Genomic DNA, 55,030 nt, shown 5'->3' with positions numbered 1-55,030 from the left:
CCACCTGTCCTGACCGCCCCCCCGCCCGGTCAGCCGCGGCGCTTGACGACGCCGCAGCCGATCCGGGCACCGGCGTCCCCGGTCTTGCGCGTGGTCGTGTCCGGCCCCACGGCGCCGGTGTCGTCGGGGCGGTGGAAGTACCGGTCCGGGATGTGGGCGAAGTTGTCCGGTCCGGCGTGCACCACGAACGCGCTTCCGTTGGTGTCGGCCAGCTGCTCCGGGGTGAACCTGTCGGTCACGAAGGACGCGGAGGCGGTGCCGTCCGCGGCCGCAAGCAGCGGCGGCATGTCCCCGGCCGTGTCCCCGTGCGCTCCCGAGCCGAGGTGGCTTCCGGCGCTGGAGAACGCGCTGCCCGTCGCGCGGTCCACGGAGCGGGGATCGCAGACGCCGGCGGCGTGGACGTGGAAGCCGTGGAATCCGGGAGCGAGTCCCCGCATGCCGACGCTGACCCGCGACTTCTTCTCGTCGTACCGCTCGACGTGCACGGTGCCCAGGACACGTCCCGCGGTGTTCCTGATGACCGCGGTGATCGGCTCGCCGGGGCGGGTCCGCGGTGCGAAGGCCCCCGTGGTGGAGGCTGCTGTGGTGGTGGTCCCCGTGGTGGTCCCCGTGGTGGTCCCCGTGGTGTTCGCTGCCGTGGTGTTCGCTGCCGTGGTGGTGGCTGCCGTGGTGGTGGCGGACAGCACCGGCACGGCCGGGGCGGCCGCGGCGGCCAGTCCCAGGGCGAGCCCGGCGGCCATGGCGAGACGGGTTGTGCGGGGCATGATCGCTCCTCCTCAGACGCTGCACTGCCTGCGACAGCAGAGCACGGCCGAGTGGGAGGGGGAGCGCGAACGACGTCATCTGTGCCCGCCGTTTACCCGCTCTTGCCGTCGGAGCCTCTCGTCGGCGTCGCCGTCGAAGCCCTGGAGCACGCCGCAGACCGGCCGTGACGACCGGAGGCGGCGTCGCCGGGTCCGTGACGGCGCCCGTCTTTCTGGGGGCGGCAGGCCGAAGCCCCCGCCGACCGAGTCGGCGAGGGCTTCGGGTGAAGGAGCCTTCGGGTGAAGACGCTCAGCTGCCGCGCTTGGCGCGGGCGGCGGCGCGGCCCCGGCTGGACGAGTCGAGGACGGTCTTGCGGATGCGCACGGTCTCCGAGGTGATCTCCACGCACTCGTCGTCGCGGATGAACTCCAGGGCCTGCTCCAGGGACAGGACGCGCGGCGGGATCACCTTCTCGGTCTCCTCGCTGGTGGAGGAGCGCATGTTGGTGAGCTTCTTCTCCTTGGTGATGTTCACGTCCATGTCGTCGGAGCGGGAGTTCTCCCCGATGATCATGCCCTCGTACACCTCGGTGCCGGGGGAGACGAACAGCGTGCCGCGCTCCTGCAGGTTGAGCATGGCGAACGCGGTGACCTGGCCCGCGCGGTCGGCGACCAGCGAGCCGTTGTTGCGGGTGCGCAGCTCGCCGAACCACGGCTCGTACGTCTCGAACACGTGGTGCACGAGGCCGGTGCCGCGGGTCTCGGTGAGGAACTCGGTGCGGAAGCCGATCAGGCCGCGCGCCGGCACCAGGAACTCCATGCGGATCCAGCCGGTGCCGTGGTTGGTCATGTGCTCCATGCGGCCCTTGCGCACGGCCAGGAGCTGGGTGACGGCGCCCAGATACTCCTCCGGGCAGTCGACCGTGAGGCGCTCGACCGGCTCGTGCACCTTGCCGTCGACGACCTTGGTCACGACCTGCGGCTTGCCGACCGTCAGCTCGTAGCCCTCGCGGCGCATCTGCTCCACGAGGATGGCCAGGGCCAGCTCACCACGGCCCTGCACCTCCCAGGCGTCCGGGCTCTCGGTGGGCAGCACGCGCAGCGAGACGTTGCCGACCAGCTCCTTGTCGAGGCGGTCCTTAACGAGGCGGGCGGTGACCTTGGCGCCCTTGACCTTGCCGACCAGCGGGCTGGTGTTGGTGCCGATCGTCATGGAGATCGCCGGCTCGTCGACCGTGATCAGCGGCAGCGGGCGCGGGTCCTCGGGGTCGGCCAGCGTCTCACCGATCATGATGTCCGGGATGCCGGCGATCGCGATGATGTCACCGGGCCCGGCCTCCTCGGCGGGCTTGCGCTCCAGCGCCTCGGTCATCAGCAGCTCGGAGATCTTGACGCGCTGGACGCTGCCGTCGGTGCGGCACCACGCGACCTGCTGGCCCTTGCGGATCGTGCCCTGGTGGACGCGGCACAGCGCGATACGGCCGAGGTAGCTGGACGCGTCGAGGTTGGTGACGTGAGCCTGGAGCGGCGCGGACGGGTCGTAGACCGGCGCCGGGATCGTGCTCTTGATCGTGTCGAACAGCGGCTCGAGGTCGGGGGAGTCCGGCATGCCGCCGTCGGCGGGGCGCTCCAGCGAGGCCCGCCCGGCCTTGGCCGAGGCGTACACGATCGGGAAGTCGATCTGCTCCTCGGTCGCGTCGAGGTCGATGAACAGCTCGTACACCTCGTCGACGACCTCGGCGATGCGGGCGTCCGGCCGGTCCACCTTGTTGATGCACAGGATCACCGGCATCTTCGCGGACAGCGCCTTGCGCAGCACGAAGCGGGTCTGCGGCAGCGGGCCCTCGGAGGCGTCCACCAGCAGCACGACGCCGTCCACCATCGACAGGCCGCGCTCGACCTCGCCGCCGAAGTCGGCGTGGCCGGGGGTGTCGATGATGTTGAGGGTCATGCCGCCGTGCCTGACCGCCGTGTTCTTCGCGAGAATGGTGATCCCCTTCTCGCGCTCGAGGTCGTTGGAGTCCATGACCCGCTCGTCCACGTCCTGGTTGGCCCGGAACGCACCGGACTGCCATAGCATGGCGTCGACCAGGGTGGTCTTGCCGTGGTCGACGTGCGCGATGATCGCGATGTTCCGCAGGTCGTCGCGGGTATTCATAGGCATAGTGAAGTCTCGCTCTGGATCGTCGGGGTGTCGTCCGCGTCCCGGGACTGAAGCGAGACGCACATCCGCCGCATGACACGGCCAAGCCATTTTAGTTGATCCCGATCGCCACCACGCGCCGACGGCGTACGGAACCCTCGATGCAAACGCCCGCGCGGCGATCGGCATTCCTCGCCGGTGAAAGGCTCCGTCTAAAGGCTCTCCGTCAGGGCAGGTGAACCGGCTGTGACGGATGAAGGCCTCGTGCTGCTGATCGCCTGGGCGGAGTTCCTCGTGCCGATCCTCGTCCTCGCCTATTTCCTGCTGCGGCGGCGCACATGATCCCGCCGGCTCGGCGGGTGGCGCTCGCCCTGCTGACGGCACTCCTGTTGTCCGGATGCGTCAGCCCCGCGTGGGACGACCACGACTACGCGCTCAAGGCCGGGAAGACGGCCGAGTCGGCCGCCTCGGCCGTGCGGTTCGCCCGTTCCGTCGTGGCGTACCGGGACCGCATGACCGGGCCGTACGCCGAGGTGGTGCTGACCGAGGCGGTGCGCGACCTGAGCAGCGTGAACGACCAGTTCGGCGGTGTGCAGCCGCCCTCGGACGCCTCCGACCGGGTCAGGGGCGAGGTGCTGCGCCTCACCGAGAAGGCCGAGAGCGAGGTCGAGGACCTGCTCATCCAGACGCGCAGGGACGGCGTGAAGGACCCGGCGGCGGCCGTACGGGACCTGGGCAGGCTCGCGAGCGAGCTGAACGACTTCGCGGAGAGGCACAAGTGAAGAAGTTCCTCGCGGTCACGCTCGGCATCCTGACGGCCTTCGGCGGTTTCGTGGACATCGGCGACCTGGTCGCCAACGCCGTCGTGGGGTCGAGGTTCGGCATGTCCCTCGCGTGGGTGGTGATCCTCGGCATCATCGGCATCTGCGTCTTCGCCGAGATGTCCGGCAGGATCGCGGCGGTGTCGCAGCGGCCGGTCTTCGACCTCGTCCGCGAGCGCATGGGCCCCCGCGCCGGGCTGGTCAACCTCGGGGCGTCGTTCTTCATCAACGTGCTCACGCTGGCGGCGGAGATCGGCGGCGCCGCGCTCGCGCTGGAGCTGGCGACCGGGGTCGGCTACCTGCTGTGGGTGCCGCCCGTGGCCCTGGTCGCGTGGCTGGTCATGTGGCGGGTGAAGTTCGAGACCATGGAGCGCGTCTTCGGGCTGGCGGGGCTCGGGCTGGTCGTGTTCATCGTGGCGCTGTGGCAGCTCGGGCCCGACTGGGGCGAGCTGTCCACGCAGCCCGTCCGGCCGCCGTCCGACGAGGGCGTGCCGACCTACCTCTACTACGCGATCGCGCTGCTCGGCGGGGCGATGACGCCGTACGAGGTGTTCTTCTTCTCCTCCGGCGGCGTCGAGGAGCGGTGGACCCGCAGGGACCTGGTCACGGCGCGGGCCAACGTGTTCGTCGGCTTCCCCCTCGGTGGAGTGCTGTCGCTGACGATCGCGGCGTGCGCGGCGACCGTGTTCATGCCGGTCGCGGCCGAGCCCGACTCGCTCGGGCAGATGGTGCTCCCGGTCGCCCAGGGGCTGGGCAAAGTCGGCCTCGGCGTGGTGATCCTCGGGGTGTTCGCGGCCACGTTCGGCGCGACGCTGGAGACCGCCCTGTCGTCGGGCTACTCCCTGAGCCAGTATTTCGGCTGGCAGTGGGGGAAATACGTGGTGCCGGGCCGCGCCGCCCGGTTCCACGTGATCGTGCTGGCCGCGGTGATCGTCGCGACCGCGCTGATCCTCACCACCATCGACCCGATCAAGGTGACCGAGTATTCGCTGGTCTTCTCGGCGGCGGCCCTGCCGCTCACCTACCTGCCGGTCCTCATGATCGCCAACGATCCCGACTACATGGGGGAGAAGGTCAACGGCAGATTCAGCAACGTGCTGGGAAGTTTCTACATGGTGCTGCTGCTCGTCGTGGCGGTCGCGGCCATCCCCCTGATGATCGCGACGAAGGCGGGGCAGTGACGACCCTGCCGGAGGAGGTGAGGACTCGGTGACCGAAACCGCGCGGGTGCTGCACGCCCGCCTGCACCTGCTCGACCGGCAGGTCGTCAGGGAGAGCGACGACCGCCTGCTGTGCAAGGTGGACGACCTGGAGATGCGGCCCGGGGACCGGCCGTACGTCACCGCGATCCTGTCGGGCCCGCTCGCGCTCGGCCCGCGGATCGGCGGCCTGCCGGGATGGCTGATGACGGAGACCGACCGGCTCTTCCGGCGGGAGGAGCGGCCGGGGCCGTACCGCATCGAGATGAGCCTGGTGACCGAGATCGGCAGTGCCGTACGGGTGGCCGGCCACCGGCAGGACCTGGCGCTGGAGCGCTGGCTGACCAGGAACGTGATCGGCCGGATCCCCGGCGCCGCGGGGACCAAGGAGCAGGATGCTCCCGAGGGCGGCGCGCAGGATGCTCCCGAGGGCGGCGCGCAGGATGCTCCCGAGGGCGGTGCGAGGGAGGCGCCGGAGAGGGCGCTCAGGGTGCGGGAGCGGTGGGAGGACAGGCCGGACGCCCTGCGGCTCGGCGGGCTGCTCGGCCGTACGGTCCGCGGCCCGGAGGGGGAGGTCGCCGGTGACACGGTGGACGTCCGCCTCGTCCAGGACGGGCCGCTGCTGGCCGAGGTCCAGCAGGCGTTCCGGGCGGCCGGAGTGCTGATCGCCCGGCGGCGGGCCGGGCGGCTCTTCGGGTACGAGCGCGGCCCGGGGCTGTGGCGGCCGTCGCTGCTGGGCGCCCTCGTGCGCCGCATGCACGGCGAGATCCGCTATGCCGAATGGGACCAGATCGAGTCGCTCGACGACGATGAGGTCAGGCTGGGGGTCCCCTGGGAACGGCTGCGGTCGACGGCCGATCTCTGATTGATCCCCGTCGCGTGGGGGGCGAGATGGCGGGAAATAAGGTCGGGGGCATGACTCTCGCTGCTGCCTTCGGGGCGATGCTGCGCACGGCGGACGGTGTCCGTATCGACGCCGCGCACACGCCCAACGGCTCACTCGATCTCGGCATCGTGGTCGCGCACGGCTTCACCGGAACGTGGAGGGGGCCGGACACCCGGCGCATCGTGCACGTCCTGTCGCGGTTCGGCGGCGTGGTGTCCTTCGACTTCCGGGGCCACGGACACTCCGGGGGCCGGTCCACCGTGGGCGACCTGGAGGTCCTCGACGTGGACGCGGCGGTCAAGCACGCACGCTCGATCGGCTACCGGCGCATCGCCACCGTCGGCTTCTCGATGGGCGCCGCCGTGGTCGTACGGCATGCCGCGCTGCACGGGGGGGTGGACGGCGTGGTGTCGGTGAGCGGGCCGGCCCGCTGGTACTACCGCGGCACCAGACCCATGCGGCAGGTCCACTGGGCGATCGAACGCTGGCACGGGCGGCTGGCGGCCCGGCTGGTCAAGCGGACCAGGATCGCGGGCGGCGGATGGGACCCCGTCCCGCTACCGCCGTACGAGGCGGCGGCGCTGATCGCGCCCACGCCGCTGCTGATCGTGCATGGTGACCACGACCCGTTCTTCCCCGTGGAGCACGCCCACCAGTTGTACGAGTGCGCGGCCGAGCCGAAGGAGTTGTGGGTCGAGCCGGGGTACGGCCACGCGGAGGCGGCGGCCACCCCTGACCTGGTCCGGAAAATTGGTCAGTGGATTTCGCGAACCAAATCCGCATAAGGGTCGTCTATGAGGGTTGTGCGGATCCAGTGCCTCCTTCGTGGGAGGTCCGAGCGAGCCGGAGGGCGCCGCCGGTCTGGACTGAGGAGCGTGCGGGAGCGAAGCGACCAAGCGCGGAGGGACGTGCTCATCGCGTGCCTCCGGCTCGACCAGGCGGGAGTGAGCGCCTCGATGGCGAAGCGGGAAACACCGCACGGCCGATTGGGGGATCGGCGCACACCCTCAGCGGGTGTGGCCCAGCGTCGCGGGGGCGCGCTGGGCGGTTTCACCGGCCCGGTACGGCACACGCCGTACCGGGCCGGAGGGACGCGTTCCCCGGTGCCGGCCTCCGCGTGCAGCCCAGGCGTTTCAGCCCAGGCGTTTCAGTCCGCGCGTTTCAGCCCAGGCGGGCGATCGACTTGGTCTCCAGGTAGGCCGACAGGCCCTCGGGGCCGAGCTCCCGGCCCAGGCCGCTGGCCTTGAAACCGCCGAACGGCGTGTTCGGGTCGAGCGTGTGCATCATGTTGACGCCGTACGTGCCGGTGCGCACCCGGCGGGCGACGTCCACCCCGTGGTCGGTGTCGGCGGTCCAGACCGAGCCCGACAGGCCGTAGTCGCTGTCGTTGGCGATCCGCACCGCGTCCTCCTCGTCCTCGTACGGGATCACCGCCAGCACCGGGCCGAAGATCTCCTCACGGGCGATGCGCATGTCGTTGGTGGCCCCGGCGAAGACGGTGGGCGCGACGTACCAGCCCCGGTCGTAGGGCCGGTCGAGGCCGCCGACGACCGGCTTGGCGCCCTCCTCGATGCCCGACCTGATGTAGCCCTCGACCCGTTCCTGCTGCCGCCTGGCGACCAGCGGCCCGATCCCGGTGGCCGGGTCGGCGGGGTCGCCCACCTGCTGGCTCGTCACCATCTCGGCGACGGCCTGGACGACCTCGTCGTACCGGTTGCGGGAGGCGAGGATGCGGGTCTGCGCCACGCACGCCTGGCCGTTGTTCATCAGTGAGGCCATCGACAGGAAGCCCATGGCCGAGGGCAGGTCGCAGTCGTCGAGGATGATCGCCGCGGACTTGCCGCCGAGTTCGAGCGTGCAGCGCTTGAGCTGTTCGCCGCAGATCGCCGCGATCCTGCGCCCGGCGGCGGTCGAGCCGGTGAAGGCCACCTTGTCGACGCCGGGATGGGAGACCAGGTGCTCGCCCGCCTCGCGGCCTGCCGCGACGATGTTGACGACCCCGGCCGGGATGCCGGCCTCCTTGATCATCTCGGCGAGCAGGTAGGAGTCGAGCGGCGTCTCGGGGGCCGGCTTGATCACCAGGGTGCACCCCGCGACGAGCGCCGGGGCCAGCTTGGTCATGAGGACGAACTGGGGGACGTTCCAGGGGACGACGGCCGCCACGACGCCGACCGGCTCGCGACGGACGATCATCGGGCCGAACAGGCCGGGCCGCTCCTCCTCGACGGGGAACGTGGCGCCGAGACCGGCGAAATACTTGAGCATCCCCAGTGGCTGCGGGGCCTGGGCGAGCTGGGAGAACGTGATCGGAGACCCCATCTCCGCGGTGATGATCTCAGCCATCTCGGCCTGGCGGGTCTCGTAGATCTCCGCCAGCCGTCCCACGATCGACGCGCGCTCGGCCATCGTCATCCGCGGCCAGGGCCCGTTGTCGAAGGCGTCCCTGGCGGCCGCGACGGCCCGGTCCATGTCGGCGGCGGTGCCGTCCGGCACCTGGCCGACGACCTCCTCGCTGTGGGGGGAGATCACCTCGATCGTGCCCGTGCCCGCGGGGGTCACCCAGTCGCCCCCGATGAACAGCGTGTCGTGCTGCAGCATGCCTGCCTCCTGATCGGGCGCGCCATCGCGCACACAGAAAGACCGAATCATGTTCTGCTCTGCCTTGGCAAGAGTGGACCCGCGAAACGGGATCGGGCCAGGTAGGCGCGTCGACGGCGAACGGGGCACACGGGCGGAAATCCGGCCGCTGTCCGCTTTGAACCTAAGAGCTTCTCCTGTTCCGGTAGCAGACCGTAAAGATCGTCTTCTATAGTTTCGGACCGAATCCGAGTGGAGGTCGCGTGCGGTCGGGACGCTGGGCCAGGCTGGCGGTGGTCACCACCGCGCTGCTTGTCGCACCGTCCGTCCCGGGCGCCCGCACCGCCGAGGCCGAACCGGACCAGCAGGCTAAACTCCGCAAGCTCACCCAGGAGGCCGCCGCGCTCCAGAAGGAGTACCGCGGCGAGATCCTCAGCCTTGAGGACGCGAAGAGAGCCGCGCAGAAGGCCTCCAGCAGGAGCAGGAAGTTGCAGGCCGACCTGCGCCTGGCCCAGCGGCAGGTGGTGGCGTTCGCGCAGTCCTCGTACATGACCGGGGGCGCGGACGCCGCGCAGCTGTTCTCCCTGTCGGCCGACCCGAGTTCGCTGGCGATGCAGTCCTATCTGGGCACCGCCAGGATCGAGCGGCTCAACAGCGTCAAGGACCTCGTCGCCAAGCAGAAGAAGGCGGCCCTCGCGGCCGCCGGCGAGATCGACAAACTGCAGGCGCACATCAAGCAGCTCAAGTCGCGGCGCGGCGAGGTCGAGCGGCTGATGGCGAAGTACGGCTTCCAGACCCCCGACGCCGGCAGCGGCCTGACCCAGCGCATGGTCTCGACGCGTAATGCGATCATGCAGCAGTTCCCGATGCCGTTCGGCGTCGGCTGCCTGCGCCCTGGCGACCCCGGGGAGCACGGCAAGGGCCGGGCCTGCGACTTCATGATGAGCGGCGGCGGCCGCATGCCGGACGCGGTGGCCAAGGAGCGCGGCGACGCCCTGGCCCAGTGGTGCATCCAGCACGCGAGCGAGTACGGGATCATGTACATCATCTGGCAGCAGCGCTTCTACGACATGCGCACGGGCGCCGGATGGCGGATGATGTCCGACCGCGGCGGCATCACGGCCAACCACTACGACCATGTTCACGTGTCGGTGCTCTGACCCTCCAGGAACTTCCGCAGCCAGTGGTAGGACGCCTTCGGCGTGCGCTCCTGGGTCTCGAAGTCGACGTGGACCAGGCCGAACCGCTGGTGGTAGCCCTCGGCCCACTCGAAGTTGTCCAGCAGCGACCAGACGAAGTAGCCCCGCAGGTCCACGTCCGCCCGCCGCATCGCCCGGATGTGGCCGTCGAGGTAGGCGATCCGCTCCTGGTCGTCCAGGCCCTCGTACGAGCAGCCGTTCTCGGTGATGTAGACGGGCGGCAGCGCGTCGCCGTACCGGGCCTTGAGGCCGTCGAGCAGCTCGCGCAGGCCGTCGGGGACGACGGGCCAGCCGAACGCCGTGGTGGGAACGCCGGGGATCTCCTCGAACCGGAACGGCAGGCCGTCCCCGCCGGGGCCGCCGATCCGGGTGGGGTTGTAGTAGTTGATCCCCAGCCCGTCGAGGGGCTCGGCGATCGTCTCCAGATCGCCGGGTCTCACGGGGATCTCGACGCCGAACGCCGTCAGGTCGGGGTAGGCGCCGGTGAGGACCGGGTCGTTGAACAGCCGGTTGTGCAGGATGTCGTACGTCTCGGCGGCGGCCAGGTCCTCGGGGGAGCCGGAGGCGGGCCGGACCGGGGTGCAGTTGTTGGTGATCAGCACCTGCTCCGCGCCGGCCGCCCGCAGCGCCTGGGTGGCCAGGCCGTGCCCGAGCAGCTGGTGGTGGGCCACCGGCAGCGCGTCGAACATGAGCGCCCGGCCCGGAGCGTGGATGCCCAGGCCGTATCCCTCCACCATGTGCACGAACGGCTCGTTGAGCGTGATCCACATGCGTACGCGGTCGGCCAGCCGTTCCGCCACGACGGCGGCGTAGTCGGCGAAACGGCGGGAGGTGTCGCGGCCGAGCCAGCCGCCCTCGTCCTCCAGCGCCTGCGGCAGGTCCCAGTGGAAGAGCGTCGGCACCGGAGTGATGCCGTTCTCGCACAGCGCGTCCACGAGGCGGTCGTAGAAGTCGAGCCCGGCCTGGTTCACCTGGCCGGCGCCGGTGGGCAGCACCCGGGGCCAGGCGATGGAGAAGCGGTAGGCGTTGACACCGAGACCGGCCATGAGCGCCACGTCCTCGGCGTAACGATGGTAGTGGTCGCAGGCCACGTCGCCCGTGTGCCCGTCGCGGACCCTGCCGGGGGTGTGCGAGAAGGTGTCCCAGATGGAGGGCCCTCTGCCGTCCTCCGTGACCGCCCCTTCGATCTGGTAGGACGCGGTGGCCGTACCCCAGAGGAACATGATGCCGCCTCTCTCGACTAATATGAGCTGAACTCATGTTAGTCCGAGTGGTTGCGAAGCGGGAGAGAATGGCGGAATGACCACAGGGGGAGTGCTGCGCCGCCGGCCCGCCCAGCGCCGCAGTCAGGAGCGGGTCGAGCGCATGCTGGACGAGTGTGCCCGGCTGCTCGACGAGGTGGGGTACGCGGCCCTGACGACCAAGGAGGTCGCCCGCCGGGCCGAGGTGCCGATCGGGACCTTCTACCAGTTCTTCACCGACAAGCAGAGCCTGGTCCGCGCGCTCGCGCTGCGGAACCTGGAGGCGTACCTGGACCGGATCGCCTCCCGGCTGACCGTCGCGCCGCTGTCCGACTGGACCGACGCCGTGGACCTGGTCGTCGACGAGTTCGTGCGGATGAAACGCACCACGCCCGGCTTCGGCGTGGTGGACTTCGGCGAGGTGCTCGCCGCTCCCGGCGGCCCGGCCCTGCCCGGCACCCAGCGGATGCTCGACGAGGCCCTGGAGAACAACGTCGTCGTGGCCGACCGGCTGCGCTCCCTCGTGGTCCAGTCGCTCGGGGTGGCGCCGGGCGACGGCCTGTCGCGCGCCTTCGTGGTCGCCGTGGAGGCCGCCGACGCCGTGCTCAAGCTGGCCTTCCGCGCCCACCCCGAGGGCGACCCCGACCTCATCGCCGAATGCAAACGCCTCGTCCGCCGCTACCTCTCCGATCACCTGGCCTGAGGCGCGTCGGCCTTCGGCCAGGCTCGGGCAGAAGTGGCCGGCGCGGCGCGAAGTCCAAACGATATCTGTTTGAGATGTCAGATGGTATCGTTCAGTACGATGCGAGGAGGTGCCCGGATGAGCCGAACGGTTATCGATCTCGACGATGACATGGTCGCCGAGGCCATGCGGATTTACGGCACCAGAACCAAGGCCAAGGCGGTGCGGATGGCCATGGAGGAGGCCGTCAAGCGACGTCTGCGATTGGAACTGGCAGAATCGATCAAGAGCGGGGAGCTCGACCTCAGCGAGATCGTGGAGAAGACCGGTCCCCGCAACGCGGACGGCACCCTGCGGCGTCCCTCACAGGGTGCTGCGTGACCGACTATCTGGTCGACAAGTCCGCGCTGGCTCGCTGGGGCAACCCAGCGGTAGCGCAGGTGCTTGACGAACTGAGTGATCGTGGTCTGCTCGCCACCTGCGCTGCGATCGAGTGGGAGATGGTCTACAGCGCCAGGAACAAGCCCGATATGGCCCGTATTCGCTTTCTCCTGCGCGGGTTCAATTACCTCTACTGCGGTGACGAGCTCTTCGACCGCGTCCTCGACGTTCAGAGTGAGGCTCTGGACCGTGGTTTCCATCGAGCGCTTTCCCTGGCGGATCTGATCATCGCCGCCACCGCCGAACGGCACCGGGCCGTCGTGCTTCACTACGACGGTGATTTCGACATGATCGCCTCGATCACAGGTCAGCCCACCCGATGGGTTGCAGAGCCAGGAACCGCCGACCGCTGACACACGCGACGCCTGCCCTATCGGGACGGCCGTGGCCTGACGATCCACACGCCCGTGCCGTACATGGCCAGACCGAGCAGGACGAAGGCGGCGGCGACCGGGTAGCGCAGCCCGGGCGGCATGTAGGTGGCCAGGAACCAGCTGTGGCGCAGCATGCCGTTGGACACGAAGACGGCGGCGACGATGCCCTGCGGAACCAGCGGGATGGCGCCGAACCCGAAGCACCACCCGGCGATCGCCTTCTGCGCCTTCGGCAACTGCTCCAGGCGGGACGTCATCGCCTTCTCCGGTCTGCGGCCGGTCCGCATCGTGTCCAGCAGCTCGGGCCCGTGCGAGCGCAGCCGCCGCGCGGCCAGCAGGCCGAAGCCCCAGTAACACAGCGCGCCGGTCGCGACCCCGACGGCCACGCCCGCCCAGCCGTACCGGAGCGCCACCAGCCCCGCGGGCACGCCCGTCAGCAGCACCAGCGCGAGCATCAGATAGGCCAGCCCGGTCATGCCGCCGTCGTCCTCGCTGGTACGCAGGGGGTTGCCCGCGCGGCGATGCGGGTCGGTGCCGGGCACCAGCCCGTACACCGACACCAGCGGCACCAGTCCGGCCGCGCCGCCCAGCAGGGCGGGCAGCAGCGCCAGGACCAGCGGCCACGGTCCGCCGGCGATCGCGGTGAACACCACCGTCACCGCGATGCCCACCGGCGCGTGCGCCGACAGCCAGGCCAGCTGCCTGCCGCGCACATCACTCGCCCCGGGGGTCATCAGGGTCAGCCACAACGCCGTGCCATCGGTTCCGTACAGGTTGGCGGTCATGGCGGCGGCCATCACGATGAAGATCGGACCCGCGTACGGCAGCATGCCGTCCCAGCCGAGGACCAACGGACTGGCCGCGAAGCAGACGCCGTACGACAAGGCGAAGATCAGCTGGTGGTTGCGGACCAGGTCGCGTGACCAGGTGCGCAGCTCCTTGGCGATGATCGCGCCGTTGACGGTGGCCGCGCGCATGGGACGTCTGCCGCGCGCGGAGGGCCGCGTGGCCCCCGTACGTCTGGTGAGCAGGGCCGCCCACGCGCCCAGGAGCAGCGCCGCCAGCACGGCCAGCGCCGCCAGGGCCCACCACTCGCCCCGTACGGCCAGCAGGCCCCATCCGGAGGGCAGGTACCAGACCGCGGCGGGCACGCCCGTCTGGCCGAAGGCCACGAAGAGGACCCAGCTCTGCCCGAGCGCCGCCAGGATCGCGCCGTTGATCAGGCCGGAGGCGATCGCGCCCTGGCGTGTGCGCAGCGCCAGCCCGACCACCGCGACGGAGACCTTCGACAGCAGCACGAGAACGGCCAGTTGCAGGGCCATCGCCGGCAGGGCCGCCAGGGCGTTCACGACGCCGAGCCGTGCACCCGCGACCAGCAGCCCGAGCAGGGCGGTCAGGCTCACCAGCGGGGCGAGGCCGACGAAGGCGGCGACCAGCAGTCCGGCCGCCATCCGGCGCGGCGGCAGGCCGAGCAGCGAGAAGTACTCCGGCCGCAGGGTTTCGTCGCCGCCGCCCATGAAGATCGGGCCGAGCATCCAGCCCAGCAGCCAGACCGCGTAAGCGGCCGCCTGCAGGTCCGGGCTGATGAAGGCCAGGTAGACCGTTCCGGCCGCGAGCAGCGCGCCGAGCGCGGCCCCCATGCCCGCGGTCTGCGCCCGTGTGCCGTGGAAGGAGTGGCGCAGCACCGCGACCTTCATCCGGGCCATGGTGAGCGTGGTCAGCGCGACAGCCACGACAACTCCTTGATCCCGTTGTCCCGGTCGCCGACGAGCTCGACGAAGGTGTCCTCCAGGGAGTTCGCGCCGCGTACCTCGTCCAGCGTGCCGGCGGCGGCCACCGTGCCCTTGTCGATCACCGCCACGTGGTCGCACAACTGCTCGACCAGCGCCATGACATGGCTGGACAGGACGATCGAGCCGCCGCCCGCGACGAAACCGCGCAGGATCGTCTTGATCGTCGCGGCCGACACCGGGTCGACCGCCTCGAAGGGCTCGTCCAGCACCAGCAGGCGCGGCGCGTGCAGCAGCGCGGTGGCCAGCCCGATCTTCTTGCGCATGCCGGTCGAGTACTCGACGACCAGCGTCTTCTCCGCGCCGTCCAGCTCCAGCACGGCCAGCAGTTCCTCGGCCCGCTGGGACACCACGTCCTTGGCCAGCCCACGGAGCAGACCCAGATAGGTCAGCACCTCACGCCCGGTCAGCCGCTCGGGCATGGCCAGCCCGTCGGGCAGCACCCCGACCATGGCCTTGGCTCGCTCGGGTGCGGACCAGACGTCCTCGCCGAAGATCCTGGCACCGCCGCCGTCGGGTCGCAGCAGACCGACGGCCATGGACAGTGTGGTGGTCTTGCCGGCCCCGTTCTGGCCGACGAGCCCGAAGAACGAGCCGGGAGGGACGCTGAGGTCGATGGCGTCGACGGCGAGCTTGTCGCCGAAACGCTTGGTCAGCCCGCTGATCTCCAGCGCTGGCGTCATGGTGTGCTCCGGGTGGCGAGGGAGAAGATCGTGGCCAGTTCGGCGGCCAGGGCGCGGAGATCGAGCTCGGGATCCTTCAGTAGGTAGCCGGGCACGGCGTCGACGGCGCCGCGGATCGCGATGGTCATGGGCCGCAGCGGGAAGTCCCGGAACTCACCGGTGTGCTGCCCCCAGGCCAGCACCTTCTCGATGTCGGTGAGCGCGGTGTCCTGTTGCTTGGAATAGGGGCCGTCGCGGTCGTGGGTGATGATCTCCACGAGCGCCAGCAGGGGTTCACGGTGAATTCGCATGAACTCGAGGTTCGTCTCGAAGTACACGCGTAGCGCGTCGGAGGCGGTCGTCTGCGCCAGGATGCGCGGCACCATCAGATCGGTGGCGAGCTTCACGACGTGGGCGACGACCGCATCGATCAGTTCGTCCTTGCCCCCGAAGTGGTACGAGATGAGCCCGGGGGTGATCTTCGCGAGTTTGGCGATCCTGGCCATCGACGCCTGCCGGTAGCCGAGCGTCGCGAGGGCCTCGATGGCGCAGTCGATGATCTGCGTCCGCCGGGCTTCCTCCGTGAACGTCCGCTCTCCTGAAGGCACGTTCAGAATCCTAAACGGCCGTTCAAACGAGCACAAGATCTACTCGTCGTTCCGTGACGGAGTGCTTCGGGAGAGCGGCCCCGAGGCGCGTGACGCGTCCCGGGGCCGTGCCCGATCAGGCGGGGGCGTCGAGGCGGGCGATGTGCTCCTCGTCGAGCTTGACGTCGACGATGATCTCTTCGAGCTGGGCCATCGAGCTGACGCCGACGATCGGGACGATGTCCTGCGCCCGCAGCCAGGCGAGCACGACCTGGTTGCGCGTCGCGCCGAGCTCGCCGGCCACCTCGTCCAGCACCGCAAGCCGCCTCGTGGTGCCCGGGTGGTCGTAGTACTCGGGCATCGGCTTGGCGGTGTACGCGCCCGCGAGCAACGAGGAGTAGACCCACAGCGTCAGGTCGCCCTCGGAGCGCACGTAGTCCAGCATCTCGTCGGAGACCTGGGTGTGGCCGCCTTCGGGCAGGTGCACCCAGGGCCGGGGGCGGAGGTAGGAGTGGCGGAGCTGCACGTGACGGTATCGAGTGCCGCCCCGCGCCGCCGCCAGTGCGCGGGCCCGCTCCAGCCGCCACACCGCGTGGTTGCTCGCGCCGACCTCCTTGGCCTTGCCGGCGAGGACCAGTTCGTCGAAGGCGGCGACCGTCTCCTCCAGCGGCGTCGACCTGTCGTCGATGTGCGCCCAGTAGACGTCGACGTGATCGGTGCCGAGCCGGCGCAGGCTGCCCTCGATCGCGGCCCGGATCACGCCGGCGGACAGGCCCTCGGCGGCGTCCAGCGTACGGGCGCCGGGCACGGCCGGGCGGGCGCCGCACTTGGTGCTGATCACCATCCTGTCCCGGTTGCGCCGGGAGGCGAGCCACCGGCCGATGGTGGCCTCGCTCTCGTCGCCGGTCGCGCCGTCGAACCAGAACGGATAGTTGTTGGCCGTGTCGAGCATCGTTCCGCCGCCTTCGACGAAGCGGTCGAGGATGGCGAACGAGGTCGCCTCGTCCACAGTGGTCCCGAAGGGGATCGTTCCCAGAGCGATTCTCATGCCGATCACCTTGCCGCCTGGAGCGCACTCCAGCGCAAGCGGCTCTCAGCGGCGGCGGTCGAGTGCTCTGCGGCCACGCGCCACGATGGTCTCGACGTCCCTCAGGTCGTCCATGTCGTGGGCCCTCGCCAGCGCCTCCTTGGCCTCGTCGTAGGCGTCCAGGACCGCGTTCCAGTCGACGTCGCCGGTTCTGTCCGTCGGGCTGTCGATCGCCTCGCCCAGCCGGGTCACGTTCTCCTCCTGGACGCTCTTGGCATCCTCGAACCGGACGGCTCTCTCGGCGGCCCGCTCCCTGGCGGTCCTCTTCCGCCGCACCCTGGCCGTGACGAGCCCGGCGGCGATCCAGAAGACGACCAGGCCGGCGATGCCGAAGAAGACCAGCCGGCCGGTGGACATGCGGCTGGAGGACCCGGACAGGTCGAGGTCCTTGGCGAAGTCCTGGTTCAGCCCGGTGACCTCGGCGTCCTCGAACGTGGCGCCCCGCAGTTCGGCCGAGGACACGTCGGCGTCGGTCAGGGTGGCCTTGCGGAAGACCGCGTCCCGGTACTTGCCGTAGTGGAGGTACGCCCGGTCCAGCCTGGCGCCGGTGAAGTCGGCCTGGTCGGCCGTGACGCTGTTCATCTCCGCGTCGCGAAGGTCGGCGCCGGCGAGTCCGGCCCGGGTCAGGTCGGCGCTGCCGAGCGCCGCGCCCGACAGGTCCGCCCGGGACAGGTTCGCCCCCACGAGGTCGGCGCTGCCGAGCTTGGCCCGCCGCAGCCGCGCGCCGCGCAGGTCCGCGCCCTTCGCCTCGCGGAGCCTCGTCCCGACGGCGGAGACGTCGCGGAGGACGGCCCGGTTCAGCTTGACGCCCGACAGGTCGAGGCCGTCCAGCCTGGCGCCGGTCAGGTCGGCGCAGCTCAGATCGTCGGGAAAGTCCGCGACCGCGGTCAGGTCCCGTTCCCGGTAGTCCTGGCCGCTGCCGGGCTCGCACGACGGGTCCTGGGCGGGCAGGAATCTGGGCACGCCGGTGCTCCCGGCCAGCCGGGCGTCCCTGACGTCACGCAGGTCGGCTCCGGTGAGGTCGGCCCCGCTGAAGTCCGCGCCGGTCATGACCGACTCGTACAGTTGCGCGCCGCTGAGATCCGCCTGCCGCAGGACCGTCCCGATCAAAGTGGCGCCGTAGAGCTTGGCCCTCGCCGCCTTGACCCGGCTGAGGTCGGCCCGGCGCATGTCCGCGCCGTAGGCGAAGGCGTCGGTCAGGTCGACGCCGATCAGCTTCGCGTCGTCGAACTGCGCGCCGTACGTCTTGGCCCGCGTCATCGTGGCTCCGCTCAGGTCGGCCCCGTCGAAATGCGCGTAGTACGGCGAGGAGTCGTCCATCGTCGCCTCGCGCAGGTCGCTGCCGCGCAGGTCCGCGTAGTACAGCTCGGCCTCGGAGAGGTCGGCCTCGCGCAGCCTGGCCCCGGCCATCCGGGCGTACCCGAGATGGGCGCCCTTGAGAGAGGCCCCGGTCAGGTCGGCACCGGTGAGCACGCTCCGCACGGTCAGGCCGTCCAGTTTGGCGCCCCGGAGGTCCGCGCAGGACAGATCGGCGGGCAGCGTGGCCCGGGTGAGGTCCCTGCCGGCGAGATGCGGGCCGCTGCCGGGGCGGCAGGGAGGGCGGTCGCCGGGCGTCGCCGCGGCGGCCGGGGTCATCGGGATCGACAGCGCGATCGCAGCGAAAAGGGTCACCGTGCCGGCGATCAGGCGGAGGGGCATTTCTGTCTCACTGTCTTTCTCGAAGCACCACCCGGACGCTGACACCGGGTCGTAGGTGACAGGACCCGTTATAAAAGCGGCGAGTTGCGCCACGCTTGCGAAACACCTACAGCGCACAAAGCACACATGCGATCGAGACCCGATATGACAGGATCAATGGCGTGGCGGTGTACACACCTGGACAGGTCGTCGAGGAGACCGGGTTCAGCCTCGACACCCTTCGGTACTACGAACGGATCGGGCTGCTGGAGCCGGTCGGCCGCAACGCGGCGGGCCAGCGGCGGTTCAGCGAAGAGGACGTGAGCTGGCTCGGCATGATCCGCTGTCTGCGGGACACCGGCATGCCGATCGCGGAGATGCTGCGCTTCGCCCAGCTCGTACGGCAGGGCGAGCACACGATCGAGGACCGGATCGCGTTGCTGGAGGAGCACGACCGCAAGGTCGAGGCCCAGATCGCCGACCTGCGCCAGAAGCAGGGCGCGATCCAGCGGAAGATCCAGTACTACAAGGACGTGCGGACCATGCGCGACATGCTCCCCGAGCAGGCCTCCTGAGGTCGTGTCCCGCCGGTCCGCCCGTGCGCGGGCCGGCGGGACGGACCGGGTCAGGTCGTGCGGTAGGCCTCGGCCTGGAGGTTGTAGAGCTCGGCGTAGAGGCCGTCGAGGGCGATCAGCTCCTCGTGGGTGCCGTGCTCGCGGACCTTGCCGTGGTCGAGCACGTAGATGCGGTCGGCGTAGCGGACGCTTGCGAGACGGTGGGTGATGAGCAGCACGGTCCGGCCGTCGGCGTGCTGCCGGATCCGCTCGAACAACGCGTGCTCCGCCCGGGCGTCGAGGGCCGCGGTGGGCTCGTCGCAGATCAGCAGGGGCGCGTCCCGGTAGAACCCGCGCGCCACGGCGATCCGCTGCCACTGCCCGCCCGACAGTTCGTGACCGTTCTTGAACCTGCGGTCGAGCAGGGTGCGATAGCCGTGGGGGAGTTCGGCGACGACCTGGTCGGCGCCGGCGACCTCGGCCGCGCGGGCCACCTCGGCCTCGCCCTTCTCCATGCCCATCGTGATGTTGTGGCGGGCCGTCAGCGGCCACCGGGTGTGGTCCTGGGCGATGACCGCGATCCTGCGGCGCAGGCTGTCGGGGTCGACCTCGGACAGGTCGGCGTCGTCCCACCGGACACGGCCGCCGTCCGGTTCGTACAGGCCGGCGAGGATCTTGGCGAGGGTGGTCTTGCCCGAGCCGTTCTCCCCGACGAGGGCCACGACCTCCCCGCGCTCGATGCGGACCGACACGCCGCGCAGGGCGGGCGCCGGTGCGGCGGGATAGGAGAAGGTGACGTCCTCGACCGTGATGCGGCCGAATCCGTCGGGGGCCGTCCGGTCGCGGGCCGCCGGGATGCGGGCCTCGGCGTGCGCGATGAAGTCGAGGAAATCGGTGAAGTAGAGACCCTCCTCGTAGAGCCGGTTCGTCGCGTACATGAAGTTCGACAGCGACGTCTGGCCGGACCGGATCGCCAGCACCGCGGTGCCGGCGACCGCGAGCGGGACCGCACCCGCCGCGAGCAGCAGGCCGAGCGCGACGTAGACCGCGCCCTGCCCCAGGCCGCCGAGCGCCTCGCCGAGGACGCGGGCGACGGTCTGCCGCCGCGCCAGGTCGAGCATGACGCGCTGCTCGCTACGGGCGACCGTGTCGAACATCCGGAGCAGGAAGCCGCGCATGGTGAACGTGCGGACCTCGGCGGCGGTGTCCTTGTCCGCCAGCAGTTCCTCGATGATCCACTTGCGCCGTCTGGCCGGGACGAGCACGAGGGCGGTCGTGTAGCGCATCCTGGCGGCCCGGACGGCCGCCCAGGCGTCGGGGACGACCGCGAGCAGGAGCAGGGGCAGCAGCACGGGGTGCAGCACGCCCAGCACGCCCGCCGCGGCCGCGATGCCGACCAGGCCCGACAGCGTGTCGATGGCCGTGCTCACGACCATCTCGGCCATCTGCATGCCGCGCATGCGGGCACGCTGCAGCGCGTCGTGGAACTCGGGGTCGTCGAAGCAGACGAGGTCGACCCGGCTGGTCAGCGTGTAGAGGCGCTCCTCCGTGATCCGGCTGACCTGGGGTTCGAGCCGGGACTGGGCCCACCCGGCCCCCGCCTGCAGGGCCGTGCGCGCGCTGGCGGCCAGGCCCACGAGCAGCAGGCTGGGCAGCGCGGCCCGCACCCGCTCCGGGGTGGGGCCGGCCTGGAACAGCGCGGTCAGCACGCCCGTGGTGGCGAGGAGGCCGAAGGCGGTGAAGACGCCGCCGAGCGCGCTGAGCGTGATCGTGGCCACGGTGTCGCGAGGGCTCGCCTTCCAGGCGATGCCCAGTGCCTGCCGGACCAGCCGGGGCAGCCGCCGCGCCACCGTGAGGAAGCCCAGCCCCGCCATCGTTCCGTAGTGCCGCGCCCACTGCGGGGATTCGACGTCCGCCATGTCCGGCAGGTCGTCCTCCGACAGGTGATCAGGTCCCCCCTGTTGTGTCACCGTCATGCCTGCAGTGTGAGCGTGCGCGCCGACAATTTCCCGGCATGAGTGACAGCCCTTCTTTTGACGCATGCCCCTAACACGGCGCCAGGACCCGTATGCAGAGACGTTATCGGCACAAACTTGACGACCTACCGGTGAAAGTGGGTTGATTGGGCCTGCTGACAACGTTGTCAGCCATATCTGTCTTCGGGGGCCCGAAATCCTCCCGATCAGGCTGAAGGGAAGGTTGCGATGAGACGACGGTGGATGGCGGCCGTCGCGGTCTCTGTTGCGGGTCTGCTCACTCTTTCCGCCTGTGGTGGCGGTGACAAGCAGGAGAGCGGAGGCGGTCAGGCCGCGCACAAGAGGGTCGAGGTCTTCTCGTGGTGGACGGGTCCCGGTGAGGCCGACGGCCTCAAGGCGATGCGGGACATCTTCGCCAAGCAGAACCCGAACTTCGAGTTCTTCGACGCCGCGGTGGCCGGCGGCTCGGGCGACCAGGCCCGCGCGCTGCTGTCCAGCAAGCTGCAGGCCAACCAGCCCCCGGACACCTTCCAGGGTCACGCCGGCGCCGAGCTCCAGGGCTACATCAAGAGCGGCAAGCTGGAGTCGGTGAACTTCCTGTACGACGAGCTGAAGCTGAAGGAGGTCTTCCCGCAGCAGCTCATCGACCAGATTTCGGTGCAGGGCCAGGTGTATTCCGTACCGGTGAACATCCACCGGTCGAACGTCCTGTGGTTCAACCCCTCGGTCCTCAAGGACGCCGGCGTCGACGGCGCGCCGAAGACCGTCGAGGAGTTCGTCACCGACCTCGAGAAGGTCAAGAAGACCGGGAAGATCCCGCTGTCGATCGGCTCGCAGTGGACCCTGGTGCACCTGCTCGAGTCCGTGCTGCTCGGCTCGCTCGGCACCGACGCCTACAACGCCCTGTGGACGGCGGGCGCCGACTGGTCCAACGCGAACGTGACCAAGGCGCTGGAGAACTTCAAGACCATCCTGTCGTACGCGGGCACGCCGCAGGACGACTGGCAGCCGGCGGCCAAGCAGGTCGCCGACGGCGAGGCGGCCTTCAACATCATGGGCGACTGGGCCTACGGCTACTTCCACAACCCGCCGGAGGGCGGCCTCGGCAAGGAGTCGCACAAGGACTTCGACTGGGCCGCGTCGCCGGGCACGGACGGCACGTTCATGTGGCTGTCGGACAGCTTCACGCTGCCGAAGGGCACGCCCAACCGCGACGGCGCGATCGCGTGGCTGAAGGTGGCCGCCAGCAAGGAGGGCCAGGACGCGTTCAACCCGCTGAAGGGCTCGATCCCGGCCCGCAAGGACGCCGACCAGTCCCTCTACAAGGACTACCTGTCCTGGAGCCTGGAGCAGTGGTCCGGCAGCAAGCTGGCCGGCTCGATCCAGCACGGCGTGGTCGCCAACGACGCGTGGCGCACCGCGATCACCGACGCGGTCGGCCTGTTCCAGCAGGACAAGGACGTCGCCAAGTTCCAGCAGGCGCTGGTCACGGCGGCCAAGAACAGCGGTCAGTGACCTGATCTCCTCGTACGGCCCACGCTGCGGACACACGGCGTGGGCCGTACTTGATCCCTGAGAGGTACATGTGACGCGGGTGCGCAGATGGCTGCCCGGGCTGCTCCTGGTGTCGCCGTCGATCATCCTCATCGCGGTCTTCGTGTACGGCCTGCTGGGCTGGAACCTCAAGCTCGCCATGACCGACAAGCACGACGAGATCGCGGAGATCCCCGGCAACTTCGTCGGGCTGGAGAACTTCACCGGCATCTGGAGCGAGGATCGCTGGGGCCTGTCGGTCCGGCACTCGATCATCTTCACCGTGGTCTTCGTCGGCGGCGCGCTCGTCCTCGGCTGGCTCCTGGCCTTCCTGATGGAGAAGGGCATCCGGGCGGAGAGCGGCTTCCGCGCCGTCTACCTGTTTCCGATGGCCGTCTCCTTCATCGCCACCGGGGTGGTCTGGCGGTGGCTGATGAACAGCGCGACGGGTGAGCGGGCGGTCGGGCTCAACCGGCTCTTCCACTACCTCGGGGTCGACTTCCTCCAGTGGCAGTGGTTCCGCGATCCCGACTGGGGCATGGCCGCCATGGCCGTCCCGGCGATCTGGCAGATGTCCGGATACATCATGGCGCTTTTCCTCGCCGGTTTCCGGGGTGTGCCCGAGGAACTGCGGGAGGCCGCCCGGGTGGACGGCTGCAGCGAGTGGGGCGTCTACCGGCACGTGGTGCTGCCGATGCTGCGCCCGGTGACGCTGTCCGCGCTGATCATCCTCGGCCACATCTCGCTGAAGGTCTTCGACCTCGTCGTCGCGGTGTCGGGCAGGCAGCTCATCACCGACGTCCCCGCGACGTTCATGTGGACGGCGGTCTACGAATCGCACGACCCGGCGAAGGGCGCGACCATCGCGTCCTACATCGTGCTGTCCGTCGTCGTCTTCGTCGTGCCCTACCTGATCTGGGACGCCCGTAAGGGGAAGCGTTCATGACCGCGCACGTCGCCGAGAAGGCCCCGCGCACGGCGCCCGCCCGGGTCCGCGAGCGGGGCAGGGCCGCCGCGTGGGTGCGGCTCCTCCTCCTGCTGCTGTTCGTCCTGGTCTTCCTGATCCCGGTCTACGTGCTGCTGGTCACGAGCTTCAAGCCGCTCAGCGAGGCCGACCCGGCGCAGGCGTGGAACCTGCCGAAGGTGTGGACGACCGAGGCGTGGAGCGTCGCCTGGGAGAAGCTCGAACCCGGCATCGTCAACAGCTTCCTGCTCGCGATCCCCGGCTCGCTGATCTCCGCGGCGCTCGGGTCGCTGAACGGCTACGTGCTGTCCAAGTGGCGCTTCCCCGGCGCGGACGTGCTGTTCACGCTGTTCCTGTTCGGCATGTTCATCCCGTATCAGGGCGTGATGATCCCGCTGGTGCAGCTCATGGTGGACGTGGGCGACGCGCTCGGCGTGCAGTTGTACGGCGGCATCCCCGGCCTGGTCCTCGCCCACGTGGTGTACGGCATCCCGATCTGCACGCTGATCTTCCGCAACTACTACGTCACGATCCCCGACGAGCTGATCGAGGCGTCCCGCGTGGACGGCGCCGGGATGCTGCGGACGCTGTGGTCGATCGTGCTGCCGGTCTCCGGCCCGGCGTTCGCCGTTGTGATCATCTGGCAGTTCACCTCGATGTGGAACGACTTCCTGTTCGCGGTCTTCCTCACCGGGCCGAGCTCGTGGCCGACCACGGTCATGCTCAACAACATCGCGGGCGCCGTGACGACGCCGTACAGCCAGCAGATGGCGGCGGCGATCCTGGCGTCCATCCCCACGATGGTGATCTACGTGCTGCTCGGCAGGTTCTTCATGCGCGGCCTCATGGCGGGCGCGCTCAAGGGCTGACCTCCGGGCCGAGGACGTCGGCCCGCCGCCGCCCCCGCGGCGGCCGGGCCGCAGGCGTCAGCCCGCCGTACGGTCCCGGAGAGACAGGGGAGGGCGTTCGCCCGACCCCCGCGGGATGAGCCGCGTGGCCAGTTCGATCCTGCTGGCCGGTCCGTCGACCCCGGACAGGCGCATGAACAACAGGTCGGCGGCCGTGCGGCCCAGCCGGGTGGGATCCTGCGCCACCACGGTGACACCCAGCAGGTCGGCCAGCTCGAAATCGTCGAACCCGACCAGCGCGAGGCCTCCGGCGGCGCCCGCGTCGGCGGTGTCCGTGAGCGACGCCAGCGTCCGCAGGGTCTCCACGGTGGCGCGGCCGTTCCCGGTCAGCAGGGCGGTCGGAGGATCGAAGGCCGTGAGCAGCCGGGTCAGGTCGGCCCGCATCCGCGCCGGGTCCGGCGGCCCCATGGCCACCAGGCCCTCGTCGTACGGCAGGCCGGCCGCGGTCAGCGCCTGCCGGTAACCGCGCAGCCGCTCGGCGGCGGTGAAGATCCCGGGGGAGTCGCCGAGGAAGGCGATGCGGCGGTGGCCGTGCGCGATCAGGTGGGCCGTGCCCGCGCGCGCCCCGCCCGTGTTGTCGCAGAGGACGGTGTCCGCCTCGCACCCCGCGCCCGGCGGCCGGTCGGCGAAGACCGCTTTGATCCCGGCGTCGAACTCGGGCGCGAGATAGGCGTGGTCCCTCCCCGCGGGCACGATGATCAGCCCGTCCACGCGGCGGGCGCAGAAGGCGAGCACGAGGTCGCGCTCGCGTGCCGAGTCCTCCCGGGACGAGCCGCTGAACAGCAGGTAGCCGTGGTGCAGCGCGGCGTCCTCCACCGCGCGGCTGAGGCTGGAGTAGAAGGCGTCGGCGACGTCCTCGATGACCAGGCCGATGCTCGCCGTACGGCCCCGCCGCAGGATGCGCGCGCTGTCGTTGCGGCGGTAGCCGAGCCGCTCGATGGCCGCCTGCACGCGACCGGCGGTCGCGGCGTTGACACCGGGCTCGTTGTTGACGACGCGGGATACGGTCTTGAGCGCCACACCGGCCGCGGCGGCCACGTCGTTCATGGTCGGACGGCCGCGTATCGTCTCTCGCACGCAGGGATCATCTCCCATTTCTCGCGCCCTAGACAACGTTGTCAGTTTCATGATGGGAGATGGTCGGTTTTGTGGGGACGTGGGGTGCGTCAGGGGAGGTCCGCGCGGCTCGCACCCCCGGTGGCGCGCAGGTCGGCCTCGATCCCTGCGGCGGTGGCGAGCAGCGGGGGCAGCAGGTCGCGGCGCGCGGACTCCGGCGTGGTCCGGCTGGCGTGCGAGGAGACGTTGACCGCCGCCACCACCCGGCCGTCGCGGCCTCTGATCGGCGCGGCGATCGACCGCAGCCCCTCCTCCAGCTCCTGGTCCACCAGGGCCCAGCCCTGGGCGCGTACCTCGTCGAGCGCGGTGCGCAGGGCTGTCGGCGACGTGGCGGTGTGGGAGGTCAGCCGCCGCAGGTCGGCGCGGGCGAGGTAGGCGCCGAGGTCCTCCGGGGACAGCCCCGCGAGCAGCACGCGGCCCATTGAGGTGCAGTACGCCGGGAAGCGGGTGCCGATCGCGATCGTCACGCGCATGATCCGGGCCGTCGGCACGCGGGCCACGTAGACGATGTCGGTGTCGTCCAGCACCGAGACCGACGCCGACTCGTGCACCTCGGCGGCGAGCCGTTCCAGGTGCGGCAGCGCGACCTCGGGCAGGGACAGGCTCGACAGGTAGGCGTAGCCCAGTTCCAGGACCCGGGGCGACAGCGCGAAGAGCCGCCCGTCGGTCCGCACGTAGCCCAGGCCGGCGAGCGTCAGCAGGAACCTGCGCGCGGCGGCGCGGGTGAGACCGGTCTTGCGGGCCACCTCGCTGAGCGTCAGCTCCGGGCTCGTCGCGTCGAACGCCCGGATCACCGCCAGGCCCCGGGCCAGCGACTGGACGTGCTCCTCCGCCATGGCCGCCCACCACCTCCCGACCGAACCCTAGCGCCGGACGGACCTCAGGACACCGCGACGGTAGGGTTTGGCGGGTGACGAGGAGGATCGTGGTTCACCGGGGGAATGCGCTGCTCATCGCCGGATTCGTCCTGGCGGCGCTCAACCTGAGGCCCGCTCTCGCGGGCGTGTCACCGCTCCTCCCGGCCATCATGCGGGACCTCGGCCTCAGCCCCGCCGCAGGCGGCGCCATCACCACGGTGATGGTGGCGTGCCTCGGCCTGCTCGCCCCGGTCGCGCCCGCGCTGGCCACCCGCATCGGGCTGGACCGCACGCTGCTGGCCGGCCTGCTCGTCCTGGCCGCCGGCGTCGCCCTCCGCAGCGCGGACGGCGTGCCCGCGTTGTACTCCGGCGCGGCCCTGGCCGGTACGGCCATCGCCGTGATGAACGTCGTCATGCCGGGCCTCGTCAAGCAGCACTTCCCGGGCCGGGTCGGGCTCTTCACCGGCCTGTACGTCTCGGTCATGGTGAGCGGGGCGGCGGCGGCCTCGGCGGCGATGGTCCCGCTGGCGGGGCAGACCGGCTGGCGGGCGGCGGCGGGGTCGGCGGCCCTGCTCGCGCTGCTGGCGGCGGCCCTGTGGTGGATCGCGCTCACCAGGGCGGCGCCGTTCCCCGCGCCCCGGGCCCGGAGGAAGGCGGCCCGGCCGGAGGTCCCCCCGGCCGGGGCGGCGCGATCGGTGGCGGGCCCGGAGCAGCCGTCGTCCCCGGAGGCGCGCGGGGCCCGCCGTTCCCGGCCCGGCGACCCCGGTCACCGGCCGTACGCGGCCCTGCTCCGCGCGCCGGCGACGTGGCCGGTCATGGCGTTCATGGGGCTGCAGTCGCTGACCTTCTACGTCCTGCTGGCCTGGCTGCCCACCGTGTTCCAGGCCGCCGGCCTGCCCGCCGACGAGGCGGGATATCTGCTGGGCCTGACGAACCTCATGCAGATCGCCGCGGCGCTGGTCGTCCCCCTGCATGCGGGCCGGGCCCGATCCCAGGCGCCGCACGTGGTCGTGGCCGTGCTGCTGACCGTCGGCGGATATCTTGGGGTGCTGCTCGCGCCCACCACCACGCCGTGGCTGTGGATGATCGTTCTCGGGCTCGGCCAGGGAGCCTCGATCGCGCTCGCCCTGCTGATCATCACGCTGCGAGCGCCCGATCCGGCCTCGGTGACCGCGCTGTCGGCGGTCGCCCAGTCGAGCGGTTACCTGCTGGCCGCGATCGGCCCGCTCGCGTTCGGTCTGCTCCACGAGCTGTCCGGCGGCTGGACGGTGCCCCTGCTCGCCGGCCTGGGGGCGTGCGGCCTCCAACTGGTGTCGGGGATGCTCGCCGCCCGCCCGGCGCGGGCGTAGTCAGCGCGGCAGCCGTTCGAGGTCGATCTCGACGGGGAACGGGGCGCCGACCGCCAGCCGGGTGTGGTGGACGCCGGTCACCTGGTATCCGGCTCCGGCGGCGTCGAGCTCGTAGGAGTAGACGAACGGCCGCCAGCCGGTGCTCTCGACCCGCCAGAAGTGCGGGATGCCGGCCGCCGCGTAGTGCCGTGGCAGCGCGTCACGGTCGGGGACGGCCGAGTCCGGGCCGGCGATGTCGATGACCAGCCGCACCTCCTCGGCGAGGTAGCAGGTCCTCCGGTCGTCGGAGGCGGCGAGGTCGTCGACGAGGGACACGTCGGGGCGGGCGCGCCGCTCCGGCTCCAGCAGCACGTCCATCCGGTTGACCGCCACCAGGTCGCCCGGCGCCTGCGCGTTCAACGCCGTGCGCAGGCCGTAGGCCACGCGTTCGCGGAACCGTGTCTGGGAGCCGGTGGAGATGAGGCCGGCGTCGAGGCTGCCGGTGTCGTCCCCGCCGTCCCGCTGCTCGCCGGCGGCGGGACGGGGCAGGGAGAGCCGATCGGGGACGCCCCCGCCCCCGTCTCCCGGACGAGGCTGCAGCCAGTCATCGAGCACGCTGGTCATGGCAGCAGCCTAGCGTCACGGTGGGTGATGGCCGAACTACTCGCACCGCCCTAAGCGGGGTCGAGCGGGCGCAATTCATCCGCGTATCCGACCGAAAGGCGGCGCATGGTCCCGTCCTCGGTGATGGAGTACTGCCCCATCCGCCACAGGGGCGGGGAGTACGCGTGGATCGAGACCGAGCCGGGCGCCTCGCCGGTCAGCCGGTGGATGTGGTCGGGCCCGAAGGAGAAGGCGTCGCCCGCCACGACCTGCGTCTCCAGGTGGGAGCCGCCGATGCGCGGGTTGCACTCCTTCAGCTCGCCGGCGACGACGCGGACCGCGCCGGAGGAGACGTCGTGGTCGTGCCAGCCGGTGTCGTCCCCGGGGCGCCAGCACAGCAGCCACACGTCCACGTACGAGTCCCGGTGCAGGGAGACGTAGTGGCGTCCCCCGTCCTCCGCGCCCTCGAAACTGAGGTGGTGACGCCACAGCTCGGGCCGTGCGGCCAGGTCCTCCACCAGGGCGAGCAGTTCGCGGCGGTCGAGCGCGCGTGCGGGCAGGTCGGTGAAGGAGGCACACAGCGCGCCTTCCTGGATCGTGGGCGTGCTCATTGCGGCGACTCCTTCCGGGACAGCAGGCGGCCGGGATTGGCCACGCGGACGGCGTGATCGATGGCTCGTTGTGCGGGGTCGCCGGGGTCCGGCCAGGCCGACTCGGCGTACGGCTGGTCGCTTCCGGCGACGAGGACGTCGACGCCGAGTTCGCGGATCACCGCGTCGGCGGCGCGCGGGCCGTAGGACGACGTCTCGAGGAACAGGCCGGGGTCCACCAGGCCGCGCCCGGCGGCGCCCCGGCTCAACTGGCGCTCCCTGTGCAGCGGGGCCAGTCCGGCCAGCAGGGCGAAGCAGACCTTCAAGCGGGGATGCCGGGGCCGGCCGAACGCCTCGAACGCGTACCAGGCGGCGTGCATCTGCTGCACGTACGGCACGACGGCGGCCCACCACGCCGGACCCGGGGCGGCGGCGGGGCCCGGGTGGACGAACAGCGGCAGGCCGCGCTCCTCCAGCACGTCGAGCAGCGGGGCGGCCAGGGCCAGCCCCCGGGCGTCGCCGAGCGCGGTCGCCGGAAGCTGCAGCCCGGCCAGCCCCTGGCCGGGGGCGTGGTCGAGGACGTGCGCGAGCCGTACGGGGTCGGGGTCGGTCACCGGGGCGGCGGCCCAGGCCCCGAACGGCGCGGGCAGCGCGCGGGCGTCGGCGTGGTAGGCGTCGATGAGCGGCCACGCCTCCTCCGGCGGCAGGTGCTCGATGCCGAGCGGGCTCGACAGGGAGACGAGGGCGAGGTCGAGGTGGGCGTTGCGCTTGCGCCGGATCTCCACGTCGTGGTCGGCCGGATCCGCCTCGTACGGCGGCTCGCCGTCGAGGACGAGCGTCCATCCGTCCAGGAAGGGCGGGCGGGTGCGGCGGCGCAGCGCGTCGACGAGGGACGGCGTCCACAGGTGCTGGTGCACGTCCACACTCATCGGCCCGGCCTCTCCGAGAAGTCCTAATTCCCTACTAACAATACATAATTATCGCCCGGATGTGACCCCGGGGCGGATCGCGACCCGCCCCGGAGCCGGTCAGTCGTCGCCGAGGATCATGTTGAGGAGCCAGCTGATCACGCCGACGACGATGGCGCCCCAGAAGGCGGCCATGAACCCGTCGACGTGGAAGGGGAGGTCGAGCTGCTCGGCGAGCCAGCTCGTGAACAGCAGCAGGGCGGCGTTCACCACCAGGGCGAACAACCCGAGCGTGATCACGTAGAACGCGCAGCCGATCGTCTTGATGACCGGCTTGATGACGGCGTTCACGAGGCCGAAGATCAGCGCGACCGCGAGGAGGGTGCCGATCTGCTTGGCCGTGGAGCCGGCGCTGACGGTGATGCCGTCCACCAGCTTGGTGGACGCCCACAGGGCCGCGGCCACCACGATGATCTTGAGTATGACCTTCACCTCAAGAATCCTTCCACGGCACGGCAAAGAACGCGCGGCTCCCGTGTGGCCGATGCGGGCGGGCCCGCGCCGGTGGCCGCGGGTGGGTGGCAAAAAGCCCGTCCGCTTCCGGCGGTCTTTCTCCCGTGGCGGGGGTATAAGGGGCAAACCTGGGGGAAACCCACGAGTTGGGGGTGAGATCGAATGGACGTGGAAGAGCTCGAGTCGCTCCCCGCGAAGGAGCTGCACGACCGCGCCGTGCGCTACGCCGTACGGCACGGCGACCTGGGGTTCCTGTGGGAACTGCTGAAGGTCATCCCGGCGGCCGAGGCCGCCAGCGGCAACACGGGCGAGACCGCGAACGACCTCAGCAGGGTCTCGGCGCTGCTCAGCGACGCGATCGGGGCGGGCGAGGGCGAGCTCGGCGACGCGCTCCGGCCGGTCTACGTCGAATACCTGTCCAAACATCCCGACGCCTGAGCGCGTCCCGTCCCCGGGAACGCTCAGCAACCTCTCATCTCCGCACGTCACAATGGCGGCGTGGTCAAGACACAGGTGCTCGTCGTCGACGACGAACCCGAGGTCCGCGACGCGATCGCGCGGGCGCTGCGCGTGGAGGGATACGGCGTGGCGACCGCCGGGGACGGCATGGACGCCCTCGACGCCATCGACGGCGTCGCGCCCGACCTCGTGGTGCTCGACGTGCTCATGCCGGGCATGGACGGGATGGAGGTCTGCCGGGCGCTGCGCGGCGACGGCAACCGGCTGCCGGTGCTCATGCTGACGGCCCTCGACGGCATCGGCGACAAGGTGGCCGGGCTGGACGCGGGCGCCGACGACTACCTGGTGAAGCCGTTCGCGCTGGAGGAGCTGTTCGCCCGGGTGCGCGCCCTGCTCCGCCGCGCCGCGCCGCCCCCGGAGGCGGGCTTCGCCGACCTGGTCCTGCTGCCCGACAGCAGGCAGGCGCGGCGCGGCCGCCGGCTCATCGACCTGACGAGGACCGAATACGCCCTGCTCGACCTGCTGATCCGCAACGGCGGCCAGGTGCTGACCCGGCAGGTCATCCTCGAACGCATCTGGGGCTACGGCTTCCGGCCCGGGTCCAACCCGCTGGAGGTCTACATCGGTTACCTGCGCAAGAAGACCGAGGCGGCGGGCGAGCCGCGGCTCATCCACACCGTCCACGGCCTCGGGTACGCGCTCAGGGAGCCCGCCGCCTCTACCGCCGGGGAGGAGCCGTGAAGCTCCGCTGGCGGCTCGCGATGGCCTCCGCCCTGGCCGGCGCGGTGAGCGTGATCGTCGTGATCGTGGCCGCCTACGCCATCACCTGCCGCCGGGTGGAGTGGGCGATGGACCACTACGGGACGTACGAGAGGTACGGCGACCGGCCTCCGAACGGCGTGCTGGCCGCCCTCGCCGACGTGGACGACCTGGGCTGGCCCTTCGTCGTCGTGGCGCTCGGCGGCCTGGTGCTCTCCGGGGGGCTCGGCTGGCTGGCCGCGCGGGCGGCGCTGCGGCCCGTCAACGCGCTCAAGGACGCCGCAGGACGGGTGGCCACCACCCGTGACCTGACCACCCGTATCGAGGTGGCGGGGGACGACGAGCTGAGCAGCCTGGCGCGCAGCTTCAACGCGATGCTCGACGCCCTGGAACGCTCCGCCAAGTCGCAGAAGCGCCTCGTCGCCGACGCCTCCCACGAGTTGCGCACCCCGCTCACCGCCCTGCGGACCAACGTCGAGCTGCTGATGAGGGGAGACCTGCCGCAGGAGGTCCACGACGAGGTGAGCCGGGCCGTGGTGAGCGGCCTGGAGGAGCTGACGGCGCTCGTCTCCGACGTGGTCGAGCTGGCCCGCGACGAGGAGCCCGCCGTGCTCGTGGAGAGCGTGCGCCTCGACGAGCTCGTGGAGCGGGAGGTCGCCCGGGCGGCCCGGCACTGGCCCTCGACCGCGTACTCCGTCTCGATGGAGCCGTGGGTCGTGCGGGGCGTGCCCGACCGGCTCGCCCGCGCCGTCGCCAACCTGCTCGACAACGCGGCCAAGTACAGCCCGGCCGGCGGCCTGGTCGAGGTGTCGCTGCGGGGTGGCGTCCTGACGGTGCGCGACCACGGCCCCGGCATCTCTGCCGACGACCTGCCGCACGTCTTCGACCGCTTCTACCGCGCGCCCTCGGCTCGGGCGCTGCCCGGATCGGGGCTCGGCCTGGCCATCGTGGGCCAGGTGGTGGACAGCCACGGCGGCAGCGTGTCGGCCAGCGCCGCCCCAGGCGGCGGCACGCTCGTCCGCCTGGCCCTCCCAGTAGGGTGAGGTCATGGGCTCTGTACGCGTCGAGCGGACCGAGGACGGGTTCGTCGCCCGCAACGAGCGGGGCGCCGAGATCGAGATGGGCACGGGCGACGGCCTGTTCAGCCCGGTCGAGCTGCTGCTGGCCGCCGTCGGCGGATGCAACGTCATGACGGTCGAGCCGCTCACCGCCAAGCGGGGTCACCGGCTCGTACGGCTGGCCGTCGAGGTCTCCGCCGAGAAGGAGAGCCCGACCCTCCTGCGCTCGGTCACCGTGACGTACGACGTGGAGCTGCCCTCGGAGGACTCCGGCGAGGTCTTCGAGGCCGTCGCCGAGCGGGTCCACGAGCGTCACTGCACGGTGAGCCGGTCGCTCCAGAGGGGCACCGAGGTCCGGCTGGACCTCGGGAAGTAGCACGGCCGGGCGGGGGCCGCCCGGATGTAGGCCGGAAATCAACCTGCCGATGACGACTTCATGACAGGGCCCCTTGTAGTGTTGAAGCAGGTCCTCGGGAGAGGCCGACAGACTTTCTTGATAAAGGACGCGGATGGGGGAACCGCGTCCGGAAAGCGGGGGACCCGCCGGTGCCTTTGGGGAGGGCATTCCTGGCGGAACCGCTTTGATCCGGAGCCGGGCAGTTGGGGGACTGCCCGGCTCCGGCATTTCCGGGGCCCTCCACCCGATCTCCCTCCACCCCCGTCCGGATGCCGGCCGCCTCGCGCGGGGGTCTGCCCGGCCCGGTACGGCCATCGCGCCGCCGAACATCCCGGCGGGAGCCCTGACCGCCCGCACACCCACCGGTGCCCCGGCCGCCATGCACCGCGTCCGGCGGGCCCCTTCACCCTGCCGTTCGCTTCGCCCATGCCGTTCGCTTCGCCCTTGCCGTTCGCTTCGCCCTTGCCGTTCGCTTCGCCCTTGCCGTTCGCTTCGCCCTGCCGTCCGGCTCCGCCTGATTCCCGCCGGGACGTCGGTCTGTCATCCCCTTGCGGGCGTCTCCGCGGCAGGGAAAAGGGCTTTGCATTCGTAAACCCGGAGGGCTTCGTCTCGTCGTGCGTCCGCGCTTTTGCGGCGGAATGCCTTCCCGCGCCGTCTCCGGTGATTTCCTTGGTGTTCTCTTGCCGTGCGGCCCGCCGATTTTGCCTCGCGCGGATCGGGCGCCCGGTCACGCACTGTCGGCATCGCCGCAGGCAGAGGGGCCGGCGATGGTCCGGCTTGGGGTAAACAGGAGCATGGGTAGATCTTCTGGGCGGTATGCGGCTTTTACTTTGCTCCGTCCTGACTCGTCCTGTAGTGTCCTGTTTGCCGCCAACCGGTGGCTGGTTTGGACTTGGAGAGGAGATCACCGTGGGTGACCCCACATCGACCTCCGAGCCAAGGCATTTCGGATCACACGTCTGACTCACGACGGCCTTCCGGCCGATCGCCATAGCTTCCGCGCACACGCCTCCGGGTGAACGACCTCTCGTACCCGGACACGTGGCCCGTCTTCGCGGTCTGCCGTTCGCAGGTCCCTAGATGACGCATGGCCATCCTCTGTCGTCTCAACGAAAGATCCCCAGCCCTGATGAAGACTCTGTTTGACCTGCGTGGCAACCGACGACTCTCCGCCGCGGCCTCGCTCGCCGGTGTGGTGGCCGTCACCGCGTCCCTTGTGGCCGCCGCGCCCGCGCCCGTCGAGCAGCCGGTCAACGAGGCCGCCAACGTCTCCGCCGCCGCCCCGGCGCGCGAGCTCGCCTTCGCCATCCCCGCGCACGAGGAGGTCCTGCTCCAGGGCAGCACCACCGGCTCGTACTTCTGGGACGACTCGTCGGGCCGCCAGGGCGACACCGGCCTGCCCGCCATCGGCAAGCCCATGCAGAAGGGCCTGTTCGCCAGCCCGAGCTGGCCGCTCGGCACCGAGGGCTACGTCTTCTACAAGGGTAAGAAGGCCAAGTTCTTCATCGGTGACCGCGGCCCGGGCGTCCCGTCGGACAGCGGCGTCATGCTGGACATCGACGGCAAGACCTTCGCCGAGCTGACCGGCACCAGCTGGAACGAGAACACGCTGACCGTCACCGGTGACCTCGGCCACATCCCGATCCAGTACGTCGTCACCAAGTGGGGCGACGGCCCGGGCCTGCGCGGCACGCCGATGCCGTTCTCCAGCGGCGCCTGGCGGGGCTGAGCTCCGAAATCCGATCACGTGGCGATGTGCGCGACCTTCGCGGGACTGCTAAGGTAACGGACATCGCAGGCGCCGCTAGCTCAGTTGGTTAGAGCAGCTGACTCTTAATCAGCGGGTCCGGGGTTCGAGTCCCTGGCGGCGCACAGAACGAAAGCCCAGGTCGGCGCAGCCGCCCTGGGCTTTCGCTGTTCGCCGGTCGTCTCATCTCCCCAGACGCCTCGTCATGAAGACGCTGTTGGGGTCGGGCCGATAGTCGGCGAAGGGCTCGCAGTATTCGAACCCGAACTTCTCGTACAGCCGTCTCGCGGGCAGGAAGAAGTCGGCCGAGCCCGTCTCCAGGCTCAGGCGGGCGAAGCCCAGCCGCTCGGCCTCGGTGAGGATGTGCCGCAGCAGCAGGGAGGCGATCCCGCCGCGTTTGCGCGCCGTGGCGGTCCGCATCGACTTGAGTTCGGCGTGATCGGCGTCCAGCCTCTTGATCGCACCGCAGCCGACGAGGGCGTCGCCGTCCAGCACCGACCAGAACCTGATCCCGGGCGCGCGGAGAGCGTCGAGGTCGAGGGCATGCTTGCTCTCCAGGGGGGTGATCGACCGCATCTCCCGGACGTGCTCCATGAGGAACTCGGCGATCTGCGGGCCGGACAGGTCGTCTTCGACGATTCTCATCTGTTCCGTTCATCCATCGGGTCGACAGCACTGTCCCGCACTCTAGGCCGCCGCCGTGCGCCTCAGCGATGCCGGAGGCGTGGGGGAGGAAAGGGGCAGCAGACAAGGATCCGGTCGATACGCCATAAGATGGACGCGGAGTGCCGGGAAGTCTGGTCGGCGGTCGTCGTAACCGAGCCCGGAAACGGAGCGCCCATGGCCTCTCCCCGCCGACTGTCCCTCCTCGGTCCCGCCTCCCGGGCCGAGACCCGCCGCATCGCCGACATCCTCCGCAAGGAGACGATCGGCGGCGCGCTGCTCCTGATCGCCGCCGTCGCGGCCCTCGTCTGGGCCAACTCGCCCTGGTCGGAGGCGTACGCGGGGCTGCGCTCGGCCACGGTCGGTCCGGCCGGGTGGCACCTGGACCTCAGCCTCGCCAAGTGGGCCTCCGACGGGCTGCTGGCGATCTTCTTCTTCGTCGCGGGTCTGGAGCTCAAGCGCGAGTTCGTGGCGGGAGACCTGCGCGATCCCCTGCGGGCCGTCGTCCCGGTCGCGGCGGCCGTCGGCGGTGTGATCGTCCCGGCCCTGCTCTATCTTCTGGTCAACGCGCTCCTCGACGACGGCGCGGTGCGGGGATGGGCGACCCCGACGGCCACCGACATCGCGTTCGCGCTGGCGGTGCTCGCCGTGGTGGGGCGGCGCCTGCCCGCCGCGCTGCGCACGTTCCTGCTCACCCTGGCGGTCGTGGACGACCTGCTGGCGATCGTGATCATCGCGGTGTTCTACACGTCGCACCTGTCGGTGGTGCCGCTGCTGGCGGCGCTGGCGCCGCTCGGCGTCTTCACCGTGCTGGTGCAGCGGCGGGTGCGCTCGTGGTGGCTGCTGCTCCCGCTGGCCGGCCTGACCTGGGGGCTGGTCCACGCCTCGGGTGTGCACGCCACGGTGGCCGGGGTGCTGCTCGGCTTCGCCGTACCCGTCCTGCGCAGTGAGAAGGCGGGCGGCCCGGAGGCGGGACCGGGGCTCGCCGAGCACTTCGAGCACCGGTTCCGCCCCATCTCGGCCGGCGTGGCCGTGCCGCTGTTCGCGTTCCTGTCCGCGGGTGTGCCGCTCGGCGGGCTGGGCGGGGTGACGAAGCTGCTCACCGACCCGGTGCCGCTGGGTGTCATCGCCGGGCTCGTCGTGGGCAAGCCGCTGGGGATCATGGCCGCCACCTGGCTGACCGCCCGCTTCACCCGTGCCGACATCGACGAGGGGCTGGCGTGGGTGGACGTCGGCGGGCTGGCGATCCTGTCCGGCATCGGGTTCACGGTGTCCCTGCTCATCGGCGAGCTGGCGTTCGGCCCGGGCACGGCTCGCGACGCCCAGGTCAAGCTGGCGGTGCTGGCCGGCTCACTGGTCGCGGCGCTGCTGGCGACGGTGGTGCTGCGGCTGCGCGACCGGGCGTACCGGCGGCTCGCCGAGGCCGAAACCGCCGGATCCGCGCGTGCCGGGGCCGAGCGTGCCGGATCCGAGGGCGCCGGGGCCATGGCCATCGGCGAGCGGCATCCGTACGGCGAGTGACATCGCGCCCGGTGGTTCTCACCACATGACGGGCAGCGTGTCGAACCCTCCGGCCAGCCTGTCGGTGTGCGCTCTGAGCTCCTCGTACGGCACGGCGAGCGCGAGGGTGGGGAAGCGCGCGAAGAGGGAGCCGAAGACCGCGCGCAACTCGACCCGCGCCAGGGACGCCCCGAGACAATGGTGCGGCCCGTGGCCGAACCCGACGTGCGGCTGGGGATCGCGCCGCCGGATGTCGAAGCTGTCGGGGGCGGGGTAGACGCGCTCGTCCCTGTTGGCCGCCGGGGTGGACAGCATGACCAGCTCGCCCGCCCGGATCCGCACACCGGCGAGCTCGACGTCCTCGTGCGCGTAGCGCACCAGCCCGTGCTCGCTGGGCGAGGCGACCCGCATGATCTCCTCGACCGCGCCGTCCAGGAGGGAGGGGTCGCTCCGCAACGCGTCGCGCTGCTCCGGGTTGCGCAGGAACAGCAGCACGCCGTAGTCGATCTGGTTGACCGTGGTCTCGTGGCCGGCGAACAGCAGGCCGCCCGCGATCCTGGCGACGTCGTCCTCCGGCAGGGCGGCGTTCGCGAGGTCGGAGTAGACGTCCTCGGCCGGGTGGTCCCGCTTGGTCTTGACGATCTCGTAGGTGTAGGTGTTCAGCTCCACCTGGGCGGCGGCGGACCGCTCGGGGTGACGCAGGTCGGTCATCGCCTCGGCCATGGCCCGGAACCTGTCCCTGTCCTCGTACGGCACGCCGAGAAGCTCGCAGATCACCTGGATCGGCAGCGGGAGCGACAGGCCGGTGTGCAGGTCGGCGGGCGGGCCCTGCTCGGCGAGCCGGTCGAGCAGGCGTCCGGTCAGCGCCACGACCCGGTCCGACAGGCTTCGCATGCGCCGGGCCGAGAACGCGGGGGAGAGCAGCCGCCGCATCTGGGTGTGGACGGACCGTTCCGTGGCGTAGTCGCCGCTCGGGCCGCCGAGCAGGGCGTTGTTCGACAGGCGGGCCGCGCTCGGCGGGTCCGGGTGGGACCGGCCGAACCTGTCGTCGCCGAACACCTGCCGTATCTCCTGGTAGCCCGTGACGAGCCACGCCTCGTCGCCCATCGCGGTCGTGACCTTGGTGATCGGCGCCCTGCTCCGCAGTTCGCCGAAGCCGGGAGATATCTCCAGGACGTCCGGCCGGTCGAACGGCAGCCGTGGGAGTCCGGGCATGGGTGGCCTTCCTTTCGCTCGATGTAGGCCCTCTCGAATCTCTCCCCTGACTCGCTGTCCGGCAAGGTAGTAAAACCATGTCCGGTGTGATCGGAGACGCGACGTTTGCCGCACGCCGCAACGCCGTGCCGGGCCAGGGGCCGATGGGAACACCAGCGTCGTTCCGCGGCGCGGCATGACACGGGTGGTACGTGAGGAACAGGACTCAAGTGGTGGTGAAGTCACCGCAGCGGGCGGGAGATCTTCGTCGGGGCCGGGGTGGCGGCGCCGCCGAAGGGGGGAGGTCGCTTCTCACTACCAATCGTGTCCGGATGAGCACATCGTTGTCTCCCGGCACAGAGCCTGGAGGTGGTGACGAGTGCGGTTCTCAGCCGAGGACGCTGCCTGGAGACAACTGAGCAGCGAGTACGCCGGTCGCTGGTCGATCTGGAGGAGCGACGCCGGCCGCTGGTACGCGACCCGGCTGACCAGGTCGCTGTCCCGGATCGAGATGGACCGGGGCCTCATCATGACCGCATGCGGCGAGAGCGCGGAGGAACTGCGCGCGCTGCTCACCGCGCAGGACGGCCTGACGGGCCAGCCGCTCTCCTCGTGATGCCCAGGACGTGGGCCCGGACCGCCGGGCTCACGCCCGAGAGCCCGTCCGCGCGTCCGCCGGGGCTCACGATCGGCCGGTACGCCGGAAACCCACCCGGGGCTCACGATCGGCCGGCACGGCCGGATCCGCGAACGCCCGTCGCCCGCCCGCTTCGCCAGGAGGAGTGCCCGCCGGGCCCCTGCGAGCGTCGCGGGACGGATGGGAAAATCCCTCTCATGACAGAACCAGCGGTTCGCGAACCCGTCCCCCCGACCGGCACGCAGCACACGATCGCCGCGCACGGATACGAGGCGACCGTCACGGAGGTGGGCGGCGGCCTGCGCGCCCTGACGTACCGCGAACGGCCGCTGGTCATGTCGTATCCCGCCACCGCGCAGCCCGTCGGCGGCGCCGGGCAGTTGCTGCTCCCGTGGCCCAACCGCGTGCGCGACGGCAGGTACGACGCCGACGGCGAGACCAGGCAGCTCGCGATCACCGAACCCCGGACCGGCAACGCCGCACACGGCTTCGCCCGGCTGATGCCCTGGAGGGTCCTCGACCGGGACGACGCCTCGATCCGGCTCGGGCTGCGGTTGTTCCCCCAGCTCGGCTATCCCCACGTGCTCGACCTGACGGCGTCGTACGCGCTTGGCGAGGCGGGCCTGGAGGTCGAGGTGTCGGCCGTGAACGTGGGTGAGGGCGTCGCGCCGTACGGCATGGGCGCGCACCCCTACCTCACGCTCGGCGAGGAGACGGTGGACGACGCCGTGCTGGAGGTGCCCGCGGCCGAGTGGACCCCCGTGGACGAGCAGAAGATCCCGGTCGGCCGCCGCCCGGTCGAGGGCACGGAGTACGACTTCCGCGAGGGACGCCCCATCGGCGGCACGGTGCTGGACACCCCCTACACGGATCTGCGGCGCGACGCCGACGGGCTGGTGCGGGCCCGGCTGCGGGCGGCCGACGGCTCCAGGGGCGTGGAGTTGTGGGGCGGGCCCGGCGTCGAATGGCTCCAGGTCTTCACCGGGGACACGCTCGCCGAGCCGTACCGGCGGGCCGGAGTGGCGGTCGAGCCGATGAGCTGCCCGCCGAACGCCTTCGCGACCGGCGAGTGCCTGGTGCGCCTCGCGCCGGGGGAGCGGGTCGCCCATCGCTGGGGGATCACCGCCCTGTCGACGGCGTGAGAGGGCACGCCAGAAGGTGCGCGAAAGGGTTGTTGCGGGTCACGGCGGACATGCGGCGCGATTCGGGCGTGCCGCATCTGGACTCCGGGACGGGCTGGATTTCAGTTATTTTCACGGCGACTCCGCCCGGGCGGGGGCGCCCCGCCATGACGGGGAAGAGGCCAGGAGCGCCGGACGTGGCGCCGCTGACGTGCGCACACGCGAGGTGGTGGAGAAACGCGCGGCATTCTTCCCCTTCGCGGCCATCACGGATCGGGCATTGACCGGAAACAATCTTGTTTCTTTGAATTCACATGACTGCGTTGCGTGCCGTATCTTGAGCCGTGGGAGCGCTCCCATGAGCCCTAAGGAGGCGCGCGTGACTCTCCCCTTCGGTACGGCGCCGGTCAACCCGGCCCCCGTCTGGACCGCGGAATGCCTCCTGCCCGCCGTCGGCGCGAGCGTGGCGGAGGCACGCGCACTCGTACGCCGCGAACTCTGCCGATGGGGCCTTGACGAGCTCGTCGACGACTGCTCCCTGATCGTGAGCGAACTCGCCTCCAACGTCGTACGGCACGGCGGCAACGTCTTCACCCTCCGGCTGGGCAGCAACGGCACCTGGGTGTACGGCGAGGTGTTCGACCAGGGCGAGGGCGTGCCGCACCAGCGCGAGGCCGACCTCGACTCCATCGGCGGGCGCGGCCTGCTCATCGTGGACGAGCTCGCCGACGACTGGGGCGTGGCGAGTGCGGGCCGGGGCGGCAAGACCGTCTGGTTCCTCGCCGGAGCGGGCAGCCCCCCATTGCTGCCCGTCGTCCCGTACCAGTCCCGCATCGCCGTCGGCTGAGCCGCCTGCGCCGAACCCGGCCCGGCGGCTCAGGGGGTCTTCGCGCCGTCGAGATTGGCGAGCACGGTGGCCGCGATCTCCTCGGGCCCGTGTGTGGAGGGGTCGACGACGAGGTCCGCCACCTCGCGGAACCCCGGCAGCCGCGAATCGCGCATCTCGGTCAGCATGCGTACCAGGTCCGGTTTGAAGTGCGGGCGATGAGGGCTCGACTTCATCCGCTCGGCGAGCACCTCGGGCGGGCCGTCGAGGAACACCACGAAGGCGGGGGCCAGCGCGCGGCGCGTCTCCACGTCCTCGACCGTGCTGGCGGCGGCCGCGATGACCGGGGCGGGACGGTCGGCCAGCGCGTCCCGCAGCACCAGCGCCTCGCGCGCGTGCAGTTCGTCGGCGCCGACGTCGGCGGCCATCGCCGCGGCGGTCGTGCCGTACCTCGCCTGCAGGTCCGCGTCGCTGTCGCGCATGGGACGGCCGAGGGCGTCGGCGAGAAGCCGGGCGACGGTGCTCTTCCCCGCGCCCATGAGTCCCATCACCACAATGGGGATATCGGTCATGACTCGCATGTTGCCCTATGCGGGCACCGGCATGCGACGTTTGGAATCCGTAGGAGGGATAGAGCAGAAGGCGAAGGAGGAAAGCCATGACCATCGCCGGAAGCATCATCCTCATCATGCTGGGGGCCATCCTCACCTGGGCGGTCGACTTCACCATCGCGGGCCTCGACATCCAGGTGATCGGGGTGATCCTCATGGTGGGCGGTCTGGCCGGGCTGCTCTTCGGCATCTGGCGCCTGACGACGGTCCGTCGCAGGACCACCGTCACCGCCGCCGCCCCCGCCGCCCCCATGGACGCGACCGCCACCCGTCGCCACGTGTACGAGGAGCGGCGCTACGACGACCCCACCATCTGACCCCCTCCGACGGACTTCCGACGGTCTGAAGGGAGGCACCGACCATGCCAGGACGTAAGGAACTGCCCTCGACCCTGGAGCGCTCGCCCAAGGAGGCCCAGGAGACCTGGATCAAGGCCCACGACTCCGCCGTCGAGACGTACGGCGAGGGCCAGCGGGCGCACCGTACGGCGTTCGCCGCGCTCAAGCACTCCTTCGAGAAGGTGGGCGACCACTGGGAGAAGAAGGAGGGGCGCGGGCCGTCGGACGAGCAGGCGAAGAAGAGCACGCCGAAACAGGGCAAGACGGCCGAGGGCGTCGACGCGAACGCCTCCAAGCAGCACCTCTACGACGTCGCCGGCCGTCTCGGCATCTCCGGCCGGTCCAAGATGACCAAGGACGAGCTCGTGGACGCCATCAGGAAGGCCAACCGCAAGGCGACCGCCAAGGCTCGCTGACCGCTTGCGTGCGCCGCCGGCAGCCCTCTTGAGGGCCGTCGGCGGCGCTCACCCGGGCGGCTCACAGGGCCGGCCGGACGCGGCGAGGAGACGGCGGGCGAAGGCGGCGCAGCCTTCCCGGAAGTCCTCGGGCTCCACGACGGTGAAGTCCGCGCCGAGGCGGGCGAGGCCGGGGATGAGCCATTCCCAGGAGTCGAGCCACAGGGTGACGTGGGTCTCCCCGTCGCCGGGACCCCCGTGTATCTCGGCGTCCTCGAACTTCAGCGCGTCGGCCACCTGGCCGGGCCGCGCCCGCACCACGAGCCGTACGCGCCGCCGGTCCGCGTTGAGGCCCTGACGGAGGTACGCGAGGGCCGCGTCGGCGGGCAGGGCGCGGGGAGCGTGCCGGACACCGGTGCGCACCAGATCGCGGACGCGGTCGAGGCGGAACACCCGCCAGTCGTCCCTGTCCAGGTCCCAGCCCAGCAGATACCAGCGCTGAAGCAGATGGATCTGCCGGTGCGGCTCCACCCGCCGGCGGCTCTCCTCGCCGTGCCTGTCGCTGTAATCGAACCGCACGACCTCCCGGCCGTCGATCGCCTCGGCGAGAGCGGCCACGAGCGCCGCGCTCACCGCGGGCGCGACCTGCCGGCCGGTCTCCAGACTGGCCCGCAGCGCGGCCACACGCGGACGCAGCCGCGCGGGCAGGAACTGGTCGAGCTTGCCGTACGCGCGGGTGGCCGCGTCGTCGAGCGCCCCGTCCTCGCCGGAACCGGAGGAGGCGAGAGTCGCGAGACCGAGCAACGCGGCGATCGCCTCGTCGTCGTCGAGGACGAGCGGAGGCATCGTCCGGCCCGCCACCAGCCGGTAGTAGCCGCCGGGTCCCGGCTGGGTCTCGACGGGATAGCCGTACTCCCTGAGCCGGTCCACGTCGCGGCGTACGGTCCTGGGGCTGACCGCCAGGCGGGTCGCGAGTTCCTCCCCGCTGAACGGCCGTCCCGTCTGAAGGGTCGACAGCAGGTCCAGCATGCGTCGGGTCACGTCGGCCATCCGCCCATCATGCCCGCGATCGCGGTCAGGATCCGGCCACATCTCCTCCTACGGTCGGGAGCATGGCCGTACCGCACATCACCATCAGAGGCGCCCGCACGAACAACCTCCACCGTCTCGACGTGGACATCCCGCGAGGCCGCCTCGTCGTCTTCGCCGGCGTCTCGGGGTCGGGCAAGTCGTCGCTGGTCTTCGACACGATCGCGGCGGAGGCCGGTCATCAGCTGAACGAGACCTTTCCCCCGTTCGCGCGGAACCGGCTGCCGAAGTGGACGCGTCCCGAGGTGGACCACATCGACGGGCTCTCGCCGGTGGTGGTGATCGACCAGCGCCGACTCGGCGGCAACGCCCGCTCCACGGTCGGCACGATCACCGACACCTGGACCTATCTGCGGCTGCTGTTCTCCCGGCTCGGCGAGCCCCATGTGGGCGAGTCGAACCACTTCTCGTTCAACGATCCCGCCGGGATGTGCCCCACGTGCTCGGGGCTCGGCGACGTCGTCGTCACGGCCGTGGACCGCATCCTCGACCTCGACAGGTCGCTGCGGCAGGGCGCGATCCGTCTCCCGGGGTTCGGCGACGGCAACTACTGGTACTCCCAGTACGCCGACATCGGGGTGTTCGGTCCGGACACTCCGCTGCGGGACTGGAGCGACGACGAGCGGAACGCCCTGCTGCATGGCGGTGAGGCGGCCGCGCGGCTGGGACGGCGACAGGGGCGGAGGCTGCCGAAGGACTACGAGGGCGTCGTCGAGCGGTTCGAGCGGATCTACCTGAAGACCTCCGACAACCTGTCCGAGCGCAAACAGGAGACGATCCGCCGGTTCACCCGGTCACAGGTCTGCCCGGACTGCGAGGGAGACCGGCTCAACAAGGAGTCCCGCGCCGTCACCGTCCTCGGGCGCACCATCGGGGAGATGTCCCGTCTGGAGGTCTCCGAGCTCGCCGCGCTCGTCCGTCGTGTCGACGCCCCGGGCGTCGCTCCCGTCGTCGCCGCGCTGACCGCGCGGCTGGACGCGATGTCGGCCATCGGGCTGGGCTACCTCAGCCTGGCCCGCGCGACGACGACGCTGTCGGGAGGAGAGTCCCAGCGCGTCAAGGTCGTGAAGCATCTCGGTTCCAGCCTCACCGAGATGCTCTACGTGTTCGACGAGCCCACCGCCGGGCTCCATCCCACGGACGTCGAGTCGATGACGAGGCTGCTGGAGCGGCTGCGCGACAGGGGCAACACCATCCTGGTGGTCGAGCACGACCCCGCCGTCATGGCCGTCGCCGACGAGATCGTCGAGATCGGCCCCGGGGCGGGGGCGGACGGAGGCCGGCTCGTCTTCCAGGGCACGTACGCGGGCCTGCGGCGGGCCGGCACCCCGACGGGCCGCGCGCTCTCGCGCCCCTCACCGCTGAAGACGGCTCCGCGTACGGCGGAAGCCGTGATCACCGTGAAGGAGGCGGCGCGCAACAACCTGCGGCGCGTCACCGTGGACGTCCCCGCCGGTGTGATGACGGTCCTCACCGGCGTCGCCGGTTCCGGCAAGTCCAGCCTGGCCGCCGAACTCGTCGAGCAGCACGGAGCCGTCGTGATCGACCAGCGGCCGGTCGGCGCCAACCGCCGATCCACCCCGCTCACCTACACCGGCGTCGCGCCGGCCATCCGCAGGCTATTCGCCCGTCGCAACCGCGTCCCCGCCGCGCTGTTCAGCGCGAACTCCGCGGGCGCCTGTCCCACGTGCGGAGGTCTCGGGGTCGTCTACACCGACCTGGCCTTCATGGACGGCCAGGAGGTCGTCTGCGAGGCATGCGAGGGGCGGCGCTTCACCCCCGAAGTACTCGCCCACACCGTCGACGGCCTGTCCATCGCCGACGTCGACGCCCTCTCCGTCGACCAGGCCAGGCACCGCCTGCCCGACGAGGCCGTCGACCGGGCGCTGCGGCACCTGTCGCAGGCCGGGCTCGGCTATCTCCGGCTGGGCCAGTCGCTCACCACGCTGTCCGGAGGGGAGTGCCAGAGACTCAAGATCGCCAAGGAGCTGCGCGAGGCCGAGGGGCCCGCCACGTACGTGCTGGACGAGCCCACCACGGGCCTGCACATGAGCGACGTCGGCGGCCTGCTCCGGGTCCTCGACGCGCTGGTCGACCGGGGGCACACGGTCGTGGTGATCGAGCACAACCTGGACGTCGTCCGGCAGGCCGACTGGCTGATCGACCTCGGCCCCGGCCCCGGCAGGCACGGCGGGACCGTCCTCTACGAGGGGCACGTCGCGGACTACCCGCCGGATGCCGGGACGCCGACGGCCCGCGCCCTCGCCGCCCACCGCTAGGCGTTCACCCGAGCAGGGACAGGACGGCCTCGCGGATCGCGTGCCTGTCGATGCCGGCGTCCTCCAGTTGCTCCTGCGCGGTCGCGCTGCCCGGCATCCCCGACACGCCCAGCTTGCGCACCCGTACGGGCGATTCGGCCAGCGCGGCGAGCACGGCGTCGCCCAGGCCGCCCTCCGGCCAGTGGTCCTCCACCGTGACCACCTTCCCGGTGGCCTCCGCCATCTCCACCAGTTCGGGGGAGTCGAGCGGCTTGATCGAGTAGGCGTCGACCACGGTGACGGAGACGCCGTCCTCGGCGAGCAGGTCGGCCGCGGCCAGAGCCTCGTGCACGGTCACCCCCGCGGCGACGACGGTCGCCTGGCCGCCGGTGCGCAGGATCTTGCAGCCGCCCACGGGGAACTCCTCGTCCGGGCCGTAGATCACCGGCGTCTCGCCCCGCGTCGTCCGCAGGTAGCGGACGCCCTCCATGCCGGCCATGTCCGTGACGAGCCGGGCCGTCTGGTTCGCGTCGCAGGGATACAGCACCGTGCTGCCGTGCACGGCGCGGAACGCCGCGAGGTCCTCCAGGCCCATCTGGGAGGGCCCGTCCTCGCCGATCGACACCCCGCCGTGCGACCCCACCAGGCAGATTCCGGCCCGGCTCACCGCCGCCATCCTGACGAAGTCGTACGCCCTGGTGAGGAAGGCGGCGAACGTCGCCGCGTAGGGGGTCCAGCCGCGGGCGTCCATGCCGACGGCGGCGGCGACCATCTGCTGCTCGGCGATGTAGCACTCGAAGAACCGCTCCGGGTGCGCCTTGGCGAACGCCTCCAGCTTCGTCGAGTCGGCCACCTCGCCGTCGAGCGCGACGACGTCGCCCCGCGCCGTGCCGAGCGCGGCCAGCGCCTCACCGAAGGCGGTCCGCGTGGCCACCCGCTCGCCCACCGCGTACTTCGGCAGGTCGATCACGCCGTCCGCGTACCGGTACGGCGTGGCCGAGGCGTCGGGCGGGGTGATCCGGACGGTGAGGGCGCGGGGCCCGCCGAGCTCGCCGAGCGCCTGGTCGGCGTCCTCCAGCGGCTTGCCGTGCTTGCCCTCGCGGTTCTCCACGGCAGACACGCCGCGGCCCTTGCAGGTCCTGGCGATGATCGCCGTGGGGCGGCGCCGGGTGGCCCGGGCGTCCGCGAGCGCGTAGTCGATCTGACCGGGGTCGTGGCCGTCGATCTCGATGGTGTGCCAGCCGAAGGCGCCGAGTCTGGCCGCGTACGCCCCGAGGTCCCAGCCGTGCCGGGTGGGGCCGTGCTGGCCGAGCCGGTTCACGTCGATGATCGCCGTGAGGTTGTTCAGCCCCTCGTGCCCGGCGTGCTCGAACGCCTCCCACATCGATCCCTCGGCGAGCTCGCTGTCGCCGCACAACACCCAGACGTGGTACGGCAGGCGGTCCAGCCTGCGCGCGGTCAGCGCCAGCCCCACTCCCACGGGCAGGCCGAAGCCCAGTGATCCCGTGGCCACGTCCACGAACGGCACCTCCGGGGTGGGGTGGCCCTCCAAGCGGCTGCCGCGCCTGCGGAAGGTGAGCAACTCCTCGTCGGTGACGACCCCCGCGGCCTTGAGCATCGCGTACAGCAGGGGGGAGGCATGGCCCTTCGAGAAGATCAGATGGTCGTTGCCCGGGTTGGCGGGGTTCTCGACGTCCACGCGGAGGTGACGCGCGAGCAGCACGGCCATCAGTTCGGCCGCGGACATCGAGGACGTGGGGTGCCCCGAGCCGGCGGCCGCGGCGGCCCGGACCGAGTCCACCCGGAGCTGGGCCGCGAGTTCGCACAGGAACCGGTAGTCAAGCTCGTCCATCGCCCTCGACTACCCCGGTAAGCCCCTTCGTATCACCGCAAAAGAGTCGTGCCCGGATATATCGGGATCAATCGCTGTCCGTGCTCATGTGATCACCGTGCGGCGGTGACTCCGGCATATCCCGCGGTGGGGGACGAACGTGGGGGACGAACAAAGCCTGCGATCCGGAACGGTCAAACCCCCGGTCGGTGTTTGGCCGCGTTCCCGGGTGCTTCTAGTTTCCTCGGAAAATCCCGTTCCGCGCCGGGGGAAAGCCAGGACGCGGGGGACCAGGACCGTGCAAAGGATCGGAATCGATCAGGTCTGTCAAGGTTGTCGGAGTCATGGCGATCGGCGCGGCAATGACGTGCGGGGCCGCCACGAGCGGGCCTCCGCCCACGTTCGGGGGGACGCCCTTTCCGGGGAGTCGTCGTCGCCCGCCGGAATCCGGCTCGTCTCCACGGTCTGCACCGCTTTCGGCCCGACCTGCGTGTTGTCGGCGGCCTGCCCGGCGGGGAAACGGCCGGTCGGCGGGGGCTATGAGCCCTTCTTCGGCGCGCCCCCGATCTATCTCACGTCCAGCAGGCCATCCGACGACGGGACGGGGTGGCGTGTCGCAGTGATCAACCAGAGCAACAGCCCTCTCATCTGGCGGGCGGTGGCGGTGTGCGTCACGGCGACGTGACCTCGGCATGATCCGCCGACGGGGCGGTACGGATCCTCACGCTGCGGATCTTCACGTTGACCGGACACGCGGCGAGCGGGTGTGTGTTCCACACCCGCTCATGGCCGCAGGTGTCAGCGGCGGCGCAGGCCCAGGCCGGCGATGGCGGCGAGGCCGAGACCGGCGGCGGTGACCAGGCGGCGGTGCTGCGACATCCACAGCTGCACGCTGCGGGCGTGCGACCGGCGGTCGAAGCTGCCGTGCGCGCCGTAGTCCTTGTCCTCGTCCGCGGGTTCCCACAGGTTGGACACCCCGGTCGGCGCCTTGTCGCCGGTGAGCTGCGACTTCACCCCGGTTCTCGCGAGGTAGCGGTCGAGCAGGGCGGGCACCGTCCGCTGGCCCAGGATGGTGGCCGCGGTCATCCCGCCGACCCAGTACTCCTTGCGTTCCGGATGCTGGGCGGCGTAGACGAGCGCGTCGGCGGCGACCTCCGGCTGGTAGATCGGCGGCACCGGTTGCGCGTGCCGCCGCATCCGGTTGAGCCCCCAGTCGAACTGCGGGGTGTTCAGCGCCGGGAGCTGCACCACCGTGATCTTCACGCCCGAGTCCTCGGCGAGCAGTTCGGTCCGCACCGACTCGGTGAACCCGACGATCGCGTGCTTGGCGCCGCAGTACGCCGACTGCAAAGGGATCGACCGGTAGGCCAGGGCCGAACCCGCCTGGACGATGACGCCCTTGTCGCGCGGCTTCATCATCTCCAGGGCCACCCGGGTGCCCCACACGTAGCCGAGGTAGGTCACCTTGGTCTCGCGCTCGTACTCCTCGGGGGTGATCTCCAGGAACGGCGCGAACACCGTCGTGAACGCGATGTTGATCCACACGTCGATCGGGCCGAGCTCGGCTTCGGCCCGCTGGGCGGCCTGGCGGACCTGGTCGTAGTCGGAGACGTCCGCGGCGAAGGTCTTCCCGGTGCCGCCCTCGGCCCCGACGTCCACGGCGGCGCCGGCCAGGCCCGCCTCTCCACGAGCGATGAGCGCGACCTTCGCGCCCTCCGCTCCGAGCTGCCGGACCACCGCGCGGCCCACCCCGCCGCTCGCGCCGGTCACCACGACGACCTTGTCCTTCAGGCTCACCGCGTCATCCTCTCGATTGCGGCCCGCCGCCGAGCCTCTTCTGCCTGCGTACGGCGAACGCCATGTAGATCGCGATGGCCGCCATGATCGCCACGACGATCGCGGTCAGCACCCAGATGCGCCCCACGAAGGAGAGCACCAGAACGGCGAAACAGAAGACCAGGGCGAACGACGCGATGCGGACGTGGATCACGTCCATCGGCGTCGCTTCCACCATGGGCTTGCCGGTCGGCGAACGTTGTTCTTCGGTCATGAAGCCCCCTCTACCCTCGAATCCGGTTCACTATCGCCGTGGTGGAGCGGTCCGGGACGTAAGCAAGCACCCGCACCTCTCCGCCCAGCTCCCTGACCAGGTCCGCCTCGGGCAGCAGGTCAGGGTGGTAGTCGCCGCCCTTGACGTACACGTCCGGCCGGACGAGCCGCAGCAGCTCGGTCGGGCTGTCCTCGTCGAAGACGGTGATGTAGTCCACGCAGCCCAGCGCCGCCAGCACCGCGACCCGGTCCTCGCAGCGGTTGATCGGGCGCTGCGGCCCCTTCAGCCGGGCCACGCCGTCGTCGCCGTTGACCGCGACGACCAGCACGTCGCCGAGCCGGGCGGCCTCCTCCAGGCAGGCGACGTGGCCGCGGTGCAGCACGTCGAAGCAGCCGTTGGTGAAGACGATGCGCTTGCCCTCGGCCCGGTCGCGCTCCAGGCACGCGGCCAGCCGCTCGGGCGGCAGCGCGGTGTCGGGCCGCAGCGCCTGCAGCAGGTCCTCGTGGGAGCAGGCGGCCGTTCCCTGGCGGCGTACCACCACGCTCGCCGCCGCCTGGCCGATGTCCGCGGCGCGCTCGGGCTGCGCGCCGGCCGCCAGGGCGAGCGCGAACGCCGCGGTGAAGGTGTCGCCCGCGCCGATGCTCATCGTGTCGGGCGCGGGGGTCGCGTACGTGCGGTGCGGCGGCCTGCCGCGCCGGTGCAACAGGGTGCCCTCGCCGTCCAGCGTCGTGACCACCAGGTCGGCGCCGGTGGCCTCGATGAGGTCCTCCGACCGCGCGGACAGGAACGCGACCCTGTCGTGGTCGTCCCCCTCGCCGAGCAGCCGGCGTACCTCGGCGTAGTTGGGCAGCACGGCCGTCGGCCGGCACTCCCGCCAGGCCGCCACGTCGTGGGCGTCCACGACGAGGATCGGCGCGCCGCGCGAGCCCTCGCTGCGGTCGATGCTCAGGTCGCACAGCACCCGGCGGACGTCCGGCGTGCACACCCCGCCGCCGTAGTCGCAGGCGATGATGACGTCCGCGTCCGCCGCGAGCCGGGTGATCTGCTCGATGAGCTCGCGCTCGGCCGCCTCCGGCAGCGGCGCCTCGTCCTCCTCGTCGTACCGCGCCACGATCTGGCCGTCGGTCAGCACCCGGCGCTTGACCGAGGTCCGCCAGCTGCGCACGATGACCAGGCCCTCGATGTCGAGCCGTCCCAGGGTCGCGTTGAGCGTGGCCCCGGCGGGGTCGGCGCCGGTGACCCCCACCATGTGGACCCGTGCGCCCAGGGCGGCCAGGTTCACGGCCGTGTTGGCGGCACCGCCCGGCTGGTCCTCGATCTGCTCGACGGTCACCACCGGCACCGGGGCCTCCTGCGCCATGCGCTTGGTGCGGCCCCGCAGCCACGAGTCGAGCATCACGTCCCCGACGACGACGGCTGTGACTTCACCGAAACGGTTGAGCGTCTCTTCCGTCATACACGGCGGCTACCCCGGCAGACGCAGGGAAAACAACAGGCACGACAGACCCGGCGGGCCGGTTTGGGGCGGTCGCACCGGGGTAACCGGGATCAGACGTCGCACCACACGAGCGCTCCGCCGGGGGTCAGCCGGCGGGCCGGGCGAATGGGGGTGTCCGATGCATGAGGGGACGAGGCGGGTGGCATGAGCGCGCTGCTCGTCGAGGGAGTCGAGCGGATCGCCGTGCTGAGGGCCAACGCGCTGGGCGACCTGCTGCTGGCCCTGCCCGCCATCGGGGCGCTCAGGCGGGCGTACCCGGCCGCGAAGATCACCCTGCTCGGCCGTGAATGGCACGCGCGGTTCCTGCGGGGCCGCCCGGGCCCGGTGGACGAGGTGGTGGCGCTGCCGCCCATCTCCGGCGTCTCCTCCGCCCCGCCGGACGGGACCGACGCCCCCGAGGAGCTGTACGAGGACCTGCGTGAGCGCAGGTTCGACCTGGCCGTCCAGATGCACGGCGGCGGGCGCAACTCCAACCCGTTCATCCGCAGCCTCGGAGCGCGGGTGACGGCCGGCCTGCGCACGCCCGACGCCGCGCCGCTCGACCGCTGGGTGCCGTACGTCCACTACCAGCACGAGACCCTGCGCTATCTGGAGGTGGCCGGGCTGCTCGGCGCCGCCACCAGTGAGATCGAGCCGAGGATCGCGGTCGTCAGGGAGGACTGGGCCGAGCTGAACCGCACGCTCGGCAAGGTGCCCCGGGGCCTGGTGGCGATCCACCCGGGCGCGGGGGACCGGCGCAGGAGATGGCCGCCGGAGCGCTTCGCGGAGGTCGCCGACCGCCTCGGACGGCCGGTGGTGGTGACCGGCGTCGAGGAGGAGCGGGAGGTCGTCGAGAAGGTCGTAGCGCAGATGCAGACCCCGGCGAGGGCCGTCGTCGGAGAGCTGTCCCTCGGCGGGCTCACCGCGCTGTACGCCGCCTGCGACCTGCTCGTGTCCAACGACACCGGGCCGCGCCACCTGGCGGCGGCGACGGGCACGCCCACCGTGGGCATCTACTGGTGCGGCAACATGATCAACTGGGGTCCGCTGAGCAGGGGTCACCAGCGGCCGCTGATCTCCTGGACGTCGGGCTGCCCGGTCTGCGGGCTCCCGGCCGGCACGGAGGGCATGCGGGAGTGCGGCCACCGCGACGTCTCGTGGGTGGGCGACGTGAGCGTGGACGACGTGCTCGAACAGGCGTGGGACCTGCTGCGATGAGCGCCGTGGCCGAGAAGTCCGGCGCGGGGAGGTCCGCGGCGGACAAGGCCGCGGCCGGCAAGTGCGCGGCGGAGAGGGCGAAGGTCTTCGAGACACCGCCCGTCGAGCTGCGGCCGAGCGACCCGAGCGAGCCGGGCATCCGGCGCCGCCGCCGCGGGCGCGGCTTCAGCTACACCTGGGCCTCCGGCCGGCCCGTGAAGGACCGGGCGACCCTGCACCGGATCAAATGCCTCGCGATCCCCCCGGCGTGGATTGAGGTGTGGATCTGCGCGCATCCGAACGGCCACCTCCAGGCCGTGGGCACCGACGCCGCCGGCCGGCGGCAGTACCGCTACCACGACGAGTGGCGCAGGCAGCAGGACGAGGCCAAGTTCGACCACGTGCTGGAGATCGCCGAGCGGCTCCCCGCCTTCCGCGAGCGGATCGCTCGCGACCTGCGCGGCGACGGCCTGGGCCGCGAGCGCGTGCTGGCCACCGCCGCGCGCATGCTCGACATCGGCTTCTTCCGCGTCGGCGGGGAGGAGTACACCGACTCCTACGGCCTGGCCACTTTGAAGACGTCGCACGTGAAGTGCGGGGACGGCAAGGTCGTGTGCCGCTACCTGGCCAAGGGCCGCAAGGAGCGGGAGCAGGTGCTGGCCGACGCCGACGTGTGCGCGGTGCTCACCGCGCTCTCGAAGGGCCGCCGGGGCGAGCTGCTGCGCTACCGCACCGAGGAGGGCTGGGTGGACGTGCGCAGCGCCGACATCAACGCCTACCTCAAGGACGCTTTCGGCACCGACGTCTCGGCCAAGGACTTCCGCACCTGGCACGCCACGGTCCTGGCCGCGGTCGGGCTCGCCGTCTCCCGCCCCGTACGCAGCGGCGCGGGACGCAAGCGGGCGGTCTCGAGGGTCATGAAGGAGGTGTCGGAGTACCTCGGCAACACGCCGTCGGTGTGCCGCGCCTCCTACGTGGACCCCCGCATCGTCGCGCTGTACGAGAAGGGGCGGACGATCCCCCTCGAACGGCTGGGCGAGGAGACCGGCGAGGGCCGGCTCGCCACCCACGGGCCGGTCGAGGAGGCCGTCATCGAACTCCTGCGCCGAGCGCCCGCACGGCGGCGCTGACCACCTGCGCGGCCGGGACCACCGCGCCCAGGTGGTCGGAGGCGTCCGCCTCGTGCAGGATCGGGTGGCGTCCGTCCGCCGTGGACACGAGCACCGAGGGCGTCCGGTAGGCCCCGGCGAGCCGGGTCATCGCGACGTCGCCGCTGATGACCAGCCGGGCCCCGGCGACCAGCGCGCACAGCTCCCGCAGCGAGGTGCGGCCCGCGAGCACGATCTGCGGCGGCAGCACCGCCCGGGTCGCCACGAGCAGGGCCATCGGCCGTTCGCGCACGCTGCCGGTGATCACGACGGGCAGGCCCTCGTCCGTCAGCACCCGGGCCACCTCGGCGAACCGGTCCGCGGGCCAGCGCAGCGAGGTGCCGCCGGCGCCGGGGTGGATCACGACGGCGCCCGGGGCGGGACTTGCGGTCAGGGGAGTGGGCAGCGCCATGTCCTCCGGGTCGGCCGGCACGCCGTGCCACTGGAGCAGCCGGCACCACCGCAGCACCTCGTGCTCGCCGGGGTCCCACCACGGCCCCCTGATCCAGGGGACGTCCGGGTTCGCGTACGCCCACAGGCGCCTCGTCCCGACACCGAGGAGGACGCGGTGACTACGCGGCCCGCGGTCGTGCAGGTTGACGGCGAGGTCCGGCAGGAGCGGCGGGTGAGCGGCGTCCTCCTCGCCGGGCCCGGGCCACGACAGCGGCGCGAGCCCGTACGCGGGCAGGATCCGGTCCACCGCGCCGGTGAGCGCGGCGAGCTCGCTCAGCTCCGGCGGGCAGGCGAGGACGACGCGCAGCCCGTGGCGGCGCAGTGCGCGCAGCGCGGGCACCACGGTGAGAAGGCCCCCGATGCCGTCGGAACGCAGCACGAGGGCCGTCGACGTCACCGGCTCACCTCGGGGGTCGGCAGGATCAAGAAGCGCTCCTTTCCAGCTCCCGGGCGGACAGCACCCGGTCGTAGGCGGCCAGGGTCTCGGTGGCGATGCGGCTCCAGGCGTACCTCGCGCGGGCCCGGTCGGCGCCCGCGATGCCGTACGCCGTGCGCCGCACCCGGTCGTCGAGCAGCTTGCGCAGCGCCCGGGCCAGCACGGCGGGCCGGCGCGGCGGCACGAGGAGACCGGTCACGTTGTTGACCACGGTCTCCTTCTGGCCGCCGACGGCCGAGGCGACGACGGGGACGCCGCAGGCCATCGCCTCGAGCGCCACCATTCCGAACGGCTCGTACCACGGCACGGAGACGACGGCGGTGGCCGAGCGCATCAGCGCGGGCAGCGTGTCGCGCTCGACCCGGCCGAGGAAGCGGACCCGGTCGGAGACGCCCGCCTGGGCCGCGAGCCAGCGCAGCCGGGTGACCTCGGGGTCGTGGTGCAGCTCGGCGGCCGGGGGACCGCCCGCGACGACCAGCTCGGCGTCCCGCAGGTACTGGAGCGCCCTGATGGTCGTCTCCACGCCCTTGCGCGGCACGAGCCGGCCGACCGACAGCAGGCGCGGGCGCTCCGGCCGCTCCAGCGGCTCGACGTGCGGGTGGAAGGCGGCGACGTCCACTCCGCAGGGGACCACCCGGGTCGCGCGGCGCGGCACCCGCATGCGGATCAGCTCGTCGATCTCGTCCGTGCAGGTCGCGATGACGCCGTCGACGCGCCGTCCGATCTCGGCCTCGGCCTCGACGCGCTCGCGCGGGCTGGTGTCGGCCGGGCCCTGGTGCCGCCGCTTGACGCTGCCGAGCGCGTGGTAGGTGTGGACGACCGGGATCCGCAGCTTCTCCGCCGCGGCGAGCGCGGCCAGCCCGCTCATCCAGAAGTGGCTGTGCACGACGTCCGGCCGGTCGAACAGCCACCGGTCGTGCAGCCACTTCCCGAAGTGGGGGATCCAGGGAAGGATCTCGTCCTTGGGGATCTCGGCGGCGGGGCCGGCGGGGACGTGGACGACCTCCACCCCGGGGCCGAAGGCGACGGTTTCCGGCAGGTCCTCGCGGTCCCTGCGGGTGTAGACGGTGACCTCGTGCCCGGCCCGGGCGAGCTCCCGGGCGAGGGCGGCGACGTGCACGTTCTGACCGCCGGCGTCGACACCGCCGAGGGTGGCGAGCGGGCTGGCGTGCTCCGAGACCATGGCGATCTTCACTGGGGGTTCCTCCATGAGCGGCAGTGGCGAATACCCGGCTCGGGGGTCAGGGAGTCCAGGTGAGCAGGTCCGGCGACCGGGGCGGGGGCGGCGGCAGGTCGCCGTGCGCGGGAACCGGCGGCGCGGACGCGGCGGTGACGGTTCCCCGGGGCGGGACGGCGCGCGACGACGGCGGCGCACGCATGGCGGGCCGTGGCGGGCGGACGGCGGAGGGCGGGCGCGTGGCCCGCGG

Annotated in this window: 54 protein-coding genes and 1 tRNA gene (1 of these 55 cut by a window edge); 29 read left to right on the top strand and 26 right to left on the bottom strand. The window is 71.4% G+C overall.

Going from position 1 to position 55,030, the window contains the following annotated elements; all coding sequences use genetic code 11:
* Positions 1-13 carry the final stretch of a DUF2461 domain-containing protein gene (locus AB0J39_RS07280; RefSeq protein ID WP_363462556.1) on the top strand. It extends 614 nt beyond the left edge of the window, so 13 of the gene's 627 nt are visible here — the last part of the coding sequence; the start codon falls outside the window, past its left edge; its stop codon occupies positions 11-13.
* A gap of 16 nt (positions 14-29) precedes the next feature.
* On the opposite strand, the gene AB0J39_RS07275 is transcribed toward AB0J39_RS07280, so the two are convergent.
* Positions 30-764 carry a superoxide dismutase family protein gene (locus AB0J39_RS07275; protein ID WP_363462555.1) on the bottom strand — a complete coding sequence of 245 codons (735 nt, stop codon included), beginning with the start codon at positions 762-764 and terminating at the stop codon, positions 30-32.
* A gap of 289 nt (positions 765-1,053) precedes the next feature.
* Positions 1,054-2,907 carry a translational GTPase TypA gene (gene typA, locus AB0J39_RS07270; protein WP_363462554.1) on the bottom strand — a complete coding sequence of 618 codons (1,854 nt, stop codon included), beginning with the start codon at positions 2,905-2,907 and terminating at the stop codon, positions 1,054-1,056.
* Between the two features lie 317 nt (positions 2,908-3,224).
* Here typA and AB0J39_RS07265 point away from each other — a divergent pair, with 317 nt between their 5' ends.
* From AB0J39_RS07265 to AB0J39_RS07250, 4 genes are read left to right on the top strand one after another with little or no spacing between them, the layout of a single operon-like run.
* On the top strand, positions 3,225-3,668 hold the full coding sequence (locus tag AB0J39_RS07265; RefSeq protein ID WP_363462553.1) for a hypothetical protein: 444 nt from the start codon (positions 3,225-3,227) through the stop codon (positions 3,666-3,668).
* Positions 3,665-4,888 carry a divalent metal cation transporter gene (locus tag AB0J39_RS07260; RefSeq protein WP_363462552.1) on the top strand — a complete coding sequence of 408 codons (1,224 nt, stop codon included), beginning with the start codon at positions 3,665-3,667 and terminating at the stop codon, positions 4,886-4,888. The genes AB0J39_RS07265 and AB0J39_RS07260 overlap by 4 nt, the downstream gene beginning before the upstream one ends.
* A gap of 28 nt (positions 4,889-4,916) precedes the next feature.
* Positions 4,917-5,771 carry a hypothetical protein gene (locus AB0J39_RS07255; protein WP_363462551.1) on the top strand — a complete coding sequence of 285 codons (855 nt, stop codon included), beginning with the start codon at positions 4,917-4,919 and terminating at the stop codon, positions 5,769-5,771.
* Positions 5,772-5,821: 50 nt separating this feature from the next.
* Positions 5,822-6,577: an alpha/beta fold hydrolase gene (locus AB0J39_RS07250; RefSeq protein ID WP_363462550.1), complete on the top strand. Its 756-nt coding sequence runs from the start codon at positions 5,822-5,824 to the stop codon at positions 6,575-6,577.
* A 376-nt stretch (positions 6,578-6,953) separates the two neighbouring features.
* Here the strand turns inward: AB0J39_RS07250 and AB0J39_RS07245 are convergent, their stop codons facing one another.
* The gene (locus AB0J39_RS07245; RefSeq protein WP_363462549.1) at positions 6,954-8,390 is read right to left on the bottom strand and encodes an aldehyde dehydrogenase; all 1,437 of its coding nucleotides are present in this window, start codon (positions 8,388-8,390) and stop codon (positions 6,954-6,956) included.
* A gap of 242 nt (positions 8,391-8,632) precedes the next feature.
* Here AB0J39_RS07245 and AB0J39_RS07240 point away from each other — a divergent pair, with 242 nt between their 5' ends.
* The gene (locus AB0J39_RS07240) at positions 8,633-9,529 is read left to right on the top strand and encodes a hypothetical protein (RefSeq protein WP_363462548.1); all 897 of its coding nucleotides are present in this window, start codon (positions 8,633-8,635) and stop codon (positions 9,527-9,529) included.
* On the opposite strand, the gene AB0J39_RS07235 is transcribed toward AB0J39_RS07240, so the two are convergent.
* Positions 9,511-10,791 carry a GH1 family beta-glucosidase gene (locus tag AB0J39_RS07235; RefSeq protein ID WP_363462547.1) on the bottom strand — a complete coding sequence of 427 codons (1,281 nt, stop codon included), beginning with the start codon at positions 10,789-10,791 and terminating at the stop codon, positions 9,511-9,513. The two genes, AB0J39_RS07240 and AB0J39_RS07235, sit on opposite strands and share 19 nt — an antisense overlap.
* 76 nt (positions 10,792-10,867) lie before the next feature.
* On the opposite strand from AB0J39_RS07235, the gene AB0J39_RS07230 reads away from it, so the two are divergent.
* From AB0J39_RS07230 to AB0J39_RS07220, 3 genes are all read left to right on the top strand, one after another.
* A complete protein-coding gene (locus tag AB0J39_RS07230; protein WP_363462546.1) occupies positions 10,868-11,512 on the top strand; it encodes a TetR family transcriptional regulator in 645 nt (214 codons plus the stop codon).
* 117 nt (positions 11,513-11,629) lie between these two features.
* Positions 11,630-11,872 carry a type II toxin-antitoxin system VapB family antitoxin gene (locus AB0J39_RS07225; protein ID WP_363462545.1) on the top strand — a complete coding sequence of 81 codons (243 nt, stop codon included), beginning with the start codon at positions 11,630-11,632 and terminating at the stop codon, positions 11,870-11,872.
* Positions 11,869-12,285: a PIN domain nuclease gene (locus AB0J39_RS07220; protein ID WP_363462544.1), complete on the top strand. Its 417-nt coding sequence runs from the start codon at positions 11,869-11,871 to the stop codon at positions 12,283-12,285. The genes AB0J39_RS07225 and AB0J39_RS07220 overlap by 4 nt, the downstream gene beginning before the upstream one ends.
* A gap of 17 nt (positions 12,286-12,302) precedes the next feature.
* Here AB0J39_RS07220 and AB0J39_RS07215 read toward each other — a convergent pair whose 3' ends face one another.
* The 5 genes from AB0J39_RS07215 to AB0J39_RS07195 form a co-directional block, all read right to left on the bottom strand.
* Positions 12,303-14,039, bottom strand: a complete 1,737-nt coding sequence (locus tag AB0J39_RS07215; protein ID WP_363462543.1) for a hypothetical protein — start codon at positions 14,037-14,039, stop codon at positions 12,303-12,305.
* Positions 14,024-14,779 (bottom strand): ABC transporter ATP-binding protein, encoded by a 756-nt coding sequence (locus AB0J39_RS07210; protein ID WP_363462542.1) that lies wholly within the window; start codon positions 14,777-14,779, stop codon positions 14,024-14,026. Before AB0J39_RS07210 ends, AB0J39_RS07215 begins: the two co-directional genes overlap by 16 nt.
* Positions 14,776-15,366 carry a TetR/AcrR family transcriptional regulator gene (locus AB0J39_RS07205; protein ID WP_363462541.1) on the bottom strand — a complete coding sequence of 197 codons (591 nt, stop codon included), beginning with the start codon at positions 15,364-15,366 and terminating at the stop codon, positions 14,776-14,778. The genes AB0J39_RS07210 and AB0J39_RS07205 overlap by 4 nt, the downstream gene beginning before the upstream one ends.
* A gap of 115 nt (positions 15,367-15,481) precedes the next feature.
* Positions 15,482-16,393 carry an aldo/keto reductase gene (locus tag AB0J39_RS07200; RefSeq protein ID WP_363462540.1) on the bottom strand — a complete coding sequence of 304 codons (912 nt, stop codon included), beginning with the start codon at positions 16,391-16,393 and terminating at the stop codon, positions 15,482-15,484.
* A 45-nt stretch (positions 16,394-16,438) separates the two neighbouring features.
* Positions 16,439-18,130, bottom strand: coding sequence for a pentapeptide repeat-containing protein (locus AB0J39_RS07195; protein ID WP_363462539.1), 1,692 nt, complete (start codon positions 18,128-18,130; stop codon positions 16,439-16,441).
* 161 nt (positions 18,131-18,291) lie between these two features.
* Here AB0J39_RS07195 and AB0J39_RS07190 point away from each other — a divergent pair, with 161 nt between their 5' ends.
* Positions 18,292-18,684, top strand: a complete 393-nt coding sequence (locus AB0J39_RS07190) for a MerR family transcriptional regulator (protein ID WP_363462538.1) — start codon at positions 18,292-18,294, stop codon at positions 18,682-18,684.
* Positions 18,685-18,734: 50 nt separating this feature from the next.
* Here AB0J39_RS07190 and AB0J39_RS07185 read toward each other — a convergent pair whose 3' ends face one another.
* On the bottom strand, positions 18,735-20,639 hold the full coding sequence (locus AB0J39_RS07185; RefSeq protein ID WP_363462537.1) for an ABC transporter ATP-binding protein: 1,905 nt from the start codon (positions 20,637-20,639) through the stop codon (positions 18,735-18,737).
* A 228-nt stretch (positions 20,640-20,867) separates the two neighbouring features.
* Here AB0J39_RS07185 and AB0J39_RS07180 point away from each other — a divergent pair, with 228 nt between their 5' ends.
* The 3 genes from AB0J39_RS07180 (at position 20,868) to AB0J39_RS07170 (ending at position 24,005) form a co-directional block, all read left to right on the top strand.
* Positions 20,868-22,154 (top strand): ABC transporter substrate-binding protein, encoded by a 1,287-nt coding sequence (locus AB0J39_RS07180; RefSeq protein WP_363462536.1) that lies wholly within the window; start codon positions 20,868-20,870, stop codon positions 22,152-22,154.
* Between the two features lie 79 nt (positions 22,155-22,233).
* Positions 22,234-23,118: a sugar ABC transporter permease gene (locus AB0J39_RS07175; protein ID WP_363462535.1), complete on the top strand. Its 885-nt coding sequence runs from the start codon at positions 22,234-22,236 to the stop codon at positions 23,116-23,118.
* On the top strand, positions 23,115-24,005 hold the full coding sequence (locus AB0J39_RS07170; RefSeq protein WP_363462534.1) for a carbohydrate ABC transporter permease: 891 nt from the start codon (positions 23,115-23,117) through the stop codon (positions 24,003-24,005). The genes AB0J39_RS07175 and AB0J39_RS07170 overlap by 4 nt, the downstream gene beginning before the upstream one ends.
* A gap of 57 nt (positions 24,006-24,062) precedes the next feature.
* Here the strand turns inward: AB0J39_RS07170 and AB0J39_RS07165 are convergent, their stop codons facing one another.
* Both AB0J39_RS07165 and AB0J39_RS07160 read right to left on the bottom strand, forming a co-directional pair.
* Positions 24,063-25,121 (bottom strand): LacI family DNA-binding transcriptional regulator, encoded by a 1,059-nt coding sequence (locus tag AB0J39_RS07165; RefSeq protein WP_363462533.1) that lies wholly within the window; start codon positions 25,119-25,121, stop codon positions 24,063-24,065.
* Positions 25,122-25,210: 89 nt separating this feature from the next.
* Positions 25,211-25,996, bottom strand: a complete 786-nt coding sequence (locus tag AB0J39_RS07160) for an IclR family transcriptional regulator C-terminal domain-containing protein (RefSeq protein ID WP_363462532.1) — start codon at positions 25,994-25,996, stop codon at positions 25,211-25,213.
* Positions 25,997-26,070: 74 nt separating this feature from the next.
* Between AB0J39_RS07160 and AB0J39_RS07155 the strand changes: the two genes are divergently transcribed.
* Positions 26,071-27,366 (top strand): MFS transporter, encoded by a 1,296-nt coding sequence (locus tag AB0J39_RS07155; protein ID WP_363462531.1) that lies wholly within the window; start codon positions 26,071-26,073, stop codon positions 27,364-27,366.
* Here the strand turns inward: AB0J39_RS07155 and AB0J39_RS07150 are convergent, their stop codons facing one another.
* From AB0J39_RS07150 to AB0J39_RS07135, 4 genes are all read right to left on the bottom strand, one after another.
* On the bottom strand, positions 27,367-27,969 hold the full coding sequence (locus AB0J39_RS07150) for a Uma2 family endonuclease (protein ID WP_363462530.1): 603 nt from the start codon (positions 27,967-27,969) through the stop codon (positions 27,367-27,369).
* Positions 27,970-28,019: 50 nt separating this feature from the next.
* Complete coding sequence (locus AB0J39_RS07145; protein ID WP_363462529.1) at positions 28,020-28,559, bottom strand: cysteine dioxygenase family protein; 540 nt, start codon at positions 28,557-28,559, stop codon at positions 28,020-28,022.
* A complete protein-coding gene (locus AB0J39_RS07140) occupies positions 28,556-29,467 on the bottom strand; it encodes an amidohydrolase (protein ID WP_363462528.1) in 912 nt (303 codons plus the stop codon). Before AB0J39_RS07140 ends, AB0J39_RS07145 begins: the two co-directional genes overlap by 4 nt.
* 99 nt (positions 29,468-29,566) lie before the next feature.
* On the bottom strand, positions 29,567-29,938 hold the full coding sequence (locus tag AB0J39_RS07135) for a phage holin family protein (RefSeq protein WP_363462527.1): 372 nt from the start codon (positions 29,936-29,938) through the stop codon (positions 29,567-29,569).
* Positions 29,939-30,121: 183 nt separating this feature from the next.
* Between AB0J39_RS07135 and AB0J39_RS07130 the strand changes: the two genes are divergently transcribed.
* The 6 genes from AB0J39_RS07130 (at position 30,122) to AB0J39_RS07105 (ending at position 34,504) form a co-directional block, all read left to right on the top strand.
* The gene (locus AB0J39_RS07130) at positions 30,122-30,397 is read left to right on the top strand and encodes a hypothetical protein (protein ID WP_346224662.1); all 276 of its coding nucleotides are present in this window, start codon (positions 30,122-30,124) and stop codon (positions 30,395-30,397) included.
* A 60-nt stretch (positions 30,398-30,457) separates the two neighbouring features.
* Positions 30,458-31,159, top strand: a complete 702-nt coding sequence (locus AB0J39_RS07125) for a response regulator transcription factor (RefSeq protein ID WP_363462526.1) — start codon at positions 30,458-30,460, stop codon at positions 31,157-31,159.
* Entirely contained in the window at positions 31,156-32,220 is a 1,065-nt protein-coding gene (locus tag AB0J39_RS07120) for a HAMP domain-containing sensor histidine kinase (protein WP_363462525.1), read from the top strand. The genes AB0J39_RS07125 and AB0J39_RS07120 overlap by 4 nt, the downstream gene beginning before the upstream one ends.
* Before the next feature lie 4 nt (positions 32,221-32,224).
* Complete coding sequence (locus AB0J39_RS07115) at positions 32,225-32,611, top strand: OsmC family protein (RefSeq protein WP_363462524.1); 387 nt, start codon at positions 32,225-32,227, stop codon at positions 32,609-32,611.
* Positions 32,612-33,761: 1,150 nt separating this feature from the next.
* The gene (locus AB0J39_RS07110) at positions 33,762-34,361 is read left to right on the top strand and encodes a hypothetical protein (RefSeq protein ID WP_363462523.1); all 600 of its coding nucleotides are present in this window, start codon (positions 33,762-33,764) and stop codon (positions 34,359-34,361) included.
* Between the two features lie 69 nt (positions 34,362-34,430).
* Positions 34,431-34,504 (top strand) — tRNA-Lys (locus AB0J39_RS07105).
* A gap of 58 nt (positions 34,505-34,562) precedes the next feature.
* Here the strand turns inward: AB0J39_RS07105 and AB0J39_RS07100 are convergent.
* Complete coding sequence (locus tag AB0J39_RS07100; RefSeq protein ID WP_363462522.1) at positions 34,563-35,024, bottom strand: GNAT family N-acetyltransferase; 462 nt, start codon at positions 35,022-35,024, stop codon at positions 34,563-34,565.
* 195 nt (positions 35,025-35,219) lie between these two features.
* Between AB0J39_RS07100 and nhaA the strand changes: the two genes are divergently transcribed.
* On the top strand, positions 35,220-36,563 hold the full coding sequence (gene nhaA, locus AB0J39_RS07095) for a Na+/H+ antiporter NhaA (protein WP_363462521.1): 1,344 nt from the start codon (positions 35,220-35,222) through the stop codon (positions 36,561-36,563).
* 18 nt (positions 36,564-36,581) lie between these two features.
* Here nhaA and AB0J39_RS07090 read toward each other — a convergent pair whose 3' ends face one another.
* Entirely contained in the window at positions 36,582-37,757 is a 1,176-nt protein-coding gene (locus AB0J39_RS07090) for a cytochrome P450 (protein ID WP_363462520.1), read from the bottom strand.
* A gap of 358 nt (positions 37,758-38,115) precedes the next feature.
* Here AB0J39_RS07090 and AB0J39_RS07085 point away from each other — a divergent pair, with 358 nt between their 5' ends.
* The 3 genes from AB0J39_RS07085 to AB0J39_RS07075 all read left to right on the top strand — a co-directional run bounded on the left by AB0J39_RS07085 (position 38,116) and on the right by AB0J39_RS07075 (position 40,341).
* Positions 38,116-38,352 (top strand): hypothetical protein, encoded by a 237-nt coding sequence (locus AB0J39_RS07085; protein ID WP_169984128.1) that lies wholly within the window; start codon positions 38,116-38,118, stop codon positions 38,350-38,352.
* A gap of 218 nt (positions 38,353-38,570) precedes the next feature.
* On the top strand, positions 38,571-39,515 hold the full coding sequence (locus AB0J39_RS07080) for an aldose 1-epimerase family protein (RefSeq protein WP_363462518.1): 945 nt from the start codon (positions 38,571-38,573) through the stop codon (positions 39,513-39,515).
* A gap of 358 nt (positions 39,516-39,873) precedes the next feature.
* Positions 39,874-40,341, top strand: a complete 468-nt coding sequence (locus AB0J39_RS07075; RefSeq protein ID WP_363462517.1) for an ATP-binding protein — start codon at positions 39,874-39,876, stop codon at positions 40,339-40,341.
* A 29-nt stretch (positions 40,342-40,370) separates the two neighbouring features.
* Here AB0J39_RS07075 and AB0J39_RS07070 read toward each other — a convergent pair whose 3' ends face one another.
* Positions 40,371-40,892 carry a shikimate kinase gene (locus AB0J39_RS07070; protein WP_363462516.1) on the bottom strand — a complete coding sequence of 174 codons (522 nt, stop codon included), beginning with the start codon at positions 40,890-40,892 and terminating at the stop codon, positions 40,371-40,373.
* An 86-nt stretch (positions 40,893-40,978) separates the two neighbouring features.
* On the opposite strand from AB0J39_RS07070, the gene AB0J39_RS07065 reads away from it, so the two are divergent.
* On the top strand, positions 40,979-41,248 hold the full coding sequence (locus tag AB0J39_RS07065; protein WP_346224674.1) for a DUF6458 family protein: 270 nt from the start codon (positions 40,979-40,981) through the stop codon (positions 41,246-41,248).
* Between the two features lie 44 nt (positions 41,249-41,292).
* Positions 41,293-41,685 (top strand): ChaB family protein, encoded by a 393-nt coding sequence (locus tag AB0J39_RS07060; protein WP_363462515.1) that lies wholly within the window; start codon positions 41,293-41,295, stop codon positions 41,683-41,685.
* A 48-nt stretch (positions 41,686-41,733) separates the two neighbouring features.
* Here the strand turns inward: AB0J39_RS07060 and AB0J39_RS07055 are convergent, their stop codons facing one another.
* Positions 41,734-42,714, bottom strand: a complete 981-nt coding sequence (locus tag AB0J39_RS07055; RefSeq protein ID WP_363462514.1) for a WYL domain-containing protein — start codon at positions 42,712-42,714, stop codon at positions 41,734-41,736.
* A 62-nt stretch (positions 42,715-42,776) separates the two neighbouring features.
* On the opposite strand from AB0J39_RS07055, the gene AB0J39_RS07050 reads away from it, so the two are divergent.
* The gene (locus AB0J39_RS07050; protein WP_363462513.1) at positions 42,777-45,032 is read left to right on the top strand and encodes an excinuclease ABC subunit UvrA; all 2,256 of its coding nucleotides are present in this window, start codon (positions 42,777-42,779) and stop codon (positions 45,030-45,032) included.
* A gap of 4 nt (positions 45,033-45,036) precedes the next feature.
* Here AB0J39_RS07050 and AB0J39_RS07045 read toward each other — a convergent pair whose 3' ends face one another.
* From AB0J39_RS07045 to rfaE2, 4 genes are all read right to left on the bottom strand, one after another.
* Complete coding sequence (locus tag AB0J39_RS07045; RefSeq protein WP_363462512.1) at positions 45,037-46,863, bottom strand: transketolase; 1,827 nt, start codon at positions 46,861-46,863, stop codon at positions 45,037-45,039.
* 777 nt (positions 46,864-47,640) lie between these two features.
* A complete protein-coding gene (locus tag AB0J39_RS07040) occupies positions 47,641-48,639 on the bottom strand; it encodes an SDR family oxidoreductase (RefSeq protein WP_363462511.1) in 999 nt (332 codons plus the stop codon).
* Between the two features lie 4 nt (positions 48,640-48,643).
* Complete coding sequence (locus tag AB0J39_RS07035) at positions 48,644-48,892, bottom strand: hypothetical protein (RefSeq protein WP_363462510.1); 249 nt, start codon at positions 48,890-48,892, stop codon at positions 48,644-48,646.
* 10 nt (positions 48,893-48,902) lie between these two features.
* A complete protein-coding gene (gene rfaE2 / locus AB0J39_RS07030) occupies positions 48,903-50,348 on the bottom strand; it encodes a D-glycero-beta-D-manno-heptose 1-phosphate adenylyltransferase (RefSeq protein WP_363462509.1) in 1,446 nt (481 codons plus the stop codon).
* A 186-nt stretch (positions 50,349-50,534) separates the two neighbouring features.
* Between rfaE2 and AB0J39_RS07025 the strand changes: the two genes are divergently transcribed.
* Both AB0J39_RS07025 and AB0J39_RS07020 read left to right on the top strand, forming a co-directional pair.
* The gene (locus AB0J39_RS07025) at positions 50,535-51,587 is read left to right on the top strand and encodes a glycosyltransferase family 9 protein (protein WP_363462508.1); all 1,053 of its coding nucleotides are present in this window, start codon (positions 50,535-50,537) and stop codon (positions 51,585-51,587) included.
* On the top strand, positions 51,584-52,696 hold the full coding sequence (locus tag AB0J39_RS07020) for a DNA topoisomerase IB (protein WP_363462507.1): 1,113 nt from the start codon (positions 51,584-51,586) through the stop codon (positions 52,694-52,696). The genes AB0J39_RS07025 and AB0J39_RS07020 overlap by 4 nt, the downstream gene beginning before the upstream one ends.
* Here the strand turns inward: AB0J39_RS07020 and AB0J39_RS07015 are convergent.
* The gene (locus AB0J39_RS07015; RefSeq protein ID WP_363462506.1) at positions 52,656-53,564 is read right to left on the bottom strand and encodes a glycosyltransferase family 9 protein; all 909 of its coding nucleotides are present in this window, start codon (positions 53,562-53,564) and stop codon (positions 52,656-52,658) included. The two genes, AB0J39_RS07020 and AB0J39_RS07015, sit on opposite strands and share 41 nt — an antisense overlap.
* 25 nt (positions 53,565-53,589) lie before the next feature.
* Complete coding sequence (locus AB0J39_RS07010; RefSeq protein ID WP_363462504.1) at positions 53,590-54,798, bottom strand: glycosyltransferase; 1,209 nt, start codon at positions 54,796-54,798, stop codon at positions 53,590-53,592.
* Between the last annotated feature and the right edge of the window lie 232 nt (positions 54,799-55,030).

The sequence above is a fragment of the Microbispora sp. NPDC049633 genome (assembly GCF_040675265.1).
Lineage (GTDB): Bacteria > Actinomycetota > Actinomycetes > Streptosporangiales > Streptosporangiaceae > Microbispora > Microbispora maris.
This window is presented reverse-complemented; position numbering and strand designations above follow the sequence as displayed.

What these genes read in the sequence shown, in the direction of transcription:
- AB0J39_RS07275 (WP_363462555.1), bottom strand. Translation starts at nt 764, where the DNA reads ATGCCCCGCACAACCCGTCTCGCCATGGCCGCCGGGCTCGCCCTGGGA.
- typA (WP_363462554.1), bottom strand. Translation starts at nt 2,907, where the DNA reads ATGCCTATGAATACCCGCGACGACCTGCGGAACATCGCGATCATCGCG.
- AB0J39_RS07265 (WP_363462553.1), top strand. Translation starts at nt 3,225, where the DNA reads ATGATCCCGCCGGCTCGGCGGGTGGCGCTCGCCCTGCTGACGGCACTC.
- AB0J39_RS07250 (WP_363462550.1), top strand. Translation starts at nt 5,822, where the DNA reads ATGACTCTCGCTGCTGCCTTCGGGGCGATGCTGCGCACGGCGGACGGT.
- AB0J39_RS07245 (WP_363462549.1), bottom strand. Translation starts at nt 8,390, where the DNA reads ATGCTGCAGCACGACACGCTGTTCATCGGGGGCGACTGGGTGACCCCC.
- AB0J39_RS07235 (WP_363462547.1), bottom strand. Translation starts at nt 10,791, where the DNA reads ATGTTCCTCTGGGGTACGGCCACCGCGTCCTACCAGATCGAAGGGGCG.
- AB0J39_RS07230 (WP_363462546.1), top strand. Translation starts at nt 10,868, where the DNA reads ATGACCACAGGGGGAGTGCTGCGCCGCCGGCCCGCCCAGCGCCGCAGT.
- AB0J39_RS07225 (WP_363462545.1), top strand. Translation starts at nt 11,630, where the DNA reads ATGAGCCGAACGGTTATCGATCTCGACGATGACATGGTCGCCGAGGCC.
- AB0J39_RS07210 (WP_363462542.1), bottom strand. Translation starts at nt 14,779, where the DNA reads ATGACGCCAGCGCTGGAGATCAGCGGGCTGACCAAGCGTTTCGGCGAC.
- AB0J39_RS07200 (WP_363462540.1), bottom strand. Translation starts at nt 16,393, where the DNA reads ATGAGAATCGCTCTGGGAACGATCCCCTTCGGGACCACTGTGGACGAG.
- AB0J39_RS07195 (WP_363462539.1), bottom strand. Translation starts at nt 18,130, where the DNA reads ATGCCCCTCCGCCTGATCGCCGGCACGGTGACCCTTTTCGCTGCGATC.
- AB0J39_RS07185 (WP_363462537.1), bottom strand. Translation starts at nt 20,639, where the DNA reads ATGACGGTGACACAACAGGGGGGACCTGATCACCTGTCGGAGGACGAC.
- AB0J39_RS07180 (WP_363462536.1), top strand. Translation starts at nt 20,868, where the DNA reads ATGAGACGACGGTGGATGGCGGCCGTCGCGGTCTCTGTTGCGGGTCTG.
- AB0J39_RS07170 (WP_363462534.1), top strand. Translation starts at nt 23,115, where the DNA reads ATGACCGCGCACGTCGCCGAGAAGGCCCCGCGCACGGCGCCCGCCCGG.
- AB0J39_RS07160 (WP_363462532.1), bottom strand. Translation starts at nt 25,996, where the DNA reads ATGGCGGAGGAGCACGTCCAGTCGCTGGCCCGGGGCCTGGCGGTGATC.
- AB0J39_RS07150 (WP_363462530.1), bottom strand. Translation starts at nt 27,969, where the DNA reads ATGACCAGCGTGCTCGATGACTGGCTGCAGCCTCGTCCGGGAGACGGG.
- AB0J39_RS07145 (WP_363462529.1), bottom strand. Translation starts at nt 28,559, where the DNA reads ATGAGCACGCCCACGATCCAGGAAGGCGCGCTGTGTGCCTCCTTCACC.
- AB0J39_RS07140 (WP_363462528.1), bottom strand. Translation starts at nt 29,467, where the DNA reads ATGAGTGTGGACGTGCACCAGCACCTGTGGACGCCGTCCCTCGTCGAC.
- AB0J39_RS07130 (WP_346224662.1), top strand. Translation starts at nt 30,122, where the DNA reads ATGGACGTGGAAGAGCTCGAGTCGCTCCCCGCGAAGGAGCTGCACGAC.
- AB0J39_RS07115 (WP_363462524.1), top strand. Translation starts at nt 32,225, where the DNA reads ATGGGCTCTGTACGCGTCGAGCGGACCGAGGACGGGTTCGTCGCCCGC.
- AB0J39_RS07110 (WP_363462523.1), top strand. Translation starts at nt 33,762, where the DNA reads ATGAAGACTCTGTTTGACCTGCGTGGCAACCGACGACTCTCCGCCGCG.
- AB0J39_RS07100 (WP_363462522.1), bottom strand. Translation starts at nt 35,024, where the DNA reads ATGAGAATCGTCGAAGACGACCTGTCCGGCCCGCAGATCGCCGAGTTC.
- nhaA (WP_363462521.1), top strand. Translation starts at nt 35,220, where the DNA reads ATGGCCTCTCCCCGCCGACTGTCCCTCCTCGGTCCCGCCTCCCGGGCC.
- AB0J39_RS07090 (WP_363462520.1), bottom strand. Translation starts at nt 37,757, where the DNA reads ATGCCCGGACTCCCACGGCTGCCGTTCGACCGGCCGGACGTCCTGGAG.
- AB0J39_RS07080 (WP_363462518.1), top strand. Translation starts at nt 38,571, where the DNA reads ATGACAGAACCAGCGGTTCGCGAACCCGTCCCCCCGACCGGCACGCAG.
- AB0J39_RS07070 (WP_363462516.1), bottom strand. Translation starts at nt 40,892, where the DNA reads ATGACCGATATCCCCATTGTGGTGATGGGACTCATGGGCGCGGGGAAG.
- AB0J39_RS07065 (WP_346224674.1), top strand. Translation starts at nt 40,979, where the DNA reads ATGACCATCGCCGGAAGCATCATCCTCATCATGCTGGGGGCCATCCTC.
- AB0J39_RS07060 (WP_363462515.1), top strand. Translation starts at nt 41,293, where the DNA reads ATGCCAGGACGTAAGGAACTGCCCTCGACCCTGGAGCGCTCGCCCAAG.
- AB0J39_RS07055 (WP_363462514.1), bottom strand. Translation starts at nt 42,714, where the DNA reads ATGGCCGACGTGACCCGACGCATGCTGGACCTGCTGTCGACCCTTCAG.
- AB0J39_RS07050 (WP_363462513.1), top strand. Translation starts at nt 42,777, where the DNA reads ATGGCCGTACCGCACATCACCATCAGAGGCGCCCGCACGAACAACCTC.
- AB0J39_RS07045 (WP_363462512.1), bottom strand. Translation starts at nt 46,863, where the DNA reads ATGGACGAGCTTGACTACCGGTTCCTGTGCGAACTCGCGGCCCAGCTC.
- AB0J39_RS07035 (WP_363462510.1), bottom strand. Translation starts at nt 48,892, where the DNA reads ATGACCGAAGAACAACGTTCGCCGACCGGCAAGCCCATGGTGGAAGCG.
- rfaE2 (WP_363462509.1), bottom strand. Translation starts at nt 50,348, where the DNA reads ATGACGGAAGAGACGCTCAACCGTTTCGGTGAAGTCACAGCCGTCGTC.
- AB0J39_RS07025 (WP_363462508.1), top strand. Translation starts at nt 50,535, where the DNA reads ATGAGCGCGCTGCTCGTCGAGGGAGTCGAGCGGATCGCCGTGCTGAGG.
- AB0J39_RS07020 (WP_363462507.1), top strand. Translation starts at nt 51,584, where the DNA reads ATGAGCGCCGTGGCCGAGAAGTCCGGCGCGGGGAGGTCCGCGGCGGAC.